54 protein-coding genes, 1 tRNA gene and 1 pseudogene (1 of these 56 only partly in view) are annotated in these 50,060 nt (G+C 64.9%); 32 read left to right on the top strand and 24 right to left on the bottom strand.

Features of this window, described 5'->3' with window-relative positions:
* A partial coding sequence (locus ACFQB0_RS05955; RefSeq protein ID WP_386728744.1) for a hypothetical protein occupies positions 1-222 on the top strand: 222 nt, incomplete at its 5' end.
* A 264-nt stretch (positions 223-486) separates the two neighbouring features.
* Here the strand turns inward: ACFQB0_RS05955 and ACFQB0_RS05950 are convergent.
* Entirely contained in the window at positions 487-624 is a 138-nt protein-coding gene (locus tag ACFQB0_RS05950; RefSeq protein WP_386728743.1) for a hypothetical protein, read from the bottom strand.
* Positions 625-974: 350 nt separating this feature from the next.
* On the opposite strand from ACFQB0_RS05950, the gene ACFQB0_RS05945 reads away from it, so the two are divergent.
* From ACFQB0_RS05945 to ACFQB0_RS05920, 6 genes are all read left to right on the top strand, one after another.
* Positions 975-1,985, top strand: coding sequence for an RICIN domain-containing protein (locus ACFQB0_RS05945; RefSeq protein WP_386728740.1), 1,011 nt, complete (start codon positions 975-977; stop codon positions 1,983-1,985).
* 782 nt (positions 1,986-2,767) lie between these two features.
* On the top strand, positions 2,768-2,986 hold the full coding sequence (locus tag ACFQB0_RS05940; protein WP_386728737.1) for a hypothetical protein: 219 nt from the start codon (positions 2,768-2,770) through the stop codon (positions 2,984-2,986).
* Positions 2,987-3,012: 26 nt separating this feature from the next.
* Positions 3,013-3,198: a hypothetical protein gene (locus ACFQB0_RS05935; RefSeq protein WP_386728735.1), complete on the top strand. Its 186-nt coding sequence runs from the start codon at positions 3,013-3,015 to the stop codon at positions 3,196-3,198.
* Positions 3,199-3,716: 518 nt separating this feature from the next.
* Entirely contained in the window at positions 3,717-3,947 is a 231-nt protein-coding gene (locus ACFQB0_RS05930; RefSeq protein WP_386728732.1) for a hypothetical protein, read from the top strand.
* 101 nt (positions 3,948-4,048) lie between these two features.
* Positions 4,049-4,270, top strand: a complete 222-nt coding sequence (locus ACFQB0_RS05925) for a hypothetical protein (protein WP_386728730.1) — start codon at positions 4,049-4,051, stop codon at positions 4,268-4,270.
* A 430-nt stretch (positions 4,271-4,700) separates the two neighbouring features.
* The gene (locus tag ACFQB0_RS05920) at positions 4,701-5,129 is read left to right on the top strand and encodes a hypothetical protein (protein ID WP_386728728.1); all 429 of its coding nucleotides are present in this window, start codon (positions 4,701-4,703) and stop codon (positions 5,127-5,129) included.
* A gap of 388 nt (positions 5,130-5,517) precedes the next feature.
* Here the strand turns inward: ACFQB0_RS05920 and ACFQB0_RS05915 are convergent, their stop codons facing one another.
* The 3 genes from ACFQB0_RS05915 to ACFQB0_RS05905 all read right to left on the bottom strand — a co-directional run bounded on the left by ACFQB0_RS05915 (position 5,518) and on the right by ACFQB0_RS05905 (position 7,527).
* On the bottom strand, positions 5,518-6,243 hold the full coding sequence (locus ACFQB0_RS05915; protein ID WP_386728727.1) for a hypothetical protein: 726 nt from the start codon (positions 6,241-6,243) through the stop codon (positions 5,518-5,520).
* Between the two features lie 173 nt (positions 6,244-6,416).
* Positions 6,417-6,527, bottom strand: coding sequence for a LuxR C-terminal-related transcriptional regulator (locus ACFQB0_RS05910; RefSeq protein WP_386729690.1), 111 nt, complete (start codon positions 6,525-6,527; stop codon positions 6,417-6,419).
* 19 nt (positions 6,528-6,546) lie between these two features.
* Positions 6,547-7,527 (bottom strand): response regulator, encoded by a 981-nt coding sequence (locus ACFQB0_RS05905; RefSeq protein WP_386728725.1) that lies wholly within the window; start codon positions 7,525-7,527, stop codon positions 6,547-6,549.
* 237 nt (positions 7,528-7,764) lie between these two features.
* On the opposite strand from ACFQB0_RS05905, the gene ACFQB0_RS05900 reads away from it, so the two are divergent.
* The 4 genes and pseudogenes from ACFQB0_RS05900 to ACFQB0_RS05885 all read left to right on the top strand — a co-directional run.
* Positions 7,765-8,028 (top strand): type II toxin-antitoxin system Phd/YefM family antitoxin, encoded by a 264-nt coding sequence (locus tag ACFQB0_RS05900; RefSeq protein WP_386728722.1) that lies wholly within the window; start codon positions 7,765-7,767, stop codon positions 8,026-8,028.
* Positions 8,025-8,282, top strand: a complete 258-nt coding sequence (locus tag ACFQB0_RS05895) for a type II toxin-antitoxin system RelE family toxin (RefSeq protein ID WP_386728721.1) — start codon at positions 8,025-8,027, stop codon at positions 8,280-8,282. The genes ACFQB0_RS05900 and ACFQB0_RS05895 overlap by 4 nt, the downstream gene beginning before the upstream one ends.
* A gap of 137 nt (positions 8,283-8,419) precedes the next feature.
* Positions 8,420-8,812 carry a hypothetical protein gene (locus ACFQB0_RS05890; RefSeq protein WP_386728718.1) on the top strand — a complete coding sequence of 131 codons (393 nt, stop codon included), beginning with the start codon at positions 8,420-8,422 and terminating at the stop codon, positions 8,810-8,812.
* A gap of 18 nt (positions 8,813-8,830) precedes the next feature.
* Positions 8,831-8,989, top strand: a pseudogene (locus ACFQB0_RS05885) (RES domain-containing protein); the annotation flags it as partial.
* A gap of 54 nt (positions 8,990-9,043) precedes the next feature.
* Here the strand turns inward: ACFQB0_RS05885 and ACFQB0_RS05880 are convergent.
* Positions 9,044-9,997, bottom strand: a complete 954-nt coding sequence (locus ACFQB0_RS05880; RefSeq protein ID WP_386728716.1) for an RNA polymerase sigma factor — start codon at positions 9,995-9,997, stop codon at positions 9,044-9,046.
* Between the two features lie 230 nt (positions 9,998-10,227).
* Here ACFQB0_RS05880 and ACFQB0_RS05875 point away from each other — a divergent pair, with 230 nt between their 5' ends.
* The 5 genes from ACFQB0_RS05875 (at position 10,228) to ACFQB0_RS05855 (ending at position 13,425) form a co-directional block, all read left to right on the top strand.
* Complete coding sequence (locus ACFQB0_RS05875; protein WP_386728714.1) at positions 10,228-10,464, top strand: hypothetical protein; 237 nt, start codon at positions 10,228-10,230, stop codon at positions 10,462-10,464.
* A 291-nt stretch (positions 10,465-10,755) separates the two neighbouring features.
* Complete coding sequence (locus tag ACFQB0_RS05870) at positions 10,756-11,091, top strand: hypothetical protein (RefSeq protein WP_386728711.1); 336 nt, start codon at positions 10,756-10,758, stop codon at positions 11,089-11,091.
* Entirely contained in the window at positions 11,088-11,477 is a 390-nt protein-coding gene (locus tag ACFQB0_RS05865; protein WP_386728708.1) for a hypothetical protein, read from the top strand. The genes ACFQB0_RS05870 and ACFQB0_RS05865 overlap by 4 nt, the downstream gene beginning before the upstream one ends.
* Positions 11,478-11,868: 391 nt before the next feature.
* Positions 11,869-12,603, top strand: a complete 735-nt coding sequence (locus ACFQB0_RS05860) for a DsbA family protein (protein WP_386729687.1) — start codon at positions 11,869-11,871, stop codon at positions 12,601-12,603.
* Positions 12,604-12,606: 3 nt separating this feature from the next.
* Complete coding sequence (locus ACFQB0_RS05855; RefSeq protein WP_386728705.1) at positions 12,607-13,425, top strand: cytochrome c biogenesis CcdA family protein; 819 nt, start codon at positions 12,607-12,609, stop codon at positions 13,423-13,425.
* A gap of 166 nt (positions 13,426-13,591) precedes the next feature.
* On the opposite strand, the gene ACFQB0_RS05850 is transcribed toward ACFQB0_RS05855, so the two are convergent.
* Positions 13,592-15,967 carry an ATP-binding cassette domain-containing protein gene (locus ACFQB0_RS05850; protein ID WP_386728702.1) on the bottom strand — a complete coding sequence of 792 codons (2,376 nt, stop codon included), beginning with the start codon at positions 15,965-15,967 and terminating at the stop codon, positions 13,592-13,594.
* A gap of 414 nt (positions 15,968-16,381) precedes the next feature.
* Between ACFQB0_RS05850 and ACFQB0_RS05845 the strand changes: the two genes are divergently transcribed.
* Both ACFQB0_RS05845 and ACFQB0_RS05840 read left to right on the top strand, forming a co-directional pair.
* A complete protein-coding gene (locus tag ACFQB0_RS05845) occupies positions 16,382-16,879 on the top strand; it encodes an amidase family protein (RefSeq protein ID WP_386728700.1) in 498 nt (165 codons plus the stop codon).
* Between the two features lie 114 nt (positions 16,880-16,993).
* Positions 16,994-17,473: a hypothetical protein gene (locus ACFQB0_RS05840; protein WP_386728698.1), complete on the top strand. Its 480-nt coding sequence runs from the start codon at positions 16,994-16,996 to the stop codon at positions 17,471-17,473.
* Between the two features lie 55 nt (positions 17,474-17,528).
* Here ACFQB0_RS05840 and ACFQB0_RS05835 read toward each other — a convergent pair whose 3' ends face one another.
* Entirely contained in the window at positions 17,529-18,287 is a 759-nt protein-coding gene (locus ACFQB0_RS05835; RefSeq protein WP_386728696.1) for an SDR family oxidoreductase, read from the bottom strand.
* Positions 18,288-18,425: 138 nt separating this feature from the next.
* Here ACFQB0_RS05835 and ACFQB0_RS05830 point away from each other — a divergent pair, with 138 nt between their 5' ends.
* From ACFQB0_RS05830 to ACFQB0_RS05815, 4 genes are all read left to right on the top strand, one after another.
* Positions 18,426-18,896 (top strand): NfeD family protein, encoded by a 471-nt coding sequence (locus ACFQB0_RS05830; RefSeq protein ID WP_386728693.1) that lies wholly within the window; start codon positions 18,426-18,428, stop codon positions 18,894-18,896.
* Complete coding sequence (locus ACFQB0_RS05825) at positions 18,893-19,843, top strand: SPFH domain-containing protein (RefSeq protein ID WP_386728692.1); 951 nt, start codon at positions 18,893-18,895, stop codon at positions 19,841-19,843. Before ACFQB0_RS05830 ends, ACFQB0_RS05825 begins: the two co-directional genes overlap by 4 nt.
* 15 nt (positions 19,844-19,858) lie before the next feature.
* On the top strand, positions 19,859-20,626 hold the full coding sequence (locus tag ACFQB0_RS05820; protein ID WP_386728690.1) for a glycerophosphodiester phosphodiesterase family protein: 768 nt from the start codon (positions 19,859-19,861) through the stop codon (positions 20,624-20,626).
* A 129-nt stretch (positions 20,627-20,755) separates the two neighbouring features.
* Positions 20,756-21,121: an RNA polymerase-binding protein RbpA gene (locus tag ACFQB0_RS05815; protein WP_386728689.1), complete on the top strand. Its 366-nt coding sequence runs from the start codon at positions 20,756-20,758 to the stop codon at positions 21,119-21,121.
* Positions 21,122-21,184: 63 nt separating this feature from the next.
* Here the strand turns inward: ACFQB0_RS05815 and lnt are convergent, their stop codons facing one another.
* From lnt to ACFQB0_RS05765, 10 genes are all read right to left on the bottom strand, one after another.
* On the bottom strand, positions 21,185-22,741 hold the full coding sequence (lnt, locus tag ACFQB0_RS05810; RefSeq protein ID WP_386728686.1) for an apolipoprotein N-acyltransferase: 1,557 nt from the start codon (positions 22,739-22,741) through the stop codon (positions 21,185-21,187).
* A 90-nt stretch (positions 22,742-22,831) separates the two neighbouring features.
* Entirely contained in the window at positions 22,832-25,270 is a 2,439-nt protein-coding gene (locus ACFQB0_RS05805) for a DEAD/DEAH box helicase (protein WP_386728685.1), read from the bottom strand.
* A gap of 10 nt (positions 25,271-25,280) precedes the next feature.
* A complete protein-coding gene (gene tatC, locus ACFQB0_RS05800) occupies positions 25,281-26,033 on the bottom strand; it encodes a twin-arginine translocase subunit TatC (protein ID WP_386728682.1) in 753 nt (250 codons plus the stop codon).
* Positions 26,034-26,080: 47 nt separating this feature from the next.
* Positions 26,081-26,317: a twin-arginine translocase TatA/TatE family subunit gene (tatA, locus tag ACFQB0_RS05795; RefSeq protein ID WP_386728679.1), complete on the bottom strand. Its 237-nt coding sequence runs from the start codon at positions 26,315-26,317 to the stop codon at positions 26,081-26,083.
* Complete coding sequence (locus tag ACFQB0_RS05790) at positions 26,310-26,651, bottom strand: hypothetical protein (RefSeq protein ID WP_386728676.1); 342 nt, start codon at positions 26,649-26,651, stop codon at positions 26,310-26,312. Before ACFQB0_RS05790 ends, tatA begins: the two co-directional genes overlap by 8 nt.
* A 4-nt stretch (positions 26,652-26,655) precedes the next feature.
* A complete protein-coding gene (locus ACFQB0_RS05785) occupies positions 26,656-27,648 on the bottom strand; it encodes a helix-turn-helix transcriptional regulator (RefSeq protein ID WP_386728674.1) in 993 nt (330 codons plus the stop codon).
* Positions 27,645-28,664 carry a helix-turn-helix transcriptional regulator gene (locus ACFQB0_RS05780; protein ID WP_386728672.1) on the bottom strand — a complete coding sequence of 340 codons (1,020 nt, stop codon included), beginning with the start codon at positions 28,662-28,664 and terminating at the stop codon, positions 27,645-27,647. Before ACFQB0_RS05780 ends, ACFQB0_RS05785 begins: the two co-directional genes overlap by 4 nt.
* Positions 28,665-28,714: 50 nt before the next feature.
* Positions 28,715-29,683: an FKBP-type peptidyl-prolyl cis-trans isomerase gene (locus ACFQB0_RS05775; RefSeq protein WP_386728669.1), complete on the bottom strand. Its 969-nt coding sequence runs from the start codon at positions 29,681-29,683 to the stop codon at positions 28,715-28,717.
* A 63-nt stretch (positions 29,684-29,746) separates the two neighbouring features.
* Positions 29,747-30,748 carry a tRNA (adenine-N1)-methyltransferase gene (locus tag ACFQB0_RS05770; protein ID WP_386728666.1) on the bottom strand — a complete coding sequence of 334 codons (1,002 nt, stop codon included), beginning with the start codon at positions 30,746-30,748 and terminating at the stop codon, positions 29,747-29,749.
* Positions 30,745-31,434 carry an HAD family hydrolase gene (locus tag ACFQB0_RS05765; protein WP_386728663.1) on the bottom strand — a complete coding sequence of 230 codons (690 nt, stop codon included), beginning with the start codon at positions 31,432-31,434 and terminating at the stop codon, positions 30,745-30,747. The genes ACFQB0_RS05770 and ACFQB0_RS05765 overlap by 4 nt, the downstream gene beginning before the upstream one ends.
* 102 nt (positions 31,435-31,536) lie before the next feature.
* Here ACFQB0_RS05765 and ACFQB0_RS05760 point away from each other — a divergent pair, with 102 nt between their 5' ends.
* The gene (locus ACFQB0_RS05760; protein WP_386729684.1) at positions 31,537-32,445 is read left to right on the top strand and encodes a proteasome assembly chaperone family protein; all 909 of its coding nucleotides are present in this window, start codon (positions 31,537-31,539) and stop codon (positions 32,443-32,445) included.
* 46 nt (positions 32,446-32,491) lie between these two features.
* Here ACFQB0_RS05760 and ACFQB0_RS05755 read toward each other — a convergent pair whose 3' ends face one another.
* Together ACFQB0_RS05755 and ACFQB0_RS05750 are read right to left on the bottom strand one after the other, a co-directional pair.
* Positions 32,492-33,346, bottom strand: coding sequence for an undecaprenyl-diphosphate phosphatase (locus ACFQB0_RS05755; RefSeq protein ID WP_386728660.1), 855 nt, complete (start codon positions 33,344-33,346; stop codon positions 32,492-32,494).
* 21 nt (positions 33,347-33,367) lie between these two features.
* A complete protein-coding gene (locus ACFQB0_RS05750; RefSeq protein WP_386728658.1) occupies positions 33,368-34,699 on the bottom strand; it encodes a M20/M25/M40 family metallo-hydrolase in 1,332 nt (443 codons plus the stop codon).
* Between the two features lie 105 nt (positions 34,700-34,804).
* Here ACFQB0_RS05750 and ACFQB0_RS05745 point away from each other — a divergent pair.
* Positions 34,805-34,888, top strand: a tRNA-Leu gene (locus ACFQB0_RS05745).
* A 67-nt stretch (positions 34,889-34,955) separates the two neighbouring features.
* On the opposite strand, the gene ACFQB0_RS05740 is transcribed toward ACFQB0_RS05745, so the two are convergent.
* The gene (locus tag ACFQB0_RS05740; protein WP_386728656.1) at positions 34,956-35,861 is read right to left on the bottom strand and encodes a DnaJ domain-containing protein; all 906 of its coding nucleotides are present in this window, start codon (positions 35,859-35,861) and stop codon (positions 34,956-34,958) included.
* Positions 35,862-35,986: 125 nt separating this feature from the next.
* Here ACFQB0_RS05740 and ACFQB0_RS05735 point away from each other — a divergent pair, with 125 nt between their 5' ends.
* From ACFQB0_RS05735 to ACFQB0_RS05720, 4 genes are all read left to right on the top strand, one after another.
* Complete coding sequence (locus ACFQB0_RS05735; RefSeq protein ID WP_386728653.1) at positions 35,987-36,766, top strand: hypothetical protein; 780 nt, start codon at positions 35,987-35,989, stop codon at positions 36,764-36,766.
* 123 nt (positions 36,767-36,889) lie between these two features.
* Positions 36,890-37,729 (top strand): slipin family protein, encoded by an 840-nt coding sequence (locus tag ACFQB0_RS05730; RefSeq protein ID WP_386728651.1) that lies wholly within the window; start codon positions 36,890-36,892, stop codon positions 37,727-37,729.
* A 379-nt stretch (positions 37,730-38,108) separates the two neighbouring features.
* Entirely contained in the window at positions 38,109-38,543 is a 435-nt protein-coding gene (locus ACFQB0_RS05725) for a hypothetical protein (protein ID WP_386728648.1), read from the top strand.
* Between the two features lie 67 nt (positions 38,544-38,610).
* A complete protein-coding gene (locus ACFQB0_RS05720; protein WP_386728645.1) occupies positions 38,611-38,901 on the top strand; it encodes a hypothetical protein in 291 nt (96 codons plus the stop codon).
* Positions 38,902-39,033: 132 nt separating this feature from the next.
* Here ACFQB0_RS05720 and ACFQB0_RS05715 read toward each other — a convergent pair whose 3' ends face one another.
* Positions 39,034-40,008: an IS1595 family transposase gene (locus ACFQB0_RS05715; protein WP_386729681.1), complete on the bottom strand. Its 975-nt coding sequence runs from the start codon at positions 40,006-40,008 to the stop codon at positions 39,034-39,036.
* A 60-nt stretch (positions 40,009-40,068) separates the two neighbouring features.
* On the opposite strand from ACFQB0_RS05715, the gene ACFQB0_RS05710 reads away from it, so the two are divergent.
* From ACFQB0_RS05710 to ACFQB0_RS05700, 3 genes are all read left to right on the top strand, one after another.
* Complete coding sequence (locus ACFQB0_RS05710; protein WP_386728643.1) at positions 40,069-41,685, top strand: Y-family DNA polymerase; 1,617 nt, start codon at positions 40,069-40,071, stop codon at positions 41,683-41,685.
* Positions 41,685-45,092 carry an error-prone DNA polymerase gene (locus ACFQB0_RS05705; protein ID WP_386729678.1) on the top strand — a complete coding sequence of 1,136 codons (3,408 nt, stop codon included), beginning with the start codon at positions 41,685-41,687 and terminating at the stop codon, positions 45,090-45,092. Before ACFQB0_RS05710 ends, ACFQB0_RS05705 begins: the two co-directional genes overlap by 1 nt.
* Before the next feature lie 67 nt (positions 45,093-45,159).
* Entirely contained in the window at positions 45,160-45,999 is an 840-nt protein-coding gene (locus ACFQB0_RS05700) for a DUF3097 domain-containing protein (RefSeq protein WP_386729675.1), read from the top strand.
* 150 nt (positions 46,000-46,149) lie between these two features.
* On the opposite strand, the gene ACFQB0_RS05695 is transcribed toward ACFQB0_RS05700, so the two are convergent.
* The 3 genes from ACFQB0_RS05695 to ACFQB0_RS05685 all read right to left on the bottom strand — a co-directional run bounded on the left by ACFQB0_RS05695 (position 46,150) and on the right by ACFQB0_RS05685 (position 49,881).
* On the bottom strand, positions 46,150-47,262 hold the full coding sequence (locus tag ACFQB0_RS05695; protein ID WP_386728640.1) for a VIT1/CCC1 transporter family protein: 1,113 nt from the start codon (positions 47,260-47,262) through the stop codon (positions 46,150-46,152).
* Between the two features lie 194 nt (positions 47,263-47,456).
* Positions 47,457-47,939, bottom strand: a complete 483-nt coding sequence (locus ACFQB0_RS05690) for an Lrp/AsnC family transcriptional regulator (RefSeq protein ID WP_386728638.1) — start codon at positions 47,937-47,939, stop codon at positions 47,457-47,459.
* A 130-nt stretch (positions 47,940-48,069) separates the two neighbouring features.
* Positions 48,070-49,881 carry a DEAD/DEAH box helicase gene (locus ACFQB0_RS05685; RefSeq protein WP_386728635.1) on the bottom strand — a complete coding sequence of 604 codons (1,812 nt, stop codon included), beginning with the start codon at positions 49,879-49,881 and terminating at the stop codon, positions 48,070-48,072.
* A 117-nt stretch (positions 49,882-49,998) separates the two neighbouring features.
* Here ACFQB0_RS05685 and ACFQB0_RS05680 point away from each other — a divergent pair, with 117 nt between their 5' ends.
* A protein-coding gene (locus ACFQB0_RS05680) for an SGNH/GDSL hydrolase family protein (RefSeq protein WP_386728632.1) crosses the window boundary here: on the top strand, positions 49,999-50,060 show its start. It continues 742 nt past the right edge of the window; 62 of the gene's 804 nt are visible here — the first part of the coding sequence; its start codon is at positions 49,999-50,001; its stop codon lies off the right edge, out of view.

Raw genomic sequence — 50,060 nt, 5'->3', positions numbered from 1 at the left:
GTCACTACCTACCTCGAGGGAACGTGTGATAGTCATCCGCAGTCGAGCGTGACGTTCAACCGGCCTCTCGGCTCGTCGGACGGAGGCGCTTCCGTACCCGCCGAGATCTCGGCCACGAAAACCTTCGGGTGTCCAGATTCGACCGTTGTCAGTCTGCTAGATTCGACCATTGTCAGTCTGGTGGATTCAACCATTGTCAATCTGGTGGATTCCGAGTATTGAACCACGATATCGCAGCGCGAAACGCCAAGCGGGGGCAGGTGTCCCCATTGATGGTGAGAGCGTGCGATGCGAACGACCCTCTCCAGAAGTGGTCTCTGCCCAAGTGATCTCCTCCCCATAAAGGGCTGACGACTGACCGGCACTGCGACAGTGGTGCCGGTCAGTCGCGTTCGCAGCCGATGCGAGCAGGTCGTGTTGCGGGGACGAAGGTGTGCAGGATCTTGCCGACCTCGGACCTCTCGAACTCGTCGGCCGGGGCGCGTCTCATGCGGAACATTCCGGCCAGTCGACCCACTGGGAGTCGTCATAGTACTTGGTGTCGGTGATGTTCATCGAGTCCTCCTTGACGCCGCCTGAGCAGCCAGGCTCCACGCCCAGCTCTGCATCCGTGGTCTTGTGCACTCATTTTCATCGATGAGCCGGCGACCCGACGTTGGTGATGGTCGAGCTTCCTCGCGAAAGTCGACGCCACTCAGGCCCCTTTTGGTCCTCAATTCGGCGCAAGATGTTGAGCCACAGGTTGTATTGAGGCTTGGGTTCTTGATCAGTACGTTCGAATCATGAACCCGAGAATTCGATCCCCCCGGACGGTCGGCGCAAGCTCTGTCGCGGTCTTGCTTGTAGGAGCCGGGCTTGTGACCGGCGTTAGTGCAACAAGCAGCAGCGCTGCGGCAGACATAGAACATGTCTTCAGAACGCCGCAATCGCAAACGCACTACACGTTCCCGCCATCGTCTACTCCGTTCAGCTCAGTGTCATTCACAACTAAGGTCGACACCGACCCTGGGCCGACAGCGAGGGTCTACTGGTCCCATTTCTTCAGTTTCGCCGACAAGGGCCCCCGCGGAAATCAGGGCGATGCCTATACCGGAATGCAGGTCACCGGTGCTGGCAACGAGCGTTTGTTCCTCTTCTCGGTCTGGAATGCGACCAAGGACGAGGCCAAGGCCGGCTCACCGGGAAGCTACTGCGTTCCGTTCGACGGAGAGGGGAAGGGGATGAGTTGCCGGATGGCGGTTGATTGGGTCGCGGGTCATACCTATCGTTCCGACGTGAAGCATGAGGGTGACCGCTGGTTCAGCGTCACTGTGACCGACGAGGACACCAGCGAATCCTTCGATCTGGGAAGAATCCGCGCAGGGGCTGACGCGATTTTGCGTGACGGGATGACCGACTTCACCGAATACTTCGAGTGGAGCAACCCGAACTCATCGTGTTTTGATCAACCGTACTCGAGCGCGACGTTCAGCCTGCCTCTCGCCTCGAGCGGCAAGGTCCCCGAAATCGCCGAGATCTCGACCACGGCGACCCCCGGGTGTCCAGCATCGACCACTGTCACCCCGGTCCTCAATGGATCGCGCCATGACGACGCAGTGGGAAACACCGTGCGGGGGCAGGTGTTCGACTCCAGCGGAAACGTCATGCAAGGAAGTCTCTCCGGATCCCCTGTTACCTTGAGGAAACCGCGGGAAACCAAGCACCAAGCATGGGTCTACGCTTGGGACAGCACGCTTCGCCTGCCCGAGAGCGACCAGTGCTTGACTATGACGACTCCCGGTGGTGCCGTTGCCATGACAGGTTGTCGCGCAGATTCATCGCAACAATGGACCTACAGCGCGAGCACTCAGCACTATGTCTCTAACGGCCTGTGTCTCACGACCCAGGCGGGTTGGTACTCCGCATTGACAGTGAGCGCGTGCGATGTGAACGACTCCAGCCAGAAGTGGACTCCGCCAAGTGATCCCCTCCCCGCAAGGGGCTGACCGGCAGAGCTGTGGGGACATCGCCAACACAGCCTGTGCGCTGTCCGGGGTGGAGGACCGTTATGGCTGTTGGTGCGCAGAACTCCTCCGTGACCGAAGCCACCACTGGATTAGCGCAGCGACACCGCTACCGATAACGAACACGTACCAGATCTGGACGGCGAAGGTGAAACTGACGACCAGGCCACAGAGAAGAAAGGCGGAGAGCGCTCCGGCGACGGCGGCGGCGAGTGCGTACCTCACGATGTAATCGGATTCCACAGGATGGTGAATGCGATGCTCGCGAAGACGCCGGCGCACTGGAACGGATAGTCACCGCACCACTTATCCAAATCAACTCCCTGACGACCCGGTTGCGCTGCCTGCCAAGCGAGCACGTTGAACGACCTCTTGAAACTGCCGTTCTGGCAGTATAGGGGACAGTTCGTTTGGAAATCGCCAAACGATACAACTCAACAAGATGCTAGTCATGAAACTTGCAGGGTTCAGCGTTCGCATGTCCTCCATGTTGCTGGGACTCGCTCTGGTGCAGCGGTCGCGGTACCCGCTGCTGCAAACGCCAGCACCTCGGATCTGTCACCGGCGGCCGTGAGCGCCGCTTCGGCAGAGATCCCGGAACAGCCCCTCAAGCAGACTCGTCGACCGGCTGGGTCGTCGACCCGGAGACACCCGGGGCGGTCGCTGGCGCCATGGACTACGTGGCCGACGGCTCACGGTCACTGCCTCGCGCAGACCCTTGGACTCGCACCTGCGAGCGGGGCTACGGCACCGAGACGTGGAACGTGGTCCGCGCTGACGCTTGCGCCGGTACGATCACCTACTACAAGAATGGTGTCAGGCAGAAGTCCGTGAACATCCTCGCCTACCAGGCGTCACAGCCGACAAACCGAAGCGGCGCCGCGCTGGACGCATGGTGTTCCGCGCACAGCTTCCAGTGCAACGGGCTGTACCTCCTCGCGGGTGTCGCACTGAGCATCCTGTTCGGCGCACTCAACTCATAGGCGCGATCAACGAAGGAGAATGCGTCATGAATCCCTGGGCCCGCACCGCTGCGATCGCTGTAGCCGCCGCGGCGTTTACCTACCTGATATTCGGGTTGCTGTTCGGGTTCGGGTACACGACAGCGCACTGGTACCTTCCGGTCCTCGCCGCCGCTCTATCGGGGACCGTCATGCGCTTTCTCGGGCGGCGACGCTCACGCGACGTGAGCTGATCTAGACCCATCCGTAATAGCGACCCGCGGTCGCATGCCGCCGGTCCCCTCCACAACAGGTGGAGGAGACCTTCGTAGGTTGCCGATAGGAACGACCACGAGAACGCCCATGACAAGGACAAGAGAAATGTCTTCTTGATGGTCACGCGTCCAGACTCATTCGCTCAAGAATGTCGCCTGTCGGCGGTTCTAGGCGCGCCGTAGAGGGACGTAGCGGATGAAGCACCCCTGGACTTTGCTCCATGCAGCGCTCTTTCCGGTCGTCAGATCGTACTCTGTGCCGTATACGCCCAGTTGGGATCGGTCACCACCGGAAAAGCGATGTCTTCGCTAGACAGATCGATGCGGTCAGAGTTTTGCCGTCCCAGGACAACTCGGTGTCCAATTGTCGGCCAGCCTGAGCTATGGCCCAAAGGGTGGTCGAGGATGCATCTGTGGACAGCTCAGCACGTACCCAGTAGGTTCGATAGGACGTGAGTCCCGACGAGGGGCTCGAGCCCGAAAGGAGATGAGGAACGATGAAGCGGAAGCTCGCACTCGCGTTTGTCGCATTGACGGTTCTGGTGGGTGCCAGCGGCGCCCAGGCAGCTCAGGCCTACGACCCGGGGGAGTACTACTTCTTCTCCAACGAAGGAGCCTGCCTCGGGGCGATGGATCGGATGGCCAGGTCGGGCTTCGTGATCACGCACTACTGCACCTACCAATTGCAGCAAGGCAGTAACCTGCCCTGGTTCTTTGCCGCCCGCTGACCTGCGGAGATCGGGCACCTCAAGAGCGCAACGATGACGTTGCAGTGGGCTTGACTGCGCGAAGGCACACGGGTGGGACGCGGTCGGGTGCGATCCACTTCATGAAGCTGCTCGCCGACGCGTCCGCGTGCGGGATGCCACGCAGGGGTGTCGTCATGCAGCATCCCGACGTTGAAACGCCGCCTCAGTACGCCACGCTCGTCGCCGAGCTGAACAAGCTGGTTGGTACTGCCCGGACTCGTGCCGATCGGGCCGCTCTGCTGGTTGTGGTCGCGGATACTCTCAGTGATTGGGTGAGCGGTAACCTGACGGTCAACCGGTGAACCTCATCGGGTGCGGCGTGGGCGAAGGATGCGAACGGTGGGGAGCTGCCGACGTCGTACACCGTCGATGGGAACGTGCTGACGCAGCATGTCGACCACCGCGGGGCGGCATATCCGGTTGTCGCTGACCCGTCGCTTCAGTGCGATTGGGTTTTCTGCACCCTGATGTACAACAAGGGGGAGACGCAGACAATTGCGACATGGGGTGGCATTGCCGGCGTCCTCATTACTGCGGGCTGCGCATCTCTCGCCGGACCTATCGGCGGGCTTTCCTGCGGTTTCGCGGCTGCGTACGCTAGCAGCATGGCTCAGCAGGCACTCAACCAGGGGAAGTGCGTCGGCGTGCGAGCGTTCATTTACGTCCCCCAGCCGACCGCTCACATGGTGATTGAGCCCTGCTGAGACTGGCAGCTATTCGAAGGGAGCTGTGATGCGTGAATCCACTAGGGACGTTGTTGACACCCGTCCTGTCGTGCCCGAACTTGGCTGGCCGTTGGTGCTGTCCCTTGTCGTGCTGACGGCGGTGACGGCGGCCGCGGGCATCTGGATGGTTCAGGGGCAGGGTGTGCCGATCTGGCTGACGTCGCTGCTCATGGTGGTGGTGATCGTTGATGCGTTCTCGCTGCCGGCGTTGAACCGTCGGGCACGAGCAGCCAGGCACATTCCAGCATGGGGGCGGAAGTTCTCGGCCGTTGTGATTGGGGCGGGTGTGGTCGTTCCGCTTGCGGCGCTGTTCCCGGCGGCCCTGGACCCGCACCAGTGGGGCTGGGTGATGATCGTCATCGCCGGATTCGAAGTCGCTCTTCTGCTTGTCTCGGCAGGAGTGAGTGTTCGGCTCCGACAGGTCGCGCACTCATAGCGAATTGAGGTGCTGCTGGATGCCGATTGGTGCCCAGCAGCACCTCGCCTGTCCGCCGTTGCATATGTGGCTAGCGATTCTCCGTCCCGACGTGCCGGCAGTAGACATCGCTAGGTAGGTCGTATGGGTCGTCGCGCGTGTAGACATCAGAATCTGCTGATAGCTACGTTACTGATGGTGAAGTTGCTTAATCGGATTTCCACAAAGCTCGCCGGGTTTCGAAGCTTAGGCCCCCTTCACCGGGCATCTTTGCGGGCGGGGGTGGCTCATACAGGAATCACGTTCTGCTGGGCGTCCCGAAAAGGTCAGCGCGTCGACGAGCGTCGCGGTGGGGGATCCGCATACGGCAGCTGACGCTCAGCTGAACGAGCGGCGATACGGAATCGGGCTACTGCTCGCAGACGAGCGGGCCGTCGGTGGTCCACCAGACTGGGTCGGTGCCGTCCCCGTGCAAGACAAGGTCTGCCGTACGGTCGTGCCATTCGAGTGTGTACCTACCCCGAGAGAACGGTGTCTGGCCGTCGTCCGCCGTGTAGTCGCGGGTCCACTGCACCATCACGGATCCGGGTTGCACGATTCCGGCGCTGCCACCGCCCGCGAGCAGGAAGGACCATTCGCTGACCACGATGCGGCAGCCTCCATCACTTTGGCCTGGCAGCACGGTGTACGAGGCTCGGTTGAGCAGCTGGAATCCGCTGACAATCGCGGTCGCCGGAAGGGAGATCGCCACGAGGGCGACAAGTACTGAAGCAAAGGCGATCCTTGACCGTCTGCCGCGGCGCGTGGGATTTGGCGGGCTGACGATGGCGCCGCAGATGATCGCGGTGATGCCGATTGCGATTGCGGTGATCGCGATCTCGAACAGTGTCGGAAACCACTCCCCGACGATCAGCGTGAGCAGATGCTCGTCTTCGCGCCCTGATCTGAGCAGATGACCGTATGCGATCGCGCCGATCAGCACCGCGACGAGCAGCGATCCCACGCCTACGAGACGGATCATGCCGGACCACCGGGCGCGCACGGCCGATACGGTTCCGGACGCCAGTCGCTGGTCCTCGACGGACGGAGCGAACGCAGCCTCTGGCGACTCGACATCATTCGACTGGCCACCCATGGAATCACCATAGGCGCAGCCGGGTCGCTGGGCAACCGGCCATCGGACGTCGATGCTCTCTCTGGACCGCGGTCTATGCGGAGGGTTCGTCCTTTGGGTCAGGGAGGTAAGCGGTGATATCGATCGGTTCAGTCGGCGGTAGGTCGATCGCGGATCTGGTCATGGCGACTCCTTCACTTGACGAGGTGGTGGTTGTAGGCGTGGGCGACGAGTTGCGGTCGGGAGGCGAGCTCGAGTTTCGTGAGGATGCTGGAGATATGTGACTTGACGGTCGTTTCGCCGATGTACGCGGATTCGACGATCTCAGCATTTGAGGCCGCGCGCGACGAGGGGATATACCTCGCGTTCTCGTGTCGTCAGCGCGGCGATCGCCTGCTGGTCGGGCTCGTCACGCGGTGCGGGGGTGAGGTCGCGGATGAGCGCGAGGGTAGTAGAGGGCGCGTACACGGAGTTGCCTTCGTGGACGGTGCGGATGGCGGCGAGCAACAGTTCGGGTCGGGCGTCCTTCATGAGGAAGCCGTGGGCGCCGGCGTCGATGGTGTGCGCGACGGCCTCCTGGCGTTGGTGTGTCGTGAGCACGATGACCCGGGAACGGGGTGATGCGACCAGCACTTGGCGGGTGGCGGTGATTCCGTCGGTTTGGGGCATGCGGATGTCCATGAGGATGACGTCCGGGTGTGCCTCAGCAGCGAGATCGACGATCTCGGCGCCGTCGTGTGCGGCGCCGGCGAACTCGAAGTCAGGTTGTGTTGCGGGCGCCAAACCCTCACCCGTCATCCTGATCCCATCCGCTTGCGCGATCACCGCCAACGAGTGCGCCATGACATCGTGCACGTCTTGGGCCAGCCGGTCGCGCTCGGATAATGCGATGAGTTCCTCTTCGGCCGCGGTGAGCTCGCGTTCGAGCCGTTGCGCATGCAGTCTGGCTTCATATGTCCGGCGGGCGGCCCTCATCGCGAGCCCGGCACACCAGGCGCCGACCGCGAGACCGGCCGCCAACAGGGTCGAACCTGGGTCGATGCCCTCAGGAGTTTGGACTGCCCGCTCGGACTCGACCGAGTAGAACACGGGCCAGCCGTCCTGCCCGAGCGCCGGCAACGTCAGCAAGAATGCGACCGCGACCGCGTAGATTGCGGCGACTGGGAGGGAAGCGCGGTGCACCAGAGGGCGACAGAACGCGCTGATGTTGAACACGGCGTAGAGCAAAGGGAGGTATTCCGCCCAGCTCGTATTACTGAACCTCGTGCTTTCAACCAGAAACTGCAGCACGAGGATCGCACCCATCAGGCCCAGAGCAACGCCCGGCCACCGTCGCGATATCCCGAGCACAAGCCCAAACGCGACGAAGGGCACCACCGCGACGACTGGCCCCAGCGAGACCTATGCGGTCATTAGCCATCCTTCCCCTATCTGCAATTTCCGCAGATAGGGGATTTACTTATTGACATAATGTGCATTATCGGCTATTTAGTACATAATGCGCCGATTGCTTTGAAGTGTACGTTTTGATACGCTTAGCGTATGACTCAGGTAGCAATTACGGATGCGCGCGGACGGTTGGCGTCGATCATCGATGAGGCACGGGTCGAGCCGGTTTTTCTTACGCGCCGAAACCGGCCTGTTGCGGCGGTGATCGATTCGGCGCAGTTGGAGCGCCTGTTGGAGGATGCGGAGGAGCTCGCGGACATTCGCGCAGTGGACGCGGCGTGGGAGGAAGCTGAGTGGCTGGATGAGGTGCCAGTGCCCTGGGACGAGGTCAAACGTGATCTCGGCCTCACTCTGTGACCTACCGCATCGACGTGTTGCCGACTGCAGCGCGTGCGATCAGGAACCTTCCACCTGAAGCGCGCGCACGGATCGGCGCAGCGATCGAGCTCTTGGCCGACCAGCCGCGGCCACCGGCGGCCAAGAAACTCACAGGCCGTCCGGAATGGCGGGTGAGGACCGGGGGCTACCGCGTGCTCTATCGGATCCAAGACGAACTGTTGACTGTCGTGGTCGTCCCCGCTGGGCATCGCCGCGAAGCGTCTGACCACTGAGTGCGGGCTGAAGCCCGCGTCGACGGGAATTGCTCGAACGCTCCGTTCTCAACGTTGATAAGCGGGGTGATTTATAGGGCGATTTTGGGTAATCTACCTATGGCGTTTTCACGGTTTGTCGGAGTAATGTCAAAGACATGGCCCCGACAGCAACCCAGAAGCCGACGATGCGCGCGCACGACGACGCGATGCGCTCGACGTTCCCCGAGCTGGTTACCAAGTTGCGAGACATCGTCGGTGTTCGCCTGGTCGCCTACATCGGCAACGTCAAGTCGACGAAGCCGGTGGCGGAGTGGGCTGTCGGTACCCGCAAGCCCGGGGAAGACGACCGAGACCGGCTGCTCGTGGCCTACCAGATCGCAGCACTGCTGCGTGAGCGGAACGAGGCCGTGACGGTGCAGTCCTGGTTCAAGGGGATGAATCCGGCGCTGAACGACGTGTCGCCGGCACGCGTGCTGCACGAGGGCGACCCGAACGAGGTCGGTCCCGAGGTGATGGCGGCCGCCAAGGCGTTCGCGTTCATCGGATGACGGGCCTGGAGGTCATCGACGGCACGAGCCACGTCTGGCGGGTCGGCTTCCGGCCGATTCAACGGGCGCTGGGACGACCAGAGCTCGGAGTTCCGGACGCTCTACACCGGTGAGAGCCTGCTGGCTTGCCTGCTTGAGGTGCTCGCGCACTTCAGGCCGGACCCCCTGGCTGACGCCGCGCTCGACGAGATCGAGGACCCGGAGGGCGAGGTGGATCTCCACCCCGACGCGTCATCCGGGACGGTGGGCTATTGGTGGCTCGAGCAACGGTTCGGCGGCAGCGCTGACCAATCGGGCACTTACTGCTTCGTCACGCACCGGGAGAGCATCTCGGCGATCCAGGCGGGCTTCCCGTTCGCCAGATTCAAGCTGAAGCCCGTGCTGCTGGACGCCTCGGTGCTGAAAGACGCCGACCAGCGCGACTTGACCCGCTCGATCGCACGGTGGATCTTCGACCTCCGTGACGGCGAGCAGAACGACCTGGTCGACGGCATCGAGTTCCGCTCCCGCTTCGGCGACGAGGTCCGTATGTGGGCCGGTTGCAATCGGGAGTTCCTCGATCACACAGAGGTCGATGATCGAGCGCTCCTGCGAAGTCAGGCTGGTCATGGCGTCGTAGACCGCGCGCAATTGCTCGCTTTGATCGGCACGTTCGAGCACCTGGTCCGCATGGTCTGCGTGAAGTTCCGGTTCGGGCAGGGCCGCTAGGAGTCGTCGCCACCGTCGGGTGCTGCGGGTCTGGTTCAGGAGCACGTAGCTCGTGACGCTGAGGAGCCAGGGGAGGCTCGATCCTTCGACGATTCGGACCTTCGCGCGACTGCGCCACGCCTCGAGGAACACCACGGCCACGACGTCTTCGGCGTCGTGCACGCTCTTCAGCTGCGAGTAGGCCTTGCGGAAGACGCGTGTCCGGTAACGGTCGAAGAGGATACCGAATGATCTTTCGGTACCCGTTGTGGCCTCCAGCCAGAGGGAGGCATCAGCTCGTTCGTCGACCACCCGCGAGACCCCCCGTCTGGAACGAACAGAGGCTAACACGAAGGGCCTACCGGGATGACCTTCGTCGCGACGACAGGCGGAGCAGCGCCGCGACGACAGGCGGAGCAGCGCCGCGACGAAATCGGCATCGTGCAGCGCTTTTACGGATAGGAGATTCGTGGGAACCGGAGAAGGTTTGCCGGACATCCCCTTGTAGCGACCTTCTCCCTGGAGGCCGCAGATTCACTTCGCATTGGGGAAGGAATAGAGGATGAGATCACTCAATCCCGAAACCCGCCAGCGCGTCAGGAACAGGCATTCAGCCGCGATCTATCTCCGGCTGCAGGGCAGGGTCCGGGGTGGGGAGCTTCCCGTTCTATGACTGTCACATCGCTACGAATCAGTTCTCGTTCGATATCGACTTCTACTCGGACGGGATGACAAGCAACATCGGCGCAGCTAAGGTCTCCAACTACCGCAACATCGGGTACTGGACGGCAGCGGCCACCGTGAACAGCACTGGGTTTCAGCTCATTCGGTCAGTTCAAAATGGTTCATCAGAAGCTGCGGTGCGGGCGACGCTCTACGTGACGTTCCTGGTCGGATCCGGATCCGGTGTGTACCAGCTGACGTTCCACGTTCGGGACACGACCAAGTGGGATACATCGCCGTGAATTATGTGATACTGACCTCATGCTGCTGATGCACACGCTTCTCATCGTCACGATCGTGGTCGCTGTCATCGCTGTCCCTGTCCTTGTGGTTGTCTTCATCGTCAGGTGGGCAGTGCGGAGATCGCATCGAGGCGCGGATCGTCTGCAGTAAGCACGCGGGATCACGAAGGGCCGGAGAGCTGACGTTTTCCGGCCCTTCTGCTTGCGTGGGCCAATCCGAGGGATGACGAAACGATGCGGGACCTGCGTCGTCGCGCTGGACTGGCGCATCGCGCCGATAATCTGAGCGTCATGGCCAACTTGACCCCTGAGCAGCGCGCAGCGCAGCGCAAGCTCGTCGGTACCCTCAACATCAAGAACGCGATGTGGTTCGAGCCCAACGGCGAGTTCTGCATCTGGCGGGACCAGGTCGCGGAGTCATGGGGTGGCGGTATTCCTGAGCTCAGCGAGGCTTATGACACGCTTCAGATTCCGTACGTCGTCCGGGCCGAGATGAAGATCCTCCGGAAGCGGAGGACCGCCGGCTTCACGATCGTCGTTGCCTGCGACGACCTCCCAGCGCTCACCCGGTGGGTTCCGTCGTTCCAGAAGCAAATCGACGGCGTCCGTGCCGACGTCGACGAATGACGGCGGCCAACGGCCGCATCTGCGCTGCGAGCGGCCTACGCCTCGTCCCAGCGGACGATGAGCTCGGGTTCCACGTCGCCAAGGCACGGTACCTGCAACCGTCAGCACCGTGGCGGACTCCGGATGTGCACCGTCAGGAATGGGGCCGGTTCGATACGCTCGGTCGCACGTACTACCTGGCCGAAACCGCGGAGTGCGCGTACGCCGAAGTGCTTTCTCAGTTCAAGCGGGCCAATGGGGCGACTGACCCGCTCGTGCCTCTCGCGGCCGCCGTCGACCTCACCGTCGACGAGTTGTTGCAGACGATCGCTGTGGAGTGGGGCGAGGAAGACTTCCGCGGTCGGGACCATTCCGCCGAGCTGGCGAGAGAGTCGGCGCCTGTATGAGATCCAGGTAGTCGGTGGTGGATGGCTCGTCGACATTGCGCACCCGGCGTCGATCGCCGCGCTCGAAGCCGCTCATGGTGGCGATGTGTCGCGGTTCCTTGCAAGCCAGGGTATCCCGTCCCTGAACGTGTCGGTTTTGACGAGCGAGAACAGGCACGTGACGACGTTGCTCGCCGAGATTCTGCGTGACACCGAACTCGATGACGGCTCGACTCCTCGGGGCGTGCATTTCGGTAGCAAGCACGGCGGAGCTTGGTGTCGGGCGGTGTGGCTGCCCTCGCCGCCGTTCGTCGCTGCCATCGTCCCGCCTTCGTTGTGCTGGGCCAGCCCTCCCCCGTCGCAGCCAGCACACATCTGGCCACTCGGATGCATCTTGTATGCTACCTGGGTGATGAACCAGGCTCCCTCTCGTGTCAGTACCTTGGAGACGAAGTACCGGAGGTCCAAGATCATCAACGTCGTACTTGCCGCCGTGGTGGTGTTCCTCGCCGTGGTGCTGGTTGCGCAGATGACCGCGGGAACGAGCCCGAGTGCTGTGCCTGCTCCGAGTGAGACCAGCGATCAGATGCTGCAGACGAGTATCGAGCGACGTGATCCGAATGATCCGAAGGCCATCGGCGACGTCGATGCGCCGGTGGTGATGGTGGAGTGGACCGACATGCTCTGCCCGTATTGCGCGGTGTTCAGCCGTGAGACGCTGCCGAACATCGTCGAGGAGTACGTCAAGACTGGGAAGGTGCGCATCGAGGTGCGTGACGTGGCCTTCTTCGGAGCGGAATCCGAGAACGCCGCGGTGGCCGCTCGTGCCGCCGGCAATCAGGGCATGTTCGCCCGGTACCTCAGCGCGGTCTACGGCGCCGCTCCTGAGAGCGGGCACACCGAGTTGTCGCGCGAGGAGCTGATCGGCTTCGCTCAGCAGATCGGCGTGCCCGACATTCACCGATTCACCGCCGATCTGGACGATCCAGAGCTGATGGCCCAGGTGCGCGAAAGCACGACCACCGCCCAGCGCCTCGGTGTCAATAGTGTCCCGTTCTTCGTCGCAGGCGGCACAACCCTGTCTGGCGCACAGCCCATCGAGGTGTTCCGCGACTTCCTGGATGCCGCAATCGGCAAGGCGCAGTAGTCGATGGAACTCGGACTGCTCGGTGCACTCCTGGGCGGGTTGCTGACCTTGCTCAGCCCATGCTCGGTGATGCTGTTACCCGCGTTCTTCTCCTACGCCTTCTCCACACCGAGTGCGCTGCTGACGCGCACCGGCGTGTTCTACCTGGGGCTGATCACCACGCTCGTCCCCCTTGGCGTACTGGCCGGAACTCTGGGAGCGTTCGTCAACCAGTACCGCGCGACGTTCGTCACCGTCGCCGCCGCCGTGGTCATCGTCCTCGGGCTGATCATGCTCGCCAACATCCCTATCCCGCTGCTGACCTCTCATCGGACCTCTGGCGGGACCTCGGTGGCCTCCGTGTATGCGCTGGGCACCGTCTACGGCTTGGCCGGCGTGTGCGCCGGGCCACTGCTCGGCGCCGTCCTGACCTTCGCCGCCGTGGCGGGGAATGCGCTGTATGGCGGGATGATCCTGCTCGTGTTCGCCGCGGGCATGGCACTGCCTTTGCTGCTGCTCAGCCTGCTGTGGGGGCGGCTGCCGTTCGTCCGCAAGCTGGTGCGCCCCCGTGAGGTTCGCATCGGCCGGTGGCGCAACACCTGGACAGGCATCATCAGTGGCGTACTAACCAGCCTTGTCGGCTTGTTCATGTTGCTGAGCAACGGCACGACCAGCCTCGGAGGCCTGCTTGGAGCTTCTCAACAGGTGAAGGTCGAAGGATGGGTGATGGAACATACCCGCTCCGTTCCCGACCTACTCGTCCTGGCTATCGTCGCCGCGCTCGCGATCACCGCATGGCTGCTGGTGCGGCGACGGCGACCGGGGAGCCAGACAACGGAGTAGTGATCGGCACCGATCAGCCGACCATCTGCCTAGACAGTCTTCTCGCCTGCGCGGTGTAGTTCGGTTGCGTCTTGAACGTCGGAGATCCCGACTTGTATGGAGGAATCACGAGAGCGACAGATGACCGGGCACTCGCGCGTGTTCAGCGCGATGACGAGGGCTTCGCTCAGCTACCGACGTAGGCCGCGAGATGCTTGCCCGTGAGGGTGGAGCGGGCCTCGACGAGATCGGCAGGTGTGCCCTCGAAAACGAGTTGTCCGCCGTCGTGGCCGGCACCCGGACCGAGGTCGATGATCCAGTCGGCGTGCGCCATGACCGCTTGGTGGTGTTCGATGACGATGACTGACTTGCCGGAGTCGACGAGCCGGTCGAGGAGGCCCAGCAGGTTCTCGACATCGGCGAGGTGCAGTCCGGTGGTCGGTTCGTCGAGAACGTAGACATCGCCCTTCTCTGCCATCTGAGTGGCCAGCTTGACGCGCTGCCGCTCGCCGCCGGACAGCGTCGTGAGCGGCTGGCCGAGGGTGAGGTATCCGAGCCCGACGTCGACAAGACGGTCGAGGATCTTGTGGGCCGCCGGTGTACGTGCCTCGCCTTCGCTGAAGAACATCTCCGCCTCGGTCATGGACATCGCCAGCACATCGGCAATGTTGCGACCGCCCAACGTGTATTCCAGCACAGACGCCTGGAACCGCTTGCCCTCGCACTCCTCGCAGGTGGACTCGACAGTGGCCATGACGCCCAGTTCGGTGAAGATGACGCCCGCACCGTTGCAGCTGGGACAGGCGCCTTCCGAATTTGAGCTGAAAAGCGCAGGCTTGACGCCGTTGGCCTTCGCGAACGCTTTGCGAATCGGCTCCAGTAGCCCGGTGTACGTCGCAGGGTTGCTGCGGCGCGAACCTTTGATCGCGGCCTGGTCGATGACCACCACACCGTCTCGGCCGGCCACGGAACCGTGAATCAGCGAACTCTTGCCCGAACCCGCCACGCCCGTGATCGCGCAGAGCACGCCGAGCGGAACATCGACGTCGAGGTCGCGGAGGTTGTGCGTCGAGGCCCCTCGAACCTTAAGGATGCCGGCCGGTGTCCGCACGGAGTCCTTGACGGAGGCACGGTCGTCGAGGTGCCGGCCTGTGATGGTGTCGCTACCCCGCAGCCCCTCCACGCCTCCCTCGAAGCAGACGCTGCCACCCTTGGTTCCTGCGCCTGGACCGAGGTCGACCACGTGGTCGGCGATGGCGATGGTCTCGGGTTTGTGCTCGACAACGAGCACTGTGTTGCCTTTGTCCCGCAGTTGTAGCAGCAGTTGGTTCATCTTTTCGATGTCGTGGGGGTGCAGGCCGATGGTCGGCTCGTCGAAGACGTAGGTGATGTCAGTGAGGGATGAGCCGAGGTGGCGGATCATCTTGGTTCGCTGTGCCTCGCCGCCCGACAGCGTGCCTGCTGGACGATCCAGCGAGAGGTAGCCCAGCCCGATCTCGGCGAACGAGTCGAGGAGGTGCCGCAGGCCTGTGAGAAGCGGCGCGACCGACGGCTCGTCGAGGTCCCGGACCCATTCGGCCAAGTCGCTGATCTGCATGTGGCACAGCTCAGCGATGTTCCTGCCCTGGATCTTCGATGATCTGGCCTCCGGGCTGAGCCGTGTGCCGTCGCACTCGGGGCAGGGCTGGAAGGTGATGGCGCGCTCGACGAAAGCCCGCACATGCGGCTGCATCGCGTCGACGTCCTTGGAGAGCATCGACTTCTGGATCTTCGGGATCAAGCCCTCGTAGGTGAGGTTGATGCCCTCGACCTTGATCTTGGTCGGCTCCTTGTAGAGAAGGTCGTCCAGCTCCCTCTTGGTGAACTTCGCGATCGGCTTGTCCATGTCGAAGCCGGCACCGCTGAAGATGCGGCCGTACCAGCCGTCCATGCTGTAGCCGGGGATGGTCAAGGCGCCTTCCCCGAGCGACTTGCTGTCGTCGTAGAGCGCCGTGAGGTCGAAATCGGAGACTGAGCCCATGCCTTCGCAGCGTGGACACATTCCGCCCAGGTAGACCGCGTTCTGCACCACCTTCTTCTCGACCCTGCCGTCTTTCTCGGTGCTCATCACCCCGCTCGCCTTCCGTGTCGGGACGTTGAAGGAGAACGCCGTGGGTGGCCCCATGTACGGTGTGCCGAGCCGGCTGAAGAGAATGCGCAGCATCGCGTTCGCGTCGGTGGCAGTGCCGACCGTGGAACGGGGGTTGGCGCCCATCCGCTCCTGGTCGACGATGATCGCCGTCGTGATTCCTTCGAGCCGGTCGACGTCGGGCCGAGCAAGGTTCGGCATGAAGCCCTGCACGAAGGCGCTGTAGGTCTCATTGATCATCCGCTGCGACTCGGCGGCGATCGTGGCGAACACGAGCGAGCTCTTGCCCGAGCCGGAGACGCCGGTGAACACTGTCAGACGGCGCTTTGGGATCTCGATGCTGACGTCCTTGAGGTTGTTCTCGCGCGCACCTTGCACGCGAATCAAGTCGTGGCTGTCGGCGAGGTGCAGCTCCGGCGACGTGTCCGTCGTCATGACCATGCTCATCGTGTCTCCATCTGAGAAGGGTGGCCGCCTTCGCGGTCTCTGTCGGTGTCGCCCGGTTCGGGCTCGCCGGCTTTGAAAGGCGATACGTCTGATTCTCCTTCGCCGGCGCCGTCGCGGCAATGGAACCGCTGAAGTGTTTCTGCGGGAGCCACCACTCCGCTGGGAGGCCACACCCTACGACACACCCGCTCACTCGGGAGGGCCTGAAAAACGGGGTAAAAACGAGGTAAAGAAGTGGTCCTGCCATCCTTAGCGCCCTGGAAACACGACTGAAACGCCCCGAACATCGTGCCGGTTGTAGTTTGTTGCCGCTGCACAACAATTCAGTGGTTTCCTCATCTACCCGACCCGCACCGACCTTCCGCAGTGTGACCGACACCCCTTCCTCACGAAGCGCACGCGGTGGCATATGCCTCAGATCGCCAGGTCACCGAAGCCGACCTTCAGGTCGTGGCCGACCACCTCGGTGCGACCACGGCATCCGCCGACTGGGCGATTGTAGCCACCGCCGACGCCGACGGGCAGCTCACCATCACCGACCTCACCGGCGTTTCGCAGTGGATGATCTACGACGACGGGTCGTTCGACCTGATCGAGGCATCGACCATCGACAAGCAGGCAGCGATGAACGCCGGGGTCACGACGTCCGTCGCAATCACCCACGCCTACCTCGATTGCATCGACGCCTACGACCACGAGGTCGTCGACCCCGCTGTCGGTGGCCGCGCGCTCAACTCGATCATCAGCGTGAGCGACGTCGCGATCCAGGCAGCAGCCGATGCGGATGCGGTGCGCGCGTCGCAGGGCATGACGAGCATGCTTCTCGGTGTGCCAATCGCGGTGAAGGACAACTATGACACCGTCGACATGCCCACCACGGGATCATCCCTCTCGTGTTGAGCCAGGACACCGGTGGCTCGCTCGCCCGCAGTGTCACGGATGCCGCGGTCGCGCTCGACGCGATCGTCGGCGTCGACCCCCTCGACCCGGTCACCTCGGAGCAGAAAGGCTAAGGTGCCGGAGTCGTACACCGAGTACCTCGACCCGATCGCCCTTCAGGGTGCACGCATCGGCTACGTGCCCTCGATGATCGGCTCCAACACCACCACGGTCCGGTTCTGGGAACAGGCGAAGGCGACCCTCGTGGCTCACGGGGCCACAGTCGTCGAGGTCAACCCGTCGGCCGACTTCTTTCGGGCCCTCGGTGAGAGCAGCGGCTCGACCAATGAGTTCAAACACGACCTGAACGTTTACATCGCCAACCACCTCGCACAGAGCACCAACCTGCGCCTGAGCCCGAACACCGGGATGCCCGCGGTCACGGTGCCGATGGGACAATCGGTGGCTGAAGACGCCACCATCCCGGGCGCTGCCGTCAACCTTGAGTTCCTCGGGCGCGACTACGACGAGGGCACACTGATCGGTCTGAGCTACGCCTTCGAGCAGGCCACCCACGCGCGGACGAGTCCCGCGCTGTACGGTTCGCTCGACTGAGCACCGCGGTGCCCGCCTCGGATGCGTCGCAATCCGGGCGGGCACCGCCAAGCGCTCAGCGGAAGTCGGAGATGTCCCCCACGTATCGCGTGTGGTCGGCCGGAATCGGTTCGACCGCGGCGGCGGCGATCTCGGCGGCGAATTCGCTCACGTTGTAGAGCCTTCCCGCGGAGTCCTTGCGTGCCGAGATCGCACCGGGATTGGCGCGTTCGAGCAGCGTGGCGGTGATGGTGCCCTCGATCATGTCGCCGGAGACGACGACGAACTCGATGCCGGCCTCATCGAGTAGCGGGAGCTTCGCACGTAGCGCGTCCTCCCCCGCGCGCTTGCTGAGCGCGACGGGCTCGTATTCGGGCATGGTCGGCGTGTTGCGGATGAAGTGAGCCTGGTGGCTCGTGACGAACACGATTCGCGACCCTTCGCCCATGGCGTCGATCGCGGTGTCGACGACGTTCACCTGGGCGTCGCGGTTGAGCACCATGGCGTAGTCCTCGGCCATGCCGGACTCCATGCCGCCGGAGGCGTTCAAGACGAGAATGTCGATGTCTCCGAGCTCCGCGGACACCGCATCGACCATTCTGCGGACCGATGCCGGATCGGTCAGATCGGCGCCGACCGTGATCGCCGTCGCACCGTCGGCCCGGATCTCGTCGGCGAGCTTCGCGGCGCGCGCCTCCTTGTTGCGAAAGTTGATGACGACGCTCGCCCCGGCCGCGGCGAAGTAACGCACGGTGTCTGCGCCGATTCCCCGCGACGATCCGGTGACGAGTGCGGTCCTGCCGCTCAGCGAACCCGGTGCGAGTGGATTGGTCACGGATGCTCCTCAATGTGTAGTGTGAATCGCCGACATGTCGGCCTGCGTCTGCGTCTGTCGCACCGAGACTACCAAGATCCCCCGCGACGCCGACGCCAGCTGGTAGCTTCTTATCAAACCGAACGGAAGGAGCGGGTCGTGGACGTCATCTCCTCATACGCGTGGATCGCTTGGATCGTCCTCATCCTGATCTTCGTCACGATCGAGATGCTCACCCTCGAGTTCACTTTCCTGATGATCGCCGTCGGCAGCCTGGGCGGGCTGATCTCCGGTCTGCTGGGCGCTCCATGGTGGTTGCAGATCGTCATCTCGGCGCTCTTCGCCGTGCTTCTTCTGCTGACCATCCGACCGCCACTGCTTCGCGCCCTGAAGAAGGGCGGCGATCCCGCCCGGAGCAACGTCGACGCCCTGCTCGGGATCGACGGTCGAGTCGCGACCTCGATCGGCCCAGCCGGCGGCCAGGTGCGCCTCGCGAACGGCGAGACCTGGACCGCCCGCCTCTCCCCCGTCACCGAGCAACGGGTCGTCGCCGCCGGCGAACGCGTGCTCGTGACCGCAATCGACGGGGCGACGGCCGTCGTCGTTCCTGCTGAAAGGAGCGTCACATGACGGATCCCACCCAGATCGTGGTGCAGATCATCATCTTCGTCATCATCGCGGTCATCGCGATCTTCGTGCTCGTCACGCTTTTTCGAGCCATCCGCATCATTCCGCAGGCTTACGCGGGCGTCGTGGAGCGACTCGGTCGGTACCACAAGACGCTCACACCCGGCCTCAATATCCTGGTGCCGTTTATCGACAAGCTCCGACCGCTCGTCGACATGCGTGAGACCGTCGTCTCGTTCCCGCCGCAGCCGGTCATCACCGAGGACAATCTCGTCGTCTCGATCGACACGGTCGTCTACTTCCAGGTGACAGATGCCCGTGCCGCGACCTACGAGATCGCGAACTACCTCGGTGCCGTGGAACAGCTCACAACCACGACGCTGCGCAACGTCGTCGGCGGCCTGAACCTCGAAGAGGCGCTCACGAGCCGCGACAACATCAACGGCCAGCTGCGCATCGTGCTCGACGAAGCAACCGGAAAGTGGGGCATCCGTGTCTCCCGGGTCGAGCTCAAAGCCATCGATCCGCCCCACTCGATCCAGGACTCGATGGAGAAGCAGATGCGTGCCGAGCGTGATCGCCGCGCACTCATCCTCACTGCCGAGGGAACGAAGCAATCCGCCATTCTCACGGCGGAGGGAGCGCGTCAGGCCGCGATCCTCAGCGCCGAGGGCGACGCCAAGGCGGCCGTTCTGCGCGCGCAAGGCGAGGCCGAGGCCATCATGACCGTCTTCAAGGCGATCCACGAAGGGGATCCCGATCCGAAGCTGCTCGCCTACCAGTATCTGCAGACGCTGCCCAAGCTTGCCGAAGGGCAGGCGAACAAGCTCTGGATCGTCCCGAGCGAGTTGACCGAGGCGCTCAAAGGCATCGGCAGGGCGTTCGGTCAAAGTGCGCCCGGCCAGCCGGGAACGCCGGCCGCCGGGGATCTGCAGGACCGCCAGACCTAGAGACGCTGCGACGCGATGTCTTCTCGGCGAGGCGGCACTTATCTGGACACCCCGTGGCCGCGGGTCCTCGCGCATCGGGGACTCGCGATCGAGGCGCCCGAGAACACGCTCCTCGCCTTCTTGAAGGCGCTCTCCACGGGGGCGACGCATGTCGAGACGGATGTTCATGCCACGCTCGACGGGATCGCAGTGATCAGCCACGATCGCGACCTGTCGCGGCTCGTGGGCCGCGACATCCGCGTCGATCAATTGACCCTCGCCGAACTCAAGCGCATCGACCTCGGGCACGGGCAGTCGTTCGCCTCCCTCGCCGAAGCACTCGACGCCTTTCCCGAGACGCGTTTCAATATCGATGTGAAAAGCGATGACGCGATCGAGGCGACGGCACTCGCGGTGCGGCATGCCGGAGCCGTCGCCCGTGTTCTCGTCACCTCGTTCTCCGAATCCCGTCGGCAACGCACGGTCGCGCTGCTTCCCGGTGTGGCCAGTTCGGCGTCCGCCCCCAGGTTTGCGTTGGCTCTCCTCGCGGCGAGGCTCGGCATGAGCGATAGCGTGCGCCGCGCCCTGGACGGCCTCGTCGCCGTGCAGATTCCCGAGCATGCCGCCGGGCTGCGCATCGTCACGCCTCGACTCCTTCGCGCCGTGCACCGTGCCGGGCTCGAGGTGCACGTCTGGACGGTCAACGAGCCGGCCGATATGACGAGGCTGCTCGATCTCGGCGTGGATGGACTCGTGACCGATCGCTGCGATGTCGCGGTATCGCTTGTGGGCAGCCGCGGCTGAGTCGGCGGCGGCGGATCCACGGACCGAACAGGGAGACTGGGAGTTGTCTGGCAATCCTCGGATTACAGAAAGATAACGTCCAGCTTGACGGTTTATAACTGAGCATGCATCGCGAGAGGAGACCACACAATGGCAGATCGTAGTTTGCGTGGAATGAGACTGGGCGCCCAGAGCCTACAGAGCGAAGAGGGCGTCAGCTTTTCTCCGCGCGCCAATCACACATATCTGTGTGCCGCGTGCGGCCGTGAGACGGTGATGACCTTCGCCGCGGACGCGGAGGCGCCTGACGCCTGGGAGTGCAAGTACTGCGGCCATGAGGCTACCCTGCTCGTCGACTCGAAGCCGGTCGTGATCGACCACTCCGAGGAGAAGGTCGCCCGTACCCATTGGGACATGCTGCTCGAACGACGCACGCGCGCCGAGCTCGAGGATCTGCTGCAGGAGCGGTTGAGCCATTTGCGTGCTCGCCGCGGCGAGCACAAGATCGGCGCATAGAGGCCTCCTCCCTCTGGATTTTGGCCTTCGGGTCTAGACAGATCACGTCTACGCGTATCGGGCTTAGTCGCGCCACCACCTCCTCCGTGCGGCGGTGAGGTAGGCGAGCAGGAGTCCGGCGAGTCCGACGCCGGATACGAGCCATTCGATGCCGCGCCCGACTGCGATGGCCGGGGTGACCGTGTTGCTCAGGGGAACGGTCTGCACCATCGCGCCGGAGGTGAACGTTGGGAGACTGTCGATCGTGCTGCCGTCGGGCGCGACGATCGCGCTCGTGCCGACTGTGGAGATGTTGACGACGGTGCGACCGGCTTCGATCGCCCGCATACGCGCTATCGCCAGTTGCTGGACGCTCTCGTCGGTCTGATTGTCCGCGCGGCCGAAGTCGGCGTTGTTGGTCTGGGCGAGGATGATCTCGGCATCGTTGGAGATCATCTCCTTGATCAATTGGTCGTCCGCGATGTCGAAACAGATCGCGACCCCCGCGATGACGCCATCGATGTCGAAGACGTTGTTCTGCGTCCCACTCGTGTAATCGCGGCTGATCAGGTCGATGAGGCTCGGCGCGAACGGGCGCCAGAACGCCCGGTCGGGCATGTACTCCGCGAACGGAACCGGATGCACCTTGTCGTAGATGTCGACGGCCCCCACCCCCGCCTTCCAGAGCAGCGAGGTGTTGTAGTACTTCTCGTCACGGTGGGTGATCGTGCCGGTCACGAGGGGCGTCCCCATCTGTCGACTGATGTAGTCGAGAACTTTTGCGGCCTGCGGAGCCCGCAGCGGATCGATGTCCGCGCTGTTCTCGGGCCAGACCACCATGTCGACGTCCTCTCCGACGAGGGGCAGCGTCGCGGAGACATGATCCTGCAGGATCTCACCCGGTGAATAGTCGGCGAAGAGCCCGGCATCCGCATTGCCTTGAACAGCGGCGAGCCGGGTGGTTCCCGATTGGATCGTCGGCCAGGCGGGAAATGCCAGCAGCAGCGCTACCGCAGCCATGGCGATGCCGCCGCGCCAGGAGACGGAGAAGGCCCGCTCGCGCACGAGCTGCACCCCGAGCGCGGCCAGCCAGGCCAGAAGGAAGCCCAGGCCGGATACGCCGACCCAAGCCACGAGCGGCCCGAAGGGGCTTTCCGACTGCGAGATGGCCAGCCGACCCCAGGCGAAACCTCCATACGGCCACACCGCGGTGAAGGCTTCTCGCGCGGTCCAGAGGCCGGCGACGACGATCGGCACCATGCCGAGCCGTCCGAGACGCGTCGGCCAGGTGCGTGGGCCCCACGTGAGCACAACCGTGATGAGGGATGCGCCGATCGCGAAGAAGATCGCCTGGAGGCAAGCAAGGGCGAGCCAGGGAACCGGTCCGAGATAGAGCGTGAGCCAGGAGATGTGCACGCTCCAGAAGCTCAGTCCCGTGACCAGGCCCAGGAGCATGCCTGTCCACGGTCCGCGCCCGACGAGTGCCGAGAGGAATAGCGCGACGGCGATCGGGGCCAGCACCCACCAGCCGCGGTCGGGGAACGCCCCGTCGAGCATGGCTCCCGCACCGGCGGCGAGGAGCAGCGCCACCCAGAACGGCATCGTCGCTGCGCTGCGCTGGAGCGGGCTGGCCGGGTTCACCAGATCAGCCTATGCGAGTAATACCGGGGTTCTCTGCATGCGGCGGTCCGAGCGCCGCAACGAGCAGCGACCGTGTCAGGACGGCCGTCGTCAGGCGACCGAGGAGTAGGCGACGATACCGCGGCGGATCGCATCCATTGCCTGACGAGCCGTGCGTCCCAGCGGGTTGTCGGCGACGAGCGACAGCTGGTCGAGCAGATCGATCGTCTGCTTCGTCCAGCGCACGAAATCGCCCGCGGCCATGTCGGCGTCTGAGAGCACCTCGCCGAGAGCCGCCCCGCGAGCCCACTTCCACATCGCGAGGCAGAGTCCGGTGGCGAGTGGCTCGCTCCCCGGCAGCTTGTTGTCGCGCTCCAGATCGTCGAGAACGCTCCAGAGCTCTTGCGTCCGCTCGAGCGCAGGACGGAATGCCCCGCGGGGCAGATACCGGTCCGAAGTGACTCCTTCGTCGCGACGTGGCTCGTAGACGAGGGCGCATGCCATGGCGGCGATCCCCGGCGGTTCGAGCTCCTTCCAGATTCCACGGCGCAGAGATTCGGCGACGAGGAGGTCGCGCTCGCCGTAGATACGGCGCAGCACCCTTCCACTGCGGCTCGCCCCGACCCGGCCATGAGCGTCCTGTTCGAGATAGCCGAAGCCGAGCAGCACGTCGGTGACTCGGTCGAAGACTCGGGCTATGGCGCCCGTGCGGGTTTGGATCTGCTGGCTCAGCGCGTCCGTCTGTTTCTTCAGCCGCCACCAGCGTTCCGCCCAGCGCGCATGCTGTTCACGTTCCGGGCAGCCGTGGCAGGGATGCGAGCGCAGGCGTGAACGAAGCGCGCCGAGCTCGCGCTGCCGTTTCTCGCGTACCGCGCGTGACTGCTGCTCGTTCTTCGCTCCCTGCTTCTCGAGCGCGTTCAACGAGCGGCGGATGGCGGCGTATTCGGTGAAGTCGCCCAGATGGCACCGCATGGACTTCTCGTAGCCGGCCAGCGACTCCACCTGCTGGCGTACGGTGCGCGCAAGGTCGACGACGGCCCTGTCGGCCTGGAACTGCGCAAACGACGACTCGAGGATCTCACGCGTGCGCTCCCGACCGAACTGCTCGATGAGGTTGACCGCCATGTTGTAGGTGGGCCGGAAACTCGAGTTGAGCGGGTAGCTGCGTCGTGAAGCGAGGGATGCCACGGCCTGCGGGTCGAGCCCGTCCTGCCACTGGATGACCGAATGGCCCTCAACGTCGATGCCGCGACGTCCTGCGCGACCGGTGAGCTGCGTGTACTCCCCCGGGGTGATCGGCACGCGTGCCTCGCCATTGAACTTTTCGAGCTTCTCGAGCACGACGGTGCGTGCCGGCATGTTGATGCCGAGCGCGAGCGTCTCCGTGGCGAAGACCGCCTTTACGAGCTTCTTCTGGAAGAGCTCCTCGACGACCTCCTTGAAGGCGGGGAGCATGCCGGCGTGGTGTGCGGCCACTCCGCGTTCCAGGCCTTCGAGCCATTCCCAGTAGCCGAGCACCGCGAGATCCTCGTCGAGCAGCGTGCGGCATCGCTCCTCGACGATCCGCCGGATCTCGTCGCGTTCATGCGCCTGCGTCAATCGCACCCCATCGCGCAACACCTGTCGCACCGCCTGATCGCAGCCGATCCGGCTGAACACGAAGAAGATCGCCGGGAGCAGATTCTTGCCTTCGAGCAGGGCGATGATCTCCGAGCGGTGCATCCGCCCGGCATTGGCTGTCGGGCGGTGGTAGCGGCCCCGATCGCCGCCGCGCCGTCCGGAGAGCGAACGGACCTGGATCGAGCGCCCACCGGCCTGGGCGAGCCGCATGAGCTCCGGGTTGACACGGGTCGTCGCGGCGAGTCCGGACGAGTCGAAGAGATCAAGCATCTTGCTGCGCACGAGCACATGCTGTTCGAGCGGCACGGGGCGCTCCTCGGAGACGATGACGTCGGTCTCGCCTCGCACCGCCTGCAGCCAATCGCCGAACTCCTCCGCGTTGGAGACGGTCGCGCTGAGCGAGACGAGCCGCACCTCTGACGGGAGGTGGATGATGACCTCCTCCCACACGGCGCCACGGAACCGATCGGCGAGATAGTGCACTTCGTCCATGACGACGTAGGCCAGATCCGAGAGCAGCTCGGAGTCGGCGTAGAGCATGTTCCTGAGCACCTCGGTCGTCATGACCACGATGCGCGCGCCCGAGTTGATATTGGTGTCACCGGTGAGCAGGCCGACATCGTCCGGACCGTACTCGGCGACGAACTCCTGGAACTTTTGGTTGCTGAGCGCCTTCATCGGCGCCGTGTAGAAGACCTTCGCGGAGACCTCCTGCATCGCCAAGAACACGGCGAACTCGGCGACGATCGTCTTGCCTGCACCCGTCGGTGCTGCCACGAGAACGCTACGGCCCCCCTCGAGGGAACCGCAGGCGGCACGCTGAAAGGGGTCGAGGTCGAAACGCAGGCCGTCACGGAACGCCTCGAGCTTCGGCTGAGCTCGACCGGCCCGGGATGCCGCATAACGCTCAGCCGGCGAGAGTGTGTTCACGCCCCCAAGCCTAGACAGCGAGTTCGGCCTCGAGCTCGCTATTCCTTTTCGCCACGCGCCTGTCATGCAGGAAGGCGATCGCCCACGCGGCGAAATAGAGCAGAACCATCGGAATGGCGAGGAGGAACATCGAGATCACGTCGGCCGCCGGCGTCGCGATCGCGGTGAAGAGGCAGATCACGAGGATGGCGACCCGCCAGGACTTGATGATCGACTGGGCGCTGACGACCCCGGCGAAGTTGAGCAGCACGACGAAGACCGGCAGCACGAACGCGATGCCGATCGCAAGCACGAGCTTGAGAACGAAATCGAGGTAGAAGCTCGCATCGATGTAGGCGGCGTCCTCCGGCGGCGCGAACCCCGTCATGAGCTCGACCACGTGCGGAAGCACGTACCAGCCGGCGGCGCAGCCGAGCAGGAAGAGCGGAACAGCGGTGAAGAAGAACCCGAAGGTGTACTGTTTCTCTTTGCGAGTGAGCCCCGGCGTGAGGAAGGCGAAGACCTGGTACAGCCATACCGGGCTCGAGACGACGACCCCGACATAGAAGGCGATCTTGAGTTTCAGGTCGAAGGCGCCCGTGATGTTGGGGTAGTTGATCTCGGCGTTGCGATTCTGCGCTTCGGCGATGACGAGCACCGGCTCACGCAGGGCATCCCACACATAGCCGGAGAGAAGCCAGCCGATGACGGCACCGACAACAATTCCGGCGGCAGCGAGAAAGAGCCTCTTGCGGAGTTCCAGCAGGTGCTGGCCGAGCGACATTCTTCCTTCGCGGTTCGTACGCCGTTTCTCGCGCACAGCCACGGATACTACGACTTGGTCGTGGATTCGGTGGAGCCTGTGGTCTTCGGGACCTCGGCGGCAGGAGCGGAACCGCCGGCTTCAGCCGCGGGATCCGTGGGGTCGTCGCTCTTGACCTCGTTTCTCAGGATCTTCATCGACTGACCGAGGCTACGAGCGAGTGCCGGAAGTTTCGGAGCGCCGAAAAGAAGCAGAATCACCACGAGGATGATCAGGAAGTGCCATCCGGTGAGGTTGTTAAGCATGAGGCGGTGTCCAATTCTGGGCGGAGTGTTGCAACAGTTTACCTCGCTTTATCGCAGCATCCCTACGGGCTTGCCGACGACGTGCCCGCTCGGCACCGTGCCTGTCGACAGCGAAGGCGAGCTGTTCTCGATCGCCGAACACATCGGACGGGCGCCTCTTCAGGGCAACGGCGTCGAGATTCGCGTCGAGTCGATCGAGCTGGTCTCCGAGCGACTCGAGTTCCGCCAACGCGGCGAGGCTCTTGCGCCCGAGTACGAACGCGAACCAGACGAGCATCGCGACGAGCACGATCACGAGCCCACCCCAGACGAGGATCCACGACCACCACGGCATACTGTCAGCCCCGCTCTGCCGTCGGAGAATCGTCGTAGCGCGCGGAGCCGGCAGCGGCCCAGTCCGCGACGATCCGACGCGCTTCTTCTGGCCCGAGCACCGTGACGATGCCGGGAAGCCCGGCGACGAGCCGTTTCAGCCCGTGGTAATGCGCGACACGCAAGCTCGTGCGCACGCGACCACCGGCCCTCGTCGCGGTCGCACCGTCGGGGACGTAGTCGGCGAGCAGCGGCAGGGCCTCAGACGGCAACTCGATCAGCACGGTCAGGTCGTCGGCGGAGCCCTCGAAGAGGGTTTCCGGCAGCGTGACATCGGCCGGACGGTAGCTGATGGCTTCATCTGTGGCCTCGAGCTCGCTCATCCGGTCGAGTCGAAAGGTGCGTACGGCCTCGCGCAGATGGCACCAGCCGCGCAGATACCAGTCCTGGTCGACGGACTCGATGCGCAAGGGGTCGACCCGGCGGCGTTCGTGTTCTCCGCGCGAATTGAGGTAGTCGAACTCGATCTGCTTCTCGCCGGCGACGGCCGTGCGGATGGTCCCGAGCACCTCGTCGGTCGCGGCGCCGGCGACGGCGAGCTGGCTGGGCGTCGCGGAGGCGCCGCGGGTGAGCTTGGCCATGAGCGAGCTGACGGTGTCTCGGTCGGCGTTCTCGGGCAGCGACGATAGATATTGCAACCCGGCGATGAGGGCGGCCGCCTCGCGTGCCGAGAATCGCGGAGAATCGTCGATGGCGACCTGATGCGTGAGCACGATCCGATCGTGCTCTTCGAACTCGTCCCATACGATGTCGAAAAGATCTCCGTGCTGGTATTGCCGGGTCTCGCCGGGGATGCCCGAGACGGCGATGAGGCGGACGGCCGAGCGGATCTGATCCTCGGTCACACCGAAGTGCTCAGCCGCCTCGCCGACGCTCACCCGATCGTGGTCCATCAGGTAGGGCACGAGAGCCAGCAGGAAGGCGAGCTTGTCCTGGGCGTGAAGGGGTTGCGGTCTCATGCTGCTCCCCCTTCGACTCCGCGGTGAGCCGCGAACACTTGCTGCAGCCGGGCGCGCACCGCCGCGCGGAGGGAATCCGGCGAGAGCACCCGCACCTCCGGTCCGTAGCTCGTGAGCTCGTCGGCCAGGATGTTGGCATCCGAGTAGTTGAACGTCAGCCGCTCGTTGCTCGCAGACCCGGTTCCATAGCGCCTGTTCAGCCGCACCGCGGCGTCGCTACCCGCCCGGATCTCGATCTCGGCGAGGTTCGACCGCCACACCGCCTCGAGCTCGCTCAGCGCGCGTTCGGCCTGCCCGGGTTCTGGTGGATCGAAACTGCCGCCGACGACCGTCACGACGTCGTCGACGATGCGCGAGAGCAGGAAGGTACGACTCGCCCGGGCATCCTGGTCAATCGCGTAGAGGTGCCATCGACCCTCATGCAACACCACCGCGTGCGGGGCGACGGTTCTCAGACGCGGGGCGCTCTCGCCCGGCTTGAGATAGTGGAAACGCACGATCTGATGTCGGTCGAGCGCTTGACTGAGCGGCTCGAAGGCACTCTCGCGCACACGCAGGCGGGGGGCGTAGCCGATGATGGGCTCGTTCGACTCGACGCCGAGGGAGCGAAGCTTCGTCAGCGCTCGGCGGGACTCGGCCGACAGTGAGCCCTCCCGCCACACGGCAGCGGCGAGGCCGAGCAGGGTGACCTCCTCGGGCGAGAAGACGATGTCGGGCGGAAGATCGTAGAGACCCTTGGGAATCAGGTAGCGCAGTGACTGGTTGTCTCCGGGACGGTCGGGTGCGTCGATGGTCTCGAGCGGGATGCCGAGCTCGCGGATGTCGTCCTTGTCTCTCTCGAACTGTCGCTCGAGACTCTGGTTGCTCCCCGCGCGTTTGTAGCGCTGCCGATAGCCCTGCACGGTCGAGAGGATCTCCGCCTTGCTGAGACCGTTCTCGCTCGCGAGGAGGGCGAGGACGAGGCTGAAGAGACGTTCCTCGACCGAGACACGGCTGGGCTGGGGGGTGGACGGCACGATTGCGATTGTACCGGGCGTCCCCACGCTCGAGGCTCCACGCCGAAGGATCAGCCGACCCCGAGGATGTCGACGACGAAGATGAGAGTCGCGTTCGGTGGAACGGATCCGGAACCCTGCTCGCCGTAGCCCTGGTCGGGCGGGATCACGGCGATGACCTGTGAACCGACGGTCTGTCCGATGAGCGCGTCGGCGAAGCCTTTGATCACGCCCTGCGTCGTCGCCGTACCCTCTGCAGCCGGGAACTGGGCCGGAGACCCGCGGTCCCAGCTCGAGTCGAACACGGACTTATCGCCCCACAGCACACCCGTGTAATGCACGGTGACGAGAGCGCCCTCCTTGACCTCCTCCCCGTTGCCCTTCTTGAGCACGGCGACCTCGAGATCGGTCGGCGCGGCACCCGAGGGCACGGTCACCCCCGGGGCACCGTTCGGCGCGAGGACGACGGCCGGGAGGCTGTCCTGAGCGGGCTGGTCCGCGCCGTTGGCGCGCGTGAGATAAGCCTTGTCCACGTCGATGACGAAGACGATCGAGTCGTCCTTGCCGATGCCGAGCTGGTCGTTGCCCTTATCGCCGAAGGCGTCGGCGGGCGGCACGACGACGGTCACGCGCGAGCCCTCGGTCGCGCAGAGGAGACCGTTCTTCACACCGGGAAGGATCGACTTGTCTGCGAGGGCGAAAGAGACCGGCTTCTTGCCGTCGTAACCTGTGGCGTCGATGATCTCACCCGAGGTGCCGTTGTAGATCGTCCAGTCGATCGAGACCTGCTGGCCCTCGACAAGGCCGGGACCCTTGCCTGCGCTGACCTCGGTGCGTTCGGTCACATCCGTCTTGATGGGCGTCGGCATGTCGACCTCCGGCTTGGAGCCGAAGTCTCCGCTGACCTTCACCACCTTGGATGCATCGCCCGATTTCACGGTGCTCTCGCAGGAGCCGGCCGTGTCCTGACCCGCGCTGCATGCGGTCAGCGACAGGGTCAGCAGTCCTGCGGTTGCGATCAGTGCGGAAAACGTGCGCACAGCTCCTCGTTTCACTTCTTCTCAGGGATGCTCGGTCAATGGTGCGTGAGGTACTCGAAAAGCCTAGTCGGCGTCGAGGCCGCGAGCCTTGGAAAGTGCTGCACCCGAGCCGGCTGCCCGAACCCGCTTGCGCAAACTCTTCGGGCTCACTGTACGCTCACCAAGTGCGCCGGGGGTCCAGGCCTCGACATCCTCGTCGCTGAAGTCCGACTTGGACGGCCGCCGTTTGAGCTCGGGGAGCACGGTGTCGGGAGCGAGACGACGCGCCGTGAGCAGGAACCCCGTGTGCCCGATCATCCGATGGTCTGGACGGACGGCGAGACCTTCGACGTGCCAGCCGCGCACCATCGTCTCGCTCGACTGAGGGTTCGTGTACGCTCCCGAGGCGCGAACGGTCTCGGAGACCCGCGACAGCTGGGTGACGGTCGCCACATAGCAGAGCAGCACTCCCCCGGGCTTGAGAGCCTCGGACACCGCCGGCAGACACTCCCACGGGGCCAGCATATCGAGCACGACGCGGTCGACGGATGCGGCGCCTGCCGTCGCGGGAAGGATCTCGGACAGATCACCGATGGCAATCGACCAGTTGTCCGGGTCGTAGCCGAGAAAGGTGGCGACGTTGCCGCGAGCGACGTCGGCGAACTCGTCGCGTCGTTCGAACGATACGAGGCGACCCTGCGGACCGATCGCACGCAACAGCCAGAGCGAAAGCGCCCCAGATCCGACCCCGGCCTCGACGACTGTCGCACCGGGGAAGATGTCGGCGAGGGCGAGAATCTGCGCGGCGTCCTTGGGGTAGATGATGGCGGCACCGCGCGGCATCGACATCACGAAGTCGTTGAGCAGAGGCCGTAGGGCGAGATGCTCGACTCCGACGTTGTTCGTGACGACCGAAGCATCCGGCAGACCGATGATGGCGTCGTGCGCGAGGACGCCGCGGTGCGTGTGGAAGACCTTGCCCGGCTCGAGCGTGATCGTGTTGAGCCTGCCCTTCGGGCCGGTGAGCTGAACACGGTCTCCGGCCCGGAACGGGCCACTGCTCTGCGGAAGCTCCGAGACGCTCACGGAGCGACCACGCCCTCGACGGCGGGGCGGGTCCGGAACACGGATGCGAGATCGGCGATCGTGCGGTCTCCGAGCGAATCCCACAACGTATACGCATCGCTCTCGGGCAGGGCAAGGTGGTGCGGAACCCCGATCGCGACAGCACCGGCGGCCACCGCGGACGCCAGCCCGGGAACCGAGTCCTCGATCGCCACGCAGCGGCTCGTATCCACGCCCAGGAGCATCGCGCCCGTCAGATAGGGCTCCGGGTGCGGTTTGGCGTTCTCGACCGAGTCTCCGGCGACGACGACGTCGAAGGCGGGAAAACCGATGAGTCCCGAGATCTGGTCAGCCATCCGCCGCACCGACATCGTAACGAGCGCGGTCGGTACCCCGTTCCGGCGCAGCTCGGCGAGCAACTCTCGGGCGCCGGGACGCCAGGGGACGCCCGCGCGCTCGAGCTGCTGTTGCACCCGGTCCGTCAGCGTTTGCACGATCGCATCCGGCTCCATGTCGACCCCTGCGGACCGGAGGATCTCCGCCGAGGCCCAGAGCCCTGAGCCGACGAGCTTCATGCAGTCCGCGTGCGTCCACACACCGCCGAAGGACTCGACGAGCTCGGTCTCCGCGCGCATCCAGTAGGGCTCGGTGTCGACGAGAGTGCCGTCCATGTCCCAGAGGACAGCGGCGGGGAAGTCTGTGGTCACGGAGGTCAAGTGTAGAGGGCAGGTCTTATCCTTGACTGAGGGTCGGCCGACCGCCGACATGTGATCGAATCGGGGACATCCGCAGTGACAGAGGGCAATGGCATGCTGAACGGGCGCATCCTCGTGGTGGCGTTCGAGGGCTGGAACGACGCCGGCGAGGCCGCTTCCGGAGCGGTGCGCTCTCTCAAGGACGAACTCGATATGACCGAGATCTTCGCCGTCGACCCTGAACTGTACTTCGACTATCAGTTCAACCGTCCGACGATCGCTGCGGAAGACGACGGCCTGCGACGTCTCAGCTGGCCTGGGACCGTGCTCTACGCTCCCACCGTCCCCGGCGCCCCGGCCGAGTCGCTCGCCGCAGATGCCCAGTTGAATGTGAGCGGCGCGAACTCCGGCAACATCTACCTGTTGCTCGGAACGGAGCCGTCGCGCACCTGGAAGGGATTCGCGTCGGAAATCATCGACGCGGCCCTCGCCGCCGATATCGGTGGGATCGTCTTCCTCGGTGCGATGCTCGCCGATGTTCCGCACACCCGTCCCATCTCGATCTTCGTCTCGAGCGAGAACGCCCAAGTGCGTGCGGAACTCGACGTCGAGCGGAGCAGTTACGAGGGTCCGGTGGGGATTCTCAGCGTGATCTCGGATGCCGCCGAGAAGGTGGGCATCCCGACGTTGTCGATCTGGGCATCCGTGCCGCACTACGTGCACAACGCGCCCTCCCCCAAGGCGATGCTCGCACTCGTCGACAAACTCGAGGAGATCATCGACGTCGTCATTCCCCGCGGTGATCTGGTGAACGAGGCCGCCGCCTGGGAGGCGGGAATCGACGCCCTTGCGAGCGAGGACGAGGACATGGCCGCGTATATCACCCAGCTCGAGCAGGCTCGGGACACGGTCGACTCCCCCGAGGCGAGCGGCGAGGCGATCGCCCAGGAGTTCGAGCGTTACCTACGACGCCGTGGAGATGGCCGCTCCGACGAACCTTGGCGCCCGCCGAACACGACGTGACGCTACCGACGGCTCGCGCCAGCCAGCATGCGCCAACGGAGCTGCGTCAGGCAGTGAGGGCGCCGGCCGAGAGCAGTCCGATGAGAACCCCGCCGAGCAGGATGCGGTAGAGCACGAACGGCAGAAAGCTGTGCCGCGAGATGTAACTCATGAAGAACGCGATCACGAGGAGCGCGACGGCGAAGGCGACGACGGTTGCCACAAGGGTCTCCGCAGGGCCGAAGATCTCCGGCGGGCAGCTCTCCGACCCGGCGCCGCAGGGATCGGCGATGGAGTTGTAGACCTGGTAAAAACCACTGCCGAAAACGGCGGGGATCGCGAGCAGAAAGGCGTAACGGGCTGCCGCACGGCGCTCGTATCCGAGGAAGAGCCCGGCCGTGATCGTGCCACCGGAACGCGAGACGCCCGGGATGAGGGCGAGGGCCTGCGCGAAACCGAAGACGACGCCATGACCGTAGCTGAGGCTCTTGAGCCGACGGTTCTTGGCACCCACCCAGTCGGCGATGCCCAGCAGGACGCCGAAGACGATGAGCATGATCGCCGTGATCCAGAGGTTGCGCAGCGTCGTCTCGATCTGGTGCTTGAACAGGATGCCGAGGATCACGATCGGCAGCGAGCCGATGATGATGAGCCAGCCCATGCGCGCATCGGGGTCGCTGCGCGGGACCTTGCCGACGAGCGCCTTCGCCCACTGTCCGATGATGCGCACGATGTCGCGCCAGAAGAAGATGACGACCGCGAGCTCTGTGCCGATCTGGGTGATCGCGGTGAATCGCGCACCCGGGTCGGCGCCCGTTCCGAGGAACTCCCCGACGATGTGCAGGTGCGCGCTCGAGGAGACGGGCAGGAACTCGGTCAGGCCCTGGACCAGGCCGAGAATGATCGCGTTGATGAAGTCCATTGGCGGGTCGCTCTCCTGCGGCTAGTAGTTCATCAGCAGGTCTGTGAGCACCCGCCTGCCAAAGACTAGTGCGTCAAGTGGCACACGTTCGTCGACACCATGGAACATCGCCGGAAAATCCAGGTTGTTTGGCAGCTGAAGTGGAGCAAATCCATAGCCTGTGATGCCCAGAAGGCTCAACGCCTTGTTGTCGGTTCCGCCCGAGAGCAGATATGGCAGCACAGGCGCGCCGGGATCGTGCCGTTCTATGGTCGCAGTCACGGCGTCGACGAGAGGGCCGCTGAACGGCGTCTCCAGCCCGATGTCGCGGTGCATCACCGTGATCTCGACATCGGGCCCGACGATCTCCTGCACCTCCGCGAGCACGGCGTCCTCCTCGCCGGGAAGAGAGCGGATGTCGATGAGCGCCTCCGCCGTGTCGGGGATGACATTGTGCTTGTAGCCGGCGTTGAGCACCGTCGGGTTCGCGGTGGTGCGCAGCGTCGCCTGGATGAATCCGGACGCGGATCCCGTTGCGAGCGCGAGTTCGTCTGGACCGACCTTCTGCGGGTCGACGTCGAGGATACGTGCGATCTCCTCGAGCAGCTGGGTCGTGGTGTCGGTGAGCCGGATGGGCCATTCCCGGCGTCCGAGTCTCGCAACGGCCTCGGCGAGCTTCGTGATCGCGTTGTCATGGATGAGGCGCGAGCCATGGGCGGCACGGCCGTGGGCGACGAGCTTGACCCAGATGAGGGCCTTCTCGCCCGTCTGAAGCAGGTAGGCGCGTTTTCCCCCGAGCTCGATCGAGTATCCGCCGACCTCGCTGATCGCCTCGGTGGCGCCCTCGAACAGCTCGGGGTGGTTCTGCACGAGATAGTGGGAGCCCTGCACTCCCCCTGCCTCCTCGTCGGCGAAGAACGCGACGATGAGATCCCGCTCAGGCTGCTTGCCCGCGGCAAAGATGTCCTGCAGCGATACGATCATCATCGCGTCCATGTTCTTCATGTCGACGGCGCCGCGCCCCCACAGCAGGCCGTCCCTGATGACGCCCTCGAACGGGTCGACGCTCCAGTTGGCGGGATCGGCAGGCACGACGTCGAGGTGCCCGTGCACCACGAGGGCGGGTTTGTCGGGATCGCGCCCCTCCACACGGGTGACGACACTCGTGCGGCCGGGATCGGCGTCGAAGAGCCGGGGGGTGAGTCCGAGCGTCGTGAGATGTGCCGCAACATACTCGGCGGCCTCCGTCTCACTGTTGGCGCGACCTTCGCCGTAGTTCGAGGTGTCGAATCTGATGAGGTCTCGCGCGATCACCGCTGTCGCATCGAGCTCCGTCGTCGCGGCTGTCACGGAGATTCCTGAGGTCGGCACCATGGACTCACGCTACCCGACGGCATGAACCCGGCCACGCGGATGCCCGTCATATTTCGTGCTAATGTCTTACTTCGGGCCGCGAGGAATCGCATCCCGAAAACACATGCGCGGGTGGCGGAAATGGCAGACGCGCTAGCTTGAGGTGCTAGTGCCCTAACGGGCGTGGGGGTTCAAGTCCCCCCTCGCGCACACTGTGTTGAGACAGTCCGTGTCCATGACACGGTGAAAGAGCCGGATCGAGAGATCCGGCTCTTTTTCATCGCCTCTGGGCGAAGACGATCCGTTGCCGCAGCATCAGCTGAGCCTCGTGCAGTGCGTCATCGGTGCTCGGCGCGAGCCCCGGTAGCCCGGTGCCGAGCACGAAAGCGAGACGGGAGCGGGGTACGAGCAGCACCGGGGTCGCACGGTCGCGAACGGTCTCGACCTCCTGGGCGATCGATGGATCGTCGGCGAGCACGATCACGATGGCCGTGAATCGTATGCCGACGCCCGCGGTGAACGCCTCTGCTCGGCGGCGGAACTCACGCACCGGCCGTTCGACACGGGTGATGCCGTCGTCGATGACGAGGTCGCCATGCCGCACGAGCACGGGAGGCTTCCATGTCGTCGTCTGAACCGCGAAGAGGCCGGCCGGACCGAGCACGACATGGTCGATCTTGTCACCGGTGCCGACCACGGCCGCATCGTTCCAGAACGTGAAGCCCTGATCGAGTGAGCCGAGGACCAGTGCGGTACGTTCCTCTGCCCGGGCGCGCAGCAGCCAGTCCTGGATCTCAGCGGGCATGGCTCTGGCGATCTCTCTGCTGTACGGGTTGGGGGGAAGCGCGGGAACCCCGAGCCGACGGCGCACACCCGCGAGATACTGCTCCCTGGCGAATCCGCCGGGACGTCCATAACCATGGGCGCGGGGAGGCGGGGGCGATGCCGCATGCCGAGGAGCGCGGCTCGCCGGACCCGCACGGTCGTAGCGGGTACGCCGCTCCGGTTCACCGAGTCGTTCCCATGCCAGCAGCAAGAGCTGGAACCGCGCCGTCTCCCCGCCCATGTCCGGGTGGGTCGTGCGCAGGAGCAGCCGGTAGGCGCGCCGCAACTCGTCTTGCGATGCGGATGCCGGGACCCCGAGCACCGCATAGGCGTCTGTGTACGGCGACCACTCGGACATCCTTAGATTATTTATGGCCTTGGCGGGTTCGGCAATCCGCGTCGGGACACGGTGATGCCCGTCGTCATGGACGGGCGGAGCCTGCTCCGATTGATTTTATCGAAGATATATTCGAATATGGATTCATGTCCATGCACGTTGTCGCGCTCTCCCCCGGTGGCGACTCAACCGAGCCGTCATCGCGCGCGGTCGCGACGACGGCTCCGGCATCGGCTCGGCGAAGAGCGTCGGCCTCGCCGGATGTGCGGGAACTGCAAGCCCGCATCCGGGGCATGCAGACGAGCAGACTCGACGCCAGGGCCCTGCCGACCCTGCCCGCCATTGCGGGTGTGCTGCCCGGTGGCGCACTGCGGCAGGGTTGCAGCTACTCGATCGACGGCTCGGTGACGCTGGCCATGGCGATGCTGGTGGCTCCGTCCTCGAATGGGGCATGGTGCGGTGTGGTCGGCGTTCCGGACTTCGGGGCAGAGGCCGCGGCCCGGTTCGGCATCGATCTCGAACGGCTCGCACTCGTCCCTCACCCCGGCGAGCAGTGGCTGGCCGCCACGGCTGCCCTCGTCGACGTGCTCACCGTCGTCGTCGTGCGGCCACCGCGACGCGCGAGCGACGCGGAGGCCGCACGCCTCGGCGCCCGCCTGCGCCAGCGCGGCGCGGCGCTCGTGGTGCTCGGAGACTGGCCACAGAGCGAGGCGAAGCTGAGTGTGAGCGAAAGCGAATGGACAGGTCTCGGTTCCGGTCACGGCTACCTCACCGGGCGAGAGGTCACCGTGACGGCGACCGGACGCCTCGGTCTCGACAGGCCGCGCAGCGCACGCCTGTGGCTGCCGGACACCACTCAGGGCTTTCGAGCGAGCAACGGGGATGCCCTGGCGTCGCATGCCCAGGCGGGTGCCGCCACGGCCTGACAGTGCGTGCCTCGCGCAGCCGCCGATGCATGTTCGTAATCGCTGGCGCACGCCGTGCAACGGAGGGACAATTAACGAAGACGGTACGACCATGTCGGTCGGCGTCTTGGAGATGAATCTCTTATGGCCATTCAAATCACCATTCTCATCGTCGTTCTCATTCTGCTCGTGATCCTCCTGACCGCGGCGGTGAAGGTCGTCAAGCAGTACGAGCGAGGCGTCATTCTGCGATTCGGGCGACTGTACACGACCAAGTCGCCCGGGCTGCGGTTCATCATCCCGATAGCGGACGTGCTCCACAGGGTGTCGCTACGGATCGTGACCCTGCCCATCCAGTCGCAGGGCATCATCACGCGAGACAACGTCAGCGTCGGGGTCTCCGCTGTCGCCTATTACCGCATCGTCGACCCCGTCAAGTCGGTCGTCGCCATCGAGAACGTGAACTCGGCTATCGACCAAATCGCCCAGACCACTCTGCGCAAGGTCGTCGGCCAGCACACTCTCGATGAGACGCTCGCCGAGACGGAGGCGCTCAACCTGAACATTCGGGAGATCCTGGATGCCCGCACCCTCGACTGGGGTGTCGAAGTGACGCTCGTCGAGTTGAAGGACATCCTGCTGCCCGACTCGATGAAGCGGGCGATGGCCAAGCAGGCCGAGGCCGAGCGCGAGAAGCGCGCGAAGATCATCAACGCCGAGGGCGAGGCGCTCGCGGCCGCGGCACTCGGTGACGCGTCGGATACCATGATGGCGCACCCGATCGCGCTTCAACTGCGCAATCTGCAGAGTCTCGTCGAGATCGGCGTCGACAAGAACACCGTGGTGGTCTTCCCTGCCCCGCTCATGAGCACGATCGCCGAACTCGGCACCTTCCTGGCACGAGAGTCCTCGGCCGGCTCACGAGGAGACGGCGACCTCGTGCAACACCCCGCGAAATCGCGCGCGAGGCCGGAGGCGGTCTGATCCCCGTCACCCGCGCCGCGATCCTCTCGACATGGTGCGCATGGGGCAATCGGCAAACCTTGGCACGGTTGAATGATTCGAATATATATATTCTGGGTATCTGTTTAGGTGAAGTGAGCTTAGATCGCGGCACCTCGGTAGCCGCATGCACAGGCTTTCGGGTGCGCACGAAACGCTGCGGCTGTAACGAGCGGACGCGTTTGCCCGCCAAAGAACCGACTTGCACGGCTCCAGGGTGACTAGGTGACCAGGTGACCAGGTGACCAGGTGACCAGGATGAAGTGGCGGCTGGTACGCAGTCAATCCCGCGACGGGAGACGTTTTCGTTCCGGGAGAAACCGACATTTGGGTCGGCGAGCCGTCTGGCGCGGTCGGACCGATGCTTCTTGATCCGGTCGACTGGGCTCAATGCCACACCTTCAACAATGCCAGCTGGGTCATCATCGACTATCCATTGTGGTGGGACGGGGTGAAGAAGACCATGAAGCTGAAATGCGGCATCAGCGGTACTTCTGGTTGGTTCCACATCCGCGACGGCAAGATGGACCAGTGGAAGGGTCGAATTACCCAGGCAACACCGGGCGCAAACACCGACCCTTGGGACGATCTGATGTGGTGGGGCGCAACAATGTCGCTCGACTATCCCTACTCGAACTCGGGTCCCACCAACGGGAAGGTCTGTATGACCACTCAGATCGATATGTACAACCTCAACACCCAGTCGTTTGTTTACAGCTTCTTCCCGACGTACTCCTGGTCGATCACCGATGACCGGTTGGTCACCGCCATCCCCTCCACCAATCCAGGATGCTAAGACGATAGGAGCTGCGGTGAATAGTTCGCCTCAGCGCGCGACCGTCCGCCTCTTCAATGATGGGCCGATGAAGTGGCCACTGTGGTTTCAGAGTGAAGTCGCAGACGACCGCAAACAACAGCCCATTTCGGAAGCTCTGGCGGGTGAGTTGCTGGATTGGACCCGCTTCTATCGCGAGCATTACGACGCGCAGCGGGTCGATGAGTGGGACAGCAACGAGAACGTCGTGCGCTACAACGAGATTGGTCGAGCTATCGCGGGACGCGTGGCAGCCGACCTCGGCTCGGACTACCGCGTTCTCTTGCAACTCCAGCGAACGGGAACTGAACCACAGAGGTGGATCGAAGTGGACGTCTAGCATCTGATTCGACGCGCAGCAGGGGCCGAGGATGCAACTCGGCCCTATTGCGCGCGCAGCGCCCCTTCGAGCCGTCGCTAGAGACTGTGGAAAGAATCCCTGGTCGAGGGGCCCAGCCCGCTCGACTTCCCGTCAACCCCAGGCAGAAGTCGTGAAATACGGGTTCGATTCGGGATCAAGGAGATCTTGGAGCGGGTGCGGGTCAGTCTGCACGGCTTGCTGGAGCAGCTGGTAGAAGAGCAGTCCGCGGCTGGTCGCGTCGCGGCGGTTGAACCGGAACGTGAACTCGTCGAGGTAGTAGGGCAGCTGGTGCTCGGCGACGCCGTAGTGCAGTGTGCCGGTCAGCCAGCGTTTCAGTAGTGACGCCGTCAGATGCACGCCGGGCAGCACCGCGCTCGGGTCGGGGGCGTTGTATCCGGTGGCGTACTCGTGGGTGTAGCCCAGCTCGCCGAGCCGGCGCATCATGCGGGCGCCGTCGGTATGGATGGTCGATCCTTCGGCGACGGTGTTCTGCGCGAAGGCGACGAGCCCGAGAGTGTCGGGCCGGGCCGCGAGCCCGAGCCGGATCCGTCCGAGCTTGCGGCCCGGGCCAGGCTTCTCGACCGCGACCATTACGACGGCCTTGCCCGAGCTCGCCCCGTTATGCCCAACACTGACACCGCCGATGAAGGTCTCGTCCACCTCGACGACGCCATGGAGCAGATCCCGTTCCGGGCGCACCATCGCGCGACGGAGCTTGTGCATCCACGCCCATGCGGTCTCGTACGATTTCAGGCCGAGCACTCGGTGCAGGCTCTGCGCGGACATCCCGTTCTTCTGCGACGCCACGAACCAGACCGCCGCGAACCACGTCGACAAGGGTGTCCGGGTCCGGTGGAAGATCGTGCCCGCGGTCACCGACGTGCGCCGCGAACAGGCACGGCACATCCACAAGCCCGCGCCCGTGAGCCAGAACGACCGACCCTGGCACTCGGGGCAGACGAACCCATCCGGCCACCGCAACCGCGCCAGATACGCCAGGCACGCCGCATCATCCGGGAACCACTCACGCAGCTCCTGAAACGTCCGCGGATAGTCAACACCACCGACGGGATGGGCAGATTCGATCACGAGACAAGACTACTTCACCTAGACAGATACCCAGAAACTATGTTCGAATATTGACGTATGTCCCTCTCGGAGCCTCTCACCCGCACGATCGTGCTCTGGTGCCCGGACTGGCCGGTCGTCGCGGCGATGCAGGCCACAGGGCTCGACGCGGAGTTGCCTGTCGCTCTCGTCGAGAACGGCCTCGTCTTCGCCTGCTCCCCCGCTGCACGGCGGGAAGGAGTGCGGCGCGGACTGAAGCTCCGCGAGGCGCAGTTCCGCTGCGCCGAGCTTCTTCTGCTCCCCTACGATCCCGTGCACGACGGCCGTGCGTTCGAGCCGGTCGTCGCGCGAATCGAACAACTCGTTCCCGGAGTCCAACTCTTGCAGCCGGGAACGTGCGCGATCCGGGCGCGCGGCCCTGCCCGTTACTACGGCGGTGAGCAGCAGGCGGCGGAAGCCCTGTTGCGCTGCCTCGAGCAACTCGGGGTGCCCGATGCGCGGGCCGGTGTCGCAGACGGTCCATTCGCCGCCGAGCATGCCGCACGGAGCGCTGGCCATCGACCGGGTTCCGCTCACGTTCGCATCGTGCCAAGCGGTGAGTCGTCTGCTTTCCTCGCTCCCTTGCCCCTGGACATCCTCCTCGACGAGCGACATGCCACGCTGCTGCATCGCCTCGGCGTGCATGTGCTCGGGGACTTCGCCGCACTCCCCGCCGCCGATGTGCAGCGCCGTTTCGGAGCGGAGGGTGCGCACGCGCACGCCATCGCCGGCGGACACGACGGTCGGACTGTCACGGCCCGCACCCCTCCGAAAGACTTCGACGCGGTCGCCGTGTTCGAACCGGCACTCGACCGCATCGACCAGGTGACCTTCGGGTTCCGGACCTCTGCCGACGAATTCATCGAGGCGCTGACCCGCTCGCGTCTCGTCTGCACGACGGTGCGGGTGGAGGTGCGCACAGAATCCGGCGAGAGCTCGGAACGCAGTTGGCGGCATCCGCACTGGTTCACGGCCGCAGACGTCATCGATCGCGTGCGCTGGCAACTGCAGGGCAGCGGAAGCACCGAGCGCAGCCTGGGTTCGGGTGTGACGCAGGTGCGTGTGAGTCCCGAACGTGTCGACTCGACGGGCAACCATGAAGCGGGCCTCTGGGGCTCAGGCCCCGACGAACGAGTCCACCATGGTCTGACTCGGGTGCAGAGCATGCTCGGACACGAAGCTGTGGTCACCGCGGTCGTCGGAGGCGGGCGGATGCTGGCCGAACGGCAGATCCACGTCCCGTGGGGTGACGAGCCTCCGCGGGAGGCGATGGTGCTCGCGGAGTCACGACCGTGGCCAGGAAGCCTTCCCGCGCTCGCACCGGCGACCGTCTTCCAGGAGCGGCACACGGTCGGTCTGCTCGATGACCGAGGCAAGCCGATCGAGGTCGACGAGCGTGGCACCCTCAGCGGCACACCCGCCGTCCTCTCGCCAACAGGGGAACAGGACGAGCACCGTCGGCTGCGAGCCTGGGCCGGACCATGGCCCGTCGTCGAGCGGTGGTGGGATCCGACATCCGCACGCCTGCTCTCCCGGTTCCAAGTGGTCGACGACGATGGCATCGCCTGGCTGCTGGTGTGCGAGAGGGGCGGTGGTGCCGGGGAGACTCCCGACGCGGGGATCCGGCAGTGGTGGGCAGAAGCGCGGTACGACTGATGGGCTGGAACAATCCGGCGACCCCGTGGTCGGAGTTCGAACGCACCCTCTCCGACGATCCGCGCCCAGACAGGCGACGGTCGTACGGCGATGGAGGCGACGCTTCCGGCTGGTCGCGCAAGCGGGACGCCTATCGACCGAAGCCGATCGACCGGTCGCCGGCGGAGTCGCTCGTTCCCTATGCCGAGTTGCACGTCCACTCGCACTACAGCTTTCTCGACGGAGCGAGCTCCCCCGAGCAGTTGTTCGAGGAGGCGACCAGGCTCGGTCTGCACGGCATCGCACTCACCGACCACGACGGCTTCTACGGAATCGTGCGCTTCGCCGAGACGGCCGAGAGCTACCCACGGGTCAAGACCGTGTTCGGCGCCGAGCTCTCGCTCGGACTCGACCACCCGCAGAACGGTGTCGCCGATCCACTGGGCAGCCATCTGCTGGTGCTGGCGCGCGGCGAAGGCGGCTACCACCGGCTCGCGGCTGCGATCACCTCCGGGCAGCTCGACGGTGAGGAGAAGGGTCGCCCTGTCTACGATCTCGACGAACTCGGCGAGCGGGCGGGCGGTGAATGGCTTGTGCTGAGCGGATGCCGCAAAGGCGGTGTGCGTCAGGCGCTCGCCGCCGACGGCGCCACAGCAGCGGTGCGCGAACTGGACCGCCTCGTGCAGCGTTTCGGACGGGACAACGTGGCCGTGGAGCTGTTCGATCACGGGCATCCGCTCGACAGCAGCATCAACGACGCGCTCGCAGAGCTCGCAGCCGAGGCCGGTCTGCCCGTCGTCGCCACGAACGCCGTTCACTACGCGACCCCGGGTGAGCATCGACTCGCCGCGGCGCTCGCGGCGGTGCGTGCCCGACGCAGCCTCGACGAGCTGGACGGCTGGCTGCCCGCCTCTCCCTCCGCCCATCTGCGCAGCGGCGCCGAGATGGCTGCCCGCTTCACACGCTTCCCCGGAGCAGTGACCCGCACGGTGGACTTCGCCGACGAGCTCGCCTTCACTCTCCGCAGCGCCCGGCCGCACCTGCCACGACAGGAGGTTCCCGCTGGGCATACGCCGATGAGTTGGCTGCGCGAGCTGGTCTGGCGTGGTGCCGCGAAGAAATACCCCGATCGACTCGAGCAAGTGCGGGAACGCATCGAGAACGAGCTCGCGGTCATCGAGGCGAAGGACTTCTCCGGCTACTTCCTCATCGTCTACGACATCGTGCGCGAGGCCAGAAGCCGTGGCATCCTGTGCCAGGGGCGCGGTTCGGCGGCGAGCTCGGCTGTCTGCTACCTGCTCGATGTGACCGCTGTCGACGCCATCTTCTACAATCTGCCGTTCGAACGGTTTCTGTCCAGCATGCGCGACGAGGAGCCCGACATCGACGTCGACTTCGACTCCGATCGACGCGAGGAGGTGATCCAGTACGTCTACGAAACGTACGGCAGGCACAATGCCGCTCAGGTGGCGAATGTGATCAGCTACCGGCCTCGAGCCGCGGTGCGCGACATGGCGAAGGCGCTCGGCTACAGCGCGGGCCAGCAAGATGCCTGGTCGAGGCAGATGGAACGCTGGGGAGGCAGCATCTCCGACACCGACCACGACGTGCCAGGCCCGGTGCTGGACCTCGCCGCGCAGGTGATGACGTTTCCACGCCACCTCGGCATCCACTCCGGCGGCATGGTGCTCACCGACCGCCCGGTGGGCGAGGTCTGCCCGATCGAGCACGCCCGCAAGGAGAATCGCACCGTTCTGCAATGGGATAAGGACGACTGCGCCTGGATGGGGCTGGTCAAGTTCGACTTGCTCGGCCTCGGCATGCTCGCCGCTCTGCAGTACTGCTTCGACCTCGCGCGGGAGTCTCTCGGCGAGGACTGGACCCTCGACGCCATCCCCAAGGAGGAGGCCGGCGTCTACGACATGCTGTGCCGGGCGGATGCGATCGGCGTCTTCCAGGTGGAGAGCCGTGCCCAGATGGCGACGCTCCCCCGGTTGAAGCCGCGCGAGTTCTACGAGCTGGTGGTTGAGATCGCTCTCATCCGGCCGGGCCCGATCCAGGGCGGCGCTGTGCATCCTTACATCCGGCGCAAGACCGGCAAGGAGGCCGTCACCTACCTTCATCCCTCTGTGAAACCGGTGCTCGAGCGCACCCTCGGCGTGCCACTTTTTCAGGAACAGCTCATGCAGATGGCGATGGTGATCGGTGGGTGTACCGCGGAGGACGCAGACCAGCTCCGTCGGGCGATGGGCTCGAAGCGTGGCGTCGAGAAGATCGGCAGGCTCAAAGACAAGCTCTACGCAGGCATGGCAGCGAACGGCATCACCGAAGAGGTCGCCGACAATGTCTACGGCAAGATCGAGGCCTTCGCGAACTTCGGCTTCGCCGAGAGTCATTCCCTCAGCTTCGCCCTGCTCGTCTATGCGAGCTCCTGGCTCAAGCTCCACTATCCCGCCGCGTTCCTCGCGGCGCTGTTGCGCGCCCAGCCGATGGGGTTCTACTCGCCGCAGACGCTCACGGCGGATGCGCAACGGCACGGTGTCGAGGTGAGGCGTCCAGACATCCTGCGTTCGACCGTGCACGCCAGCCTGGAGCTTCACGACGGCGTGTCGGCGGGGCCGACCGGAAGGCCGGAGTGCCTGGATCGGATCCAGCCGCCGGTGCCGAAGGACTTCGACCGCTCGACGCCAGACGAGACAGGTGCACATCGACGGGATGCCGCCTTCGTCGTGCGGCTCGGACTCGCAGACGTCACTTCGATCGGCGTTCCACTCGCCGAGCGCATCGTCGACGAACGGGAGTCTGGAGGCCCCTATGCCAGCATGGCGGATGTCGCACGTCGGGTCGGCCTGAACACGGAGCAGCTCGAGGCGCTCGCCACCGCCGGCGCGTTCGGTTCACTCGGCCTGGAACGACGTGAGTCCCTCTGGGTCGCCGGCGACGCGGCGCAGAACAGGGCGAGCTACCTCGAGGGATCTGTCGTCTTCGTGCAGCCGCCGTTGCTCCCGATGCTGAGCGAGGCCGAGCAGATGAGCTACGACCTCTGGGCGACGGGGATCTCCCCGGGCGATCACCCTATCCGCCATGTGCGGAAGGCTCTCGGGGAGCGCGGAGTCGTTCCGATCGATCGGCTGACCACCGCGGAGTCCGGGCGGCGTGTCGAAGTGGGCGGAGTGGTCACCCACCGGCAGCGTCCGGCGACGGCGAGCGGGATCACCTTCATCAACATCGAGGACGAGACCGGGATCCTCAACGTGATCGCCGGAGTCGGCGTCTGGAACCGTTACCGCAAGATCGCCCGTGAATCCCCGGCACTCCTCGTACGCGGCATACTCGAACGCTCGGATGACGGCGTCGTCAACCTCGTGGCGGATCGTTTCGAGACCCTCGGCGTCGCAGCACGCATTCGGTCGCGGGACTTCCAATGACGGTTTCGAATCGCCGTCCGTGCGCCTGCCCAGTCATCGACGGAGAAGCGGTTAGCCTCGATCGGTGATGAACGACAGATACGGTTCCGACGTGCTCTTCGGAGATTGGCGTGCCGTCGGTCGCACGACGATTCCGCAGCGCGAGGCTGTGCGAGATCTCGTGATCGAAGAGGCCGCGACGGGATTCTGCGGCGCCGTCGTGCGGGTGGAGAAGAACATCGTCACGCTCGAGGACCGCTTCGGCAAGCATCGTCTTTTTCCGCTCGGGCCCGGTTTCCTGATCGATGGGGACCCCGTCGTGCTCACACCCCCGAAGGCGCAAGCACCGGCCGGGCGTGCGCGCACCGCATCCGGCTCGTTCGCAGTGGCGGACGCCAAGGCGCGCGTTGCCCTGCCCAGCCGGATCTTCGTCGAGGGCCGCCACGACGCGGAGCTCGTCGAACGGGTGTGGGGTGCCGATCTGCGCGTCGAGGGCGTCGTCGTGGAGTATCTGGAGGGTGTCGACGATCTCGACGCGATCGTGCGCGAGTTCGCTCCGAGCGTGGGGCGACGGGTCGGTGTGCTCGTCGACCATCTCGTTCCCGGATCGAAAGAGAGCCGTATCGCCGAAGCGGTTGCGGAGGGGCCATTCGGCGCGCATGTGCTCGTGGTCGGGCATCCGTACGTCGATATCTGGCAAGCGGTGAAACCCGGACGGATCGGTCTCGAGCAATGGCCGATGGTTCCTCGATCGATCGAGTGGAAGCACGGCATCTGCGAGGCGCTGGGTTGGCCGCACGAGGATCAGGCGGACATCGCCAGGGCTTGGCAGCGCATTCTGGGTCGGGTCCGCAGCTATGCCGACCTGGAGCCGACGCTCCTCGGACGGGTGGAGCAGCTCATCGACTTCGTCACGGTTCCGGCCTGACCCGCTGTAGCCGGTGGTTCGGGATGGCACATCCGCATGACCCGAGCCACCCCGACCGAGCCACCGACAGATTCCAAGGCCTGCACACTTGAACGCGGCGTTCCTGCGGAATCGGCGCTCCGCTCACGAGTGACCACATCAGCCGGTCGGCTACCCCAGCGTCGTGCCGAAGAGGAGACCCAGCGCATAGGTGACCGCGGCGGCTCCGAAACCGATCGCAAGCTGACGCAATGCCCTGCGCAATGGCGGCGCTCCAGAGAGCAGTCCGACGACCGCGCCCGTGATCGACAACGCGATTCCCACCAGGACGACCGACACGATGACGGCAATGAGGCCTTGCAGTCCGAGGAGATACGGCAATACGGGGATGAGCGCACCGGACGCGAAGAAGCAGAAGCTGGAGAGAGCGGCCCCGATTCCGGTTCCGATCGCCTCGTGATCATCGGCCCGGTCGATCGGGCCGGTTGCGGGAGCGGACTCCTTCGCGTGGATCCCGGCGATCACGCGTGCTGCCCGGGCTGTCGCCTGGCTCTCGGCCATTCCACGCGCCCGGTAGACGAGGGCGAGCTCATTGGCGTTGACGTCGAGGTCTGGCAGCACAGTTCGAGCCCCCGGGTCCGGAGCGGAGGCCTCGAGCAACTCTCGTTGCGAGCGCACCGAGACGTACTCGCCCGCACCCATCGACAGCGCGCCGGCGAGCAGGCCGGCGACACCAGTGAACAGCACGACGCTGTTCGGGACACCCGACGCGCTGATGCCGAGCACGAGCGCGAGATTGCTGACGAGGCCGTCGTTGGCACCGAAGACCGCCGCTCGAAACGTTCCGGACAACCGCTTGCGCCCACGCGCCGCAAGACCCCGCACGACTTCTTCGTGAATCCGCTCGTCAGCCGCCATGGCGGCCGTCGCATGCGGGTCGTCGGCATACGGCGAACGGCTCTCGGCGCGCTGAGCGAGAGCGAGCACGAAGATCGACCCGAAGCTGCGGGCCAGAAAGCCGAGGCCACGGGTGCGGATGTCGGCCTTGACCGATGTTCCTGCATCGTCGCCGAGCATGACCCGCCAGTGCTTCTCGTGGCGTCTCTCCGCTTCGGCGAGGGCGAGCAGTATCTCGCGTTCCTCTCCGCTGCGCCGCTCGGCGAGTGCCAGGTAGACGCTCGCCTCTGCGCGTTCGTTCGCGAGGTACTGTCTCCAGCGACGCAGTTCCGAGGGGCCGGCCTGGAACGCGGCGGGGTCTGAGGTTGCGGGCGTGTCGGTACCCATGTGCGGCGGAGCCTCCTGTGGGACGGGACGAGGGGCTAAGGGGGTGACCGATTCTGTCGATGGCGGGCCGTTGGAGCCGTTCGAGATATCCCCTCGACCAACGTTAGCCGCGCGGAAGGCCTGATGAACAGCCCCTCGCAACCTTATTGGCAGCATTTCGGGCCGCCGAACGGCCGGCGACCCGCTTGCCTCGGTTATTCCTTGAGCAACTCGTGCCAGCCGTCTCCGTCGGCGTGCTCGAAGATGAGGTTCGTCTCGGTGTGCGCGACAGCCGGGTGCCCGGTCAGGTGGGTGAGTACGAAATCGCGGAGCTCGGTCGCGTCGTGCGCCGCCACGTGCAGCAGGTAGTCGTCGGCACCTGCCATGTGGAACAATCCGAGTACGCCGGGCAGGTGGGGAGCGGCGTCCCGGAAGGCGTCGATCTCGCTGCGCGCGTGTTTGGCCAGACGCACCGAGATGAGCGCCTGCAACGACGCCCCGAGATTGGCGAGATCGATGTCGACATGGAAACCGCGGATGTAGCCGAGGGACTGCAAGCGGCGCAGCCGCAATGACACCGTCGACTCGGCGACACCGACCTCGGCGGCAAGGGCCGCACCCGATGCGCGCGCGTTCACGGAGAGCGCCCGAAGCAACGCCCGGTCCACTCGATCAAGGTCGGACTTTTTCGACTCCATCGGCGTCCATGCTCCTCATTGTGCAGAATATTCTAAGAATATCATTTGGTTCCTTAGCACCTTCGATCAACTTTGATAGTCTCTGCAGACTCCGTATGTACCCTGACCGACCCCCGGCGCAGGCCCTCTCTCAGTGCGAGCCGAGGCGCTTGCGCAGCAGTTCGATGCGCGCTTGGAGCTGGGTGACGCTCGCCTGAGGCACAGCGGGACCCCCGCACAGTCTGCGTAACTCCGCGTGCACGATGCCGTGCGGCTCGCCGGACAGCTTGGCCCACATTCCGACGAGGCTGTTGAGGAGCGTCCTCTGCTCCTTGAGAGTGCGATAGAGCGCGACCGGCTCGTCGGCGGTGGGCTCGTTCTCGGGTTTGCTCTTACGCCGTTCGAAGGCCCTGCGTGCCTGTCTCGCCTGCCGTTGGCGCAGGAGCTCGGAAACCTGCTCAGGTTCGAGCAACCCGGGAATCCCGATGAAGTCGTACTCCTCGTCGCTTCCGGGCTCGGCGAGGGTGCCGAACTCGTGACCGTCGTACACCACCCGGTCGAAGGTCGCCTGAGAGTCGAGCGCTTGGAAGGCGAACTCGCCCGTCAACGTCTCCGACGCCTTCTCGTCACGGTTCGCCGCGGCGATCATGGCGTCTTCCGGGTTGTAAAGGTCGCCCTCCTCGTCTTCGCCGATACGGTCGAGCGCGTGATCCCGTTCGAGTTCGAGCTGCGAGGCGAGCGCCATGAGCTGCGGCACGTTAGGCAGGAACACCGAAGCGGTCTCTCCGCGTCGACGGGCACGCACGAACCGGCCGATCGCCTGAGCGAAGAACAGCGGTGTGGCGGCGGATGTCGCGTACACCCCGACCGCGAGCCTGGGCACGTCGACTCCCTCGGACACCATGCGCACGGCGACCATCCATCGGCTCGTGCTCGTGGAGAACGCCTCGATCCGGTCGCTGGCCTCTTTCTCGTCGGAGAGCACCACGGTGACCTCGTCGCCCGTGAGGTCCTCGAGGATCCTCGCGTAGGAGCGCGCCGCATAGTGGTCGGTGGCGATGACGAGTCCGCCTGCATCCGGGATGCTGTGCCGTACCTCGCTCAACCGCTTGTCGGCAGCCCGCAGCACCGCGGGGATCCACTCCCCCGTCGGCTCGAGAGCGGTGCGCCAGGCCTGAGAGGTGATGTCCTTGGTGTTGCCCTCGCCGAGCTTCGCCTCCATCTCGTCGCCCGCGCGAGTGCGCCACTTCATGTGCCCCGCGTAGACCATGAACAAGACGGGGCGTACGACGCCGTCGCCGAGCGCCCGACCGTAGCCGTAGTTGTAGTCTGTGAGGGACGTGCGGATGCCCTGCTCATCCGGCGCGTACCGCACGAAGGGGATCGGTGCGGTGTCGGAACGGAACGGGGTTCCGGTGAGCGACAGCCGGCGCGTCGCCGGCTCGAACGCCTCACGGATGGCGTCGCCCCAGCTGAGAGCGTCACCGCCGTGGTGCACCTCGTCGAGGATGACGAGGGTACGACCGGACATCGTGAGCTCGCGGTGCAGCGCAGCCCGGGTGGCTACCTGGGCGTAGGTCACGGCGACTCCGTGGAAGTGCCGGCCGTAGCCGCCGTGACTGTTCTTGAAGCTCGGGTCGAGCCGGATTCCCGCTCGCGCGGCGGCATCCGCCCACTGCCTCTTGAGATGCTCGGTCGGGGCGACGACCGTGATCCGGTCGATCTCGCGACGGGCTCGCAGTTCAGCGGCGAGGCGGAGGGCGAACGTCGTCTTGCCGGCGCCGGGCGTCGCCGCGGCGAGAAAGTCACGTGGCTGTCTCTCGAAGTACGCCTCGAGCGCCTCGGCCTGCCAGGCTCTAAGCTTGCTGGCGGTCCCCCAGGCGGCGCGCTCGGGGAAGGCCGGTGAGAGGTGTTCCGCGGCCGAGGTGCCCGCTAGGTGCCCAGAGGGAATCGGTGTGCTCACTCGACAAGAATCTACCCGTTTCCGGCTACGCGCGGAAACGTGATCCGCGTAGAGGCGATCTCGCACGACCCATCGGATGGCCGGATCGGTGCGGAGAGGAGAGTGCAGAATGGACTCATGACCGAAGTGCTGCATCCCTGGTCCCGCTACGTCGCCATCGGCGACTCGTTCACCGAAGG

This window comes from Luethyella okanaganae (genome assembly GCF_042660285.1).
GTDB classification, from domain to species: Bacteria; Actinomycetota; Actinomycetes; order Actinomycetales; family Microbacteriaceae; genus Luethyella; species Luethyella okanaganae.
This window is presented reverse-complemented; position numbering and strand designations above follow the sequence as displayed.

Excerpts from the sequence above, each read along its gene's own strand:
- ACFQB0_RS05935 (WP_386728735.1), top strand. The coding sequence starts at position 3,013 with ATGAATCCCTGGGCCCGCACCGCTGCGATCGCTGTAGCCGCCGCGGCG.
- ACFQB0_RS05930 (WP_386728732.1), top strand. The coding sequence starts at position 3,717 with ATGAAGCGGAAGCTCGCACTCGCGTTTGTCGCATTGACGGTTCTGGTG.
- ACFQB0_RS05925 (WP_386728730.1), top strand. The coding sequence starts at position 4,049 with ATGAAGCTGCTCGCCGACGCGTCCGCGTGCGGGATGCCACGCAGGGGT.
- ACFQB0_RS05920 (WP_386728728.1), top strand. The coding sequence starts at position 4,701 with ATGCGTGAATCCACTAGGGACGTTGTTGACACCCGTCCTGTCGTGCCC.
- ACFQB0_RS05915 (WP_386728727.1), bottom strand. The coding sequence starts at position 6,243 with ATGGGTGGCCAGTCGAATGATGTCGAGTCGCCAGAGGCTGCGTTCGCT.
- ACFQB0_RS05905 (WP_386728725.1), bottom strand. The coding sequence starts at position 7,527 with ATGGGTGCGATCCTCGTGCTGCAGTTTCTGGTTGAAAGCACGAGGTTC.
- ACFQB0_RS05900 (WP_386728722.1), top strand. The coding sequence starts at position 7,765 with ATGACTCAGGTAGCAATTACGGATGCGCGCGGACGGTTGGCGTCGATC.
- ACFQB0_RS05890 (WP_386728718.1), top strand. The coding sequence starts at position 8,420 with ATGGCCCCGACAGCAACCCAGAAGCCGACGATGCGCGCGCACGACGAC.
- ACFQB0_RS05880 (WP_386728716.1), bottom strand. The coding sequence starts at position 9,997 with ATGTCCGGCAAACCTTCTCCGGTTCCCACGAATCTCCTATCCGTAAAA.
- ACFQB0_RS05875 (WP_386728714.1), top strand. The coding sequence starts at position 10,228 with ATGACAAGCAACATCGGCGCAGCTAAGGTCTCCAACTACCGCAACATC.
- ACFQB0_RS05870 (WP_386728711.1), top strand. The coding sequence starts at position 10,756 with ATGGCCAACTTGACCCCTGAGCAGCGCGCAGCGCAGCGCAAGCTCGTC.
- ACFQB0_RS05865 (WP_386728708.1), top strand. The coding sequence starts at position 11,088 with ATGACGGCGGCCAACGGCCGCATCTGCGCTGCGAGCGGCCTACGCCTC.
- ACFQB0_RS05860 (WP_386729687.1), top strand. The coding sequence starts at position 11,869 with ATGAACCAGGCTCCCTCTCGTGTCAGTACCTTGGAGACGAAGTACCGG.
- ACFQB0_RS05855 (WP_386728705.1), top strand. The coding sequence starts at position 12,607 with ATGGAACTCGGACTGCTCGGTGCACTCCTGGGCGGGTTGCTGACCTTG.
- ACFQB0_RS05850 (WP_386728702.1), bottom strand. The coding sequence starts at position 15,967 with ATGACGACGGACACGTCGCCGGAGCTGCACCTCGCCGACAGCCACGAC.
- ACFQB0_RS05825 (WP_386728692.1), top strand. The coding sequence starts at position 18,893 with ATGACGGATCCCACCCAGATCGTGGTGCAGATCATCATCTTCGTCATC.
- ACFQB0_RS05820 (WP_386728690.1), top strand. The coding sequence starts at position 19,859 with ATGTCTTCTCGGCGAGGCGGCACTTATCTGGACACCCCGTGGCCGCGG.
- ACFQB0_RS05815 (WP_386728689.1), top strand. The coding sequence starts at position 20,756 with ATGGCAGATCGTAGTTTGCGTGGAATGAGACTGGGCGCCCAGAGCCTA.
- tatC (WP_386728682.1), bottom strand. The coding sequence starts at position 26,033 with ATGTCGCTCGGCCAGCACCTGCTGGAACTCCGCAAGAGGCTCTTTCTC.
- tatA (WP_386728679.1), bottom strand. The coding sequence starts at position 26,317 with ATGCTTAACAACCTCACCGGATGGCACTTCCTGATCATCCTCGTGGTG.
- ACFQB0_RS05790 (WP_386728676.1), bottom strand. The coding sequence starts at position 26,651 with ATGCCGTGGTGGTCGTGGATCCTCGTCTGGGGTGGGCTCGTGATCGTG.
- ACFQB0_RS05785 (WP_386728674.1), bottom strand. The coding sequence starts at position 27,648 with ATGAGACCGCAACCCCTTCACGCCCAGGACAAGCTCGCCTTCCTGCTG.
- ACFQB0_RS05760 (WP_386729684.1), top strand. The coding sequence starts at position 31,537 with ATGCTGAACGGGCGCATCCTCGTGGTGGCGTTCGAGGGCTGGAACGAC.
- ACFQB0_RS05755 (WP_386728660.1), bottom strand. The coding sequence starts at position 33,346 with ATGGACTTCATCAACGCGATCATTCTCGGCCTGGTCCAGGGCCTGACC.
- ACFQB0_RS05750 (WP_386728658.1), bottom strand. The coding sequence starts at position 34,699 with ATGGTGCCGACCTCAGGAATCTCCGTGACAGCCGCGACGACGGAGCTC.
- ACFQB0_RS05740 (WP_386728656.1), bottom strand. The coding sequence starts at position 35,861 with ATGTCCGAGTGGTCGCCGTACACAGACGCCTATGCGGTGCTCGGGGTC.
- ACFQB0_RS05735 (WP_386728653.1), top strand. The coding sequence starts at position 35,987 with ATGTCCATGCACGTTGTCGCGCTCTCCCCCGGTGGCGACTCAACCGAG.
- ACFQB0_RS05730 (WP_386728651.1), top strand. The coding sequence starts at position 36,890 with ATGGCCATTCAAATCACCATTCTCATCGTCGTTCTCATTCTGCTCGTG.
- ACFQB0_RS05725 (WP_386728648.1), top strand. The coding sequence starts at position 38,109 with ATGCTTCTTGATCCGGTCGACTGGGCTCAATGCCACACCTTCAACAAT.
- ACFQB0_RS05720 (WP_386728645.1), top strand. The coding sequence starts at position 38,611 with ATGAAGTGGCCACTGTGGTTTCAGAGTGAAGTCGCAGACGACCGCAAA.
- ACFQB0_RS05710 (WP_386728643.1), top strand. The coding sequence starts at position 40,069 with ATGTCCCTCTCGGAGCCTCTCACCCGCACGATCGTGCTCTGGTGCCCG.
- ACFQB0_RS05705 (WP_386729678.1), top strand. The coding sequence starts at position 41,685 with ATGGGCTGGAACAATCCGGCGACCCCGTGGTCGGAGTTCGAACGCACC.
- ACFQB0_RS05700 (WP_386729675.1), top strand. The coding sequence starts at position 45,160 with ATGAACGACAGATACGGTTCCGACGTGCTCTTCGGAGATTGGCGTGCC.
- ACFQB0_RS05695 (WP_386728640.1), bottom strand. The coding sequence starts at position 47,262 with ATGGGTACCGACACGCCCGCAACCTCAGACCCCGCCGCGTTCCAGGCC.
- ACFQB0_RS05690 (WP_386728638.1), bottom strand. The coding sequence starts at position 47,939 with ATGGAGTCGAAAAAGTCCGACCTTGATCGAGTGGACCGGGCGTTGCTT.